We start from the raw sequence: 57,671 nt of genomic DNA, 5'->3' as shown, positions 1-57,671 counted from the left end.
CGGTACCGGCCGGGATCAGCTTACCGATGATCACGTTCTCCTTCAGGCCGATGAGCTTATCGGAGCGCTTGTTGATGGCAGCGTCCGTGAGCACACGGGTGGTCTCCTGGAAGGAGGCGGCGGATAGCCAGGACTCCGTAGCCAGCGAGGCCTTGGTGATACCCATGATCTCGGAGCGCAGCTCGGCGGGCTGGCCGCCAGCCTTGATCGCTTCGGCGTTGGCCATCTTGGCTTCGGAGAGATCCACGAGAGTACCGGGGAGGAACTCGGTGGAGCCAGCTTCGATGACGGTGCCGCGGCGCAGCATCTGACGGATGATGATTTCGATGTGCTTGTCGTGAATAGCCACACCCTGGGCGCGGTACACGGCCTGCACTTCATCAATCAGGTGCTGTTCCACACCACGGCGGCCCAGAACCTCGAGCACATCGTGCGGGTCAGCGGGGCCGCGAAGCAGGCGGTCGCCCACCTCAACGGTGTCGCCTTCACGCAGTGCGCGTTCGATCATGGCCGAGGGGTTGGATTCCATCGGGCGGCGGACCATTGCCAGGCCCTGGCGTTTCGAAAGCTTCTCGTACACCACGTCATCCGAACCATCGTCCGGGGTGATGGTTAGGGTGTAGAAGTTGCCTTCGTCTTCCAGGTGAATCTTGCCGGCAACAGAGGCGATCGGAGCACGGTTCTTCGGAACGCGGGCTTCGAAGAGCTCCTGGACACGCGGCAGACCACCGGTAATGTCGCCACCGACACCACCCTGGTGGAAGGTACGCATGGTCAGCTGGGTACCAGGCTCACCAATGGACTGTGCGGCCACAATACCGACGGCTTCGCCGATATCGACGAGGTGGCCGGAAGCCATGGAGGTGCCGTAGCACTTCGCGCACACACCGGAAGGAGTCTGGCAGGTGAGCACGGAGCGCACCTTGATCTCAGCAACGCCGGCTTGGACGAGCTCGTCGATATTGACTTCGTTGAGGTCAGAACCAACGGGCATGATGACATTGCCATCAGCATCCTTGGCATCAACGGCGAGCACACGACCTGCCACGGAGGTTTCCACCAGACCGTGGCGGGTGTAGCCGGTGACCTTGCCTTCGGCGTCCTTGGTGGGGACAGCAACCGGCACGCGCACACCCTGGCGGGTGCCGCAGTCGTCTTCGCGAACGATGACGTCCTGGGCCACGTCCACCAGTCGACGGGTGAGGTACCCGGAGTCGGCGGTACGAAGCGCGGTATCGGCCAGGCCCTTACGGGAACCGTGGGAGTTGTTGAAGTACTCGAGCACGGAGAGGCCTTCACGGAAGGAGGTCTTGATCGGGCGGGTGATGTAATCACCCTTGGAGTTCACGACCATGCCCTTCATGCCGGCTAGGGTCCAGATCTGGCGCATGTTACCGGCGGCACCGGACTTCACGATCATGGGGATCGGGTTGTCATCCGGGTAGAGCTCTTCCACGGCCTTACCGACAACGTCGGTGGCGTCCTTCCACAGTTCGACCAGGCGGTCATAGCGTTCACGTTCGGTGAGCGCACCCTGCATCCAGAACTTCCGCTCGATCTCGCGAGCTTCAGCTTCGTAGTTGTCGAGGATTTCATCCTTGTTCGGCAACACGATCACGTCAGACATGGAGATGGTCACACCGGAGCGAGTTGCCCAGTAGAAGCCAGCGTCCTTCATCTTGTCCATGGTTTGAGCCACGGTGATCATCGGGTAGGTCGCCGAGAGTTCGGTGATCACGTCACCGAGCAGGATCTTGCCGGAACCGCCACCCTTGCGGACCATAACGCCCTCAAGGTAGGGGTAGTTCCACGGCAGCAGCTCGTTGAACATGATGCGACCCAAGGTGGTGTCAGCAAGCCAGGTTTGGCCTTGCTCCCAACCATCCGGGAACTGCTCAGCTTCAATGTCCAGCGGCGGGCGCAGGTGAGAGATACGCACCTTGATGGGAGCCTGCAGGCCAAGTACGCCACGGTCGCGGGCCATGAGGGCTTCCGCGTAGGAGGAGTACACGCCCTGTGCCGGCTGATCTTCCGATGCCGGGGTGTAGCGGCCCTGGCCACCGACTTCATCCTCGCGCTTATCCATGGTGAGGAAGTACAGACCGGTCACCATGTCCAGACGCGGCATTGCCAGCGGCTTACCGGAGGCCGGGGAGAGGATGTTGTTGGAGGCGAGCATCAGCACGCGGGCTTCAGCTTGTGCTTCTGCCGAAAGCGGCAGGTGCACGGCCATCTGGTCACCGTCGAAGTCAGCGTTGAAGGCTTCGCAGGCCAGCGGGTGCAGCTGAATGGCCTTACCTTCCACCAGCACCGGTTCGAAGGCCTGGATACCCAGGCGGTGCAGGGTAGGTGCACGGTTGAGCATCACGGGGTGCTCGGAAATGGCTTCTTCAAGCACATCCCACACCTCGGGGCGCTGACGTTCCACCATGCGCTTAGCGGACTTAATGTTCTGCGCATAGTCGTGTTCCACCAGGCGCTTCATGACGAAGGGCTTGAAGAGCTCCAAGGCCATGAGCTTCGGCAGACCGCATTCGTGCAGGCGCAGCTGCGGGCCGACAATAATCACGGAACGACCGGAGTAGTCGACACGCTTACCCAGCAGGTTCTGGCGGAAACGACCCTGCTTGCCCTTGAGCAGGTCGCTCAGGGACTTCAGCGGACGGTTGCCAGGACCAGTGACCGGGCGGCCACGACGACCATTGTCGAAGAGAGCATCCACAGATTCCTGCAGCATGCGCTTTTCGTTATTCACGATGATCTCGGGGGCACCGAGTTCGATCATGCGCTTCAAACGGTTGTTGCGGTTGATCACGCGACGGTAGAGGTCATTCAGGTCGGAGGTGGCGAAGCGGCCACCATCGAGCTGCACCATCGGGCGAAGCTCCGGCGGAATAACCGGGATGCAGTCAAGCACCATGCCGGCCGGGTCATTGCCGGAACGCTGGAAGGCAGCAACCACCTTGAGGCGCTTAAGGGCACGCATCTTCTTTTGGCCCTTGCCCTCGTTGATGATGGTGCGCAGTTCTTCGGCCTCAGCGTCGAGGTCGAAGTTGCGGATCAGGGTTTGGATAGCTTCCGCCCCCATGCCGCCATCGAAGTAGTCTTCGTAGCGATCGACGAGTTCCGAGTAGAGGGTGTCGTCGATGATCATCTGCTTCGGCGCAAGCTTGACGAAGGTCTGCCAGATTTCTTCTAGGCGTTCCACTTCGCGCTCAGCGCGTTCACGGATGTGCTGCATTTCCTTGTCGGCAGCGTTTTGCACCTTGCGGCGCGCATCTGCCTTAGCACCGGCGGCTTCCAGCTCAGCGAGGTCTTCCTCAAGCTTGGCAGCGCGGTCGGCGATTTCGGATTCGGCATCAGCTTCCACGTCCTTCTTCTCCAGCAGCATTTCTGCTTCCAGAGTGGTCAGGTCGCTGTGGCGGGCCTCTTCATCAACGGAGGTGATGATATTGGCCGCGAAGTAAATGATGCGTTCCAGATCCTTCGGCGCCAGGTCTAGCAGGTAGCCAAGGCGGGAAGGAACACCCTTGAAGTACCAAATGTGGGTAACCGGGGCGGCGAGTTCAATGTGGCCCATGCGTTCACGACGCACCTTGGACTTGGTGACCTCAACACCGCAGCGTTCACAGATGATGCCCTTATAACGGACGCGCTTGTACTTACCGCAAGCACACTCCCAGTCGCGGGTAGGACCGAAGATCCTCTCGCAGAAGAGGCCGTCCTTCTCGGGCTTTAAGGTTCGGTAGTTAATGGTCTCCGGCTTTTTAACCTCGCCCTTGGACCAGCGGCGAATGTCGTCGGCAGTGGCAAGGCCGATGCGGAGCTCGTCGAAGAAGTTGACGTCGAGCACGTAACTCCCTTTCACCCCCGGCTCATTCCGGGGGATCGTAGCTAGATAAGAAGGTGTGGTCGGGATCTAAGGGTTACTTAGGCGATATCCGCATCGGAGCGTTCATCGCGGGATAGGTTAATCCCCAGTGAAGCACCGGATTCGAGGTCATCCTCGTCCGTGCCAGAAAGCTCCATCGGGGTGCCGTCGGCGGAAAGAACTTCCACGTTCAGGCACAGCGATTGAAGTTCCTTGAGCAGCACCTTGAAGGACTCAGGAATACCCGGATCCGGGATATTGTCGCCCTTCACGATGGCTTCATAAACCTTGACGCGTCCGACCACGTCATCGGACTTGATAGTGAGCAGCTCCTGGAGGGTGTAGGCGGCGCCATAGGCTTGCATGGCCCACACCTCCATTTCACCGAAGCGCTGACCACCGAATTGGGCCTTACCACCCAGCGGCTGCTGGGTAATCATGGAGTAAGGACCGGTGGAACGTGCGTGAATCTTTTCATCAACCAGGTGGTGGAGCTTCAGCATGTACATGTAGCCCACGGACACCGGGAATTGGAAGGGTTCACCGGAGCGGCCATCAAAGAGCTTGGCCTTACCGTTTTCATCAACCAGGACGTCGCCGTCACGGTTGGGGCGGGAGTTCGCCAGCAGGCCAGCGAGTTCCTCATTGGAGGCACCGTCGAACACCGGGGTGGCGGTCAAAGAACCAGCCGGAACATCATAAAGTTCCTCCGGCAGGGTCTTCAGCAGCTCAGCGTTCTTCGGGTCTTCCGGATCAACCTTCCAACCAGCAGCAGCGAGCCAGCCCAGGTGGATTTCCAGGACCTGACCAATGTTCATACGACGCGGCACACCGTGGGTGTTCAAGATGATGTCCACCGGGGTGCCATCAGCCATGAACGGCATGTCTTCAGGCGGCAGGATCTTACCGACAACACCCTTGTTGCCGTGGCGGCCGGCGAGCTTATCACCGTCCTGGATCTTGCGCTTCTGAGCGACGTACACGCGGATCATCTCGTTGACGCCCGGGGCGAGGTCATCGTCATCTTCGCGGGAGAAGCGACGAACACCAATCACCTTGCCGGTTTCACCGTGCGGCACCTTCATGGAGGTGTCGCGCACTTCGCGAGCCTTTTCGCCGAAGATGGCGCGCAGCAGGCGCTCTTCGGGGGTCAGCTCAGTTTCACCCTTCGGGGTGACCTTGCCGACCAGGATGTCGCCGTCACGAACATCCGCACCGATGCGGACAATGCCGCGCTCGTCGAGGTCCTTGAGGACATCTTCGGAGACGTTCGGGATTTCGCGGGTGATCTCCTCGGCACCAAGCTTGGTGTCGCGGGCATCAATTTCGTGCTCTTCGATGTGGATGGAGGTAAGGATGTCTTCCTCGACCACACGCTGGTTGAGGATAATGGCGTCCTCGTAGTTGTGACCTTCCCAGGGCATGAAAGCAACCAGGAGGTTGCGGCCCAGCGACATTTCACCATTGCAGGTACCGGGACCATCGGCGAGGACCTGTCCGGCCTCTACGCGGTCACCGATCTCCACCAAGGGCTTCTGGTTATAGCAGGTGCCCTGGTTGGTGCGCTGGAACTTACGCAGCATGTAGGTTTCGCGGCGGCCTTCATCGTCCATCACGGTGATGAAGTCGGCACACACATTTTCCACCACACCGGCATTGCGGTTAATCAGCAGGTCGCCGGCATCATAGGCGGCGCGCTGTTCCATACCGGTACCCACCAGCGGTGGTTCGGCACGAACGAGCGGCACAGCCTGACGCTGCATATTCGCACCCATGAGGGCACGGTTAGCGTCGTCGTGTTCCAAGAAGGGAATCATGGCGGTAGCCACGGAGACCATCTGGCGCGGGGAGACGTCCATGTAGTCGATCTCATCGCCATTGACGACCTGAATATCACCGTTCTTCACGCGCACAACGACGCGCTCTTCGGCGATATTGCCGTCCTTGTCGATCTCAGTATTAGCCTGAGCAACCGCATAGCGGTCTTCTTCATCCGCGGTCAGATAATCAATCTGATCGGTGAGCTTGCCATTTTCTACCTTGCGGTAAGGGGTCTCGATGAAGCCGAAGGGATTCACGCGAGCATAAGAGGACAGCGAACCGATCAGACCAATGTTCGGGCCTTCCGGGGTCTCAATCGGGCACATACGGCCGTAGTGAGAGGGGTGAACGTCACGGACTTCGATGCCGGCACGCTCACGGGAAAGACCACCGGGGCCAAGGGCCGAGAGACGCCGCTTGTGGGTCAACCCGGAAAGCGAGTTGTTCTGGTCCATAAACTGCGAGAGCTGCGAGGTACCGAAGAACTCGCGGATCGCAGCGGAGACCGGGCGAACGTTAATCAGGGAGGTCGGGGTAATGGATTCCGCATCCTGGGTGGTCATGCGTTCGCGCACAACCCGCTCCATGCGCGAAAGGCCAACCCGGACCTGGTTCTGAATAAGTTCACCAACGGTGCGCAGACGACGATTACCAAAGTGGTCAATATCGTCGGTTTCCACCGGAATAACTTCACCAGTCGGCGAGGTCATGGTGCGTTCACCGGCATGCAGGCGCACGAGGTATTCCAAGGTGGTGGCGATGTCTTCCTCGGTGAGGATCATCAGACCGTCGTGGTCACCGCCCAAGCCCAGCTTGCGGTTGATCTTATAACGGCCGACCTTGGCTAGGTCATAGCGCTTCGGCCGGAAGAAGCTATTGTCCAGCAGGGATTGCGCAAGGTCACGCGTGGGCTGCTCACCCGGGCGTTGCTTGCGATAAATCTCCAGCAAAGCAGCGTCGGTGGATTCCACCCCGTCGCTTTCCAGAGTGGACATCATAAGTTCGGAGAAGCCGAAGCGTTCCTTAATCTGCTCAGCGGTCCAACCAAGGGCCTTGAGCAGCACGGTCACCGGCAGACGACGCTTACGGTCGATGCGCACACCAACGGTGTCGCGCTTATCGACGTCGAATTCCAGCCATGCACCGCGGGAAGGAATAACCTTCACGGAGTGCAGCGGGCGTTCGGTGGACTTATCGATCGTCTGATCAAAGTACACACCGGGGGAACGCACCAGCTGGGATACGACGACACGTTCGGTGCCGTTGACAATAAAGGTGCCCTTTTCGGTCATCATCGGGAAATCGCCGATGAATACGGTTTGGGACTTAATTTCTTGAGTGTCGTTGTTAATGAACTCCGCGGTGACATACAGCGGAGCGGAGTAGTTAATATCTTTGTCTTTGCACTCGTCGATGGTGTTTTTAACATCCTCGAAGCGCGGCTGAGACAAGGACAGGGACATATTGCCCGAATAGTCCTGGATGGGCGAAAGCTCCTCCAGGATGTCCTCTAAACCACTGGTAATACGGGCGTCCTCACCGAGCTCTTCGCGTTGACGTTCGCGCCACTCGGTTGTGCCGACTAACCACGCGAAAGATTCGCGTTGCAAGTCGAGGAGTCCCGGTACTTCAATGGGCTCAGTGATTTTCGCAAAGGAAAATCGCTTCGGAGCCCCGGGGATGTCGGCCACTGACTTGGTCTGGCGGGAGACTGCCAAGATGGGTCCTTCCAGCACCTCACGCGGGCGACGACTCCCTGGGCAGGAATCGCCGAATCCGCTGGTAAACAAGCATTCTGTCTGCTGTGGGATGACCTGCCCCCAGATAGCACAAAGTCACCTTGTCAAATCGATCTTTTCGCAGATCGTTGATCAAGGTTTCCTGCACACCAGAGACGGCTCCCAGCGCAAAGAGACAGCCTATACCACATCTCTCAGGATGTAAAGCATCCCTTGAGGGCAGCTGCCTGGGCGCTCCCCTATCCGCGGGCAACCGCGGCGCGCCATGTTTTCGTATATGTCTTTTTAATTTTCGCGAGCGGGGCCGTCTTCGCTCAATGTAGCTTAAAGCTGCAACTTAGCTGATAATGACACGCAGTGCCCACGCGGATCAAATAGCGAACCCTCAAGCAGAACAACCACCTGTGCAGTGCGCTGCTGAGTGTACACCACTATAGGTTCAGATTTCAGGGTTCCTGCCAGCGCTTAAACGCGGCCTCGGAAGGCCCCTACTAGCGCCAGCAGCGTTAGTACCGCACCTATACCTAGCAGCGCCCAACCCCAGATCTTTACCGTTTCTGCCTTGGGTAACTCTGCTGCATGCGCCAGGCGCTGCGCCACCGCCTCTTCAGTTAATTCACCGCGGAATTTCAGCACATCTTCGCGGGGCTTGGCGTCCTTGGTGCCATAAAAATCGTGGACATCTTCCTCAATATTTATGATGACCCCGGTTGCTGCATCCACATATAAATCTCGCGTTCCGGAGTGGAATAAGAAGAGCTCTTCGCCATCAATCTCGGTGCTGGTGAAGAAATTTTGGTAGTGCTCATGCACATTCTGCGCCTTAATATCTTGGCGGTAGTGCATCACCTGGCGGCCATCATGCTCCTCTTCGCCAATGAACTCGGCTGTCACTGGGGCACGCAGTGTGTCATCAAGTACCGGGTAGGCCCGCTTTTCAGGGTGTAAGGGGAAGTGCATCCACAATGCCCCTAGGGCTTCTGGAGCGGAGGTGGAGGGCCCCACCAGCTGGTCGCGCACGGTCAGTGGTTCTTGAATTTCCGCACTCCCGCGATCCAGGTTCAGGTTCCATACGGTTGCGGAGATCAGCCGGTCACGGTCTTCTTGATAGGAATCCCGCAGCAAAGAAACTCCAACGTTCTCGGTCACATTATCTGCCGAGGCTGGGTCCTGCAGTTGCACATGGATCTGTCGCGTGACGGGGCTAGTTAGTATCCGCCCATCGCTGAGCAAACGGGTCTTTGCCTCGGGGTCGACCAACCTGAGCGTCACATCCGCGGGTTCGAGTGGGATCCGTGGATCAGCGTGGATGAGTTTGGGGGTCAACAGGCCGGCAACCATCAGGGCTACGCCGAGCCCAACGAGCAGCGCGGAGAACACACGCGAGCGAGGCAGCATGGCCGATAGTCTACCTTCCCCCTCTCCTGGCACCCCTCGGTGCTCCCCCTCGCAACCTCTCCCGCACCCCCTGGCCCCACCACATCTCCCCAACCCTAGCCCCGCCCCGCCCCTCGCACTACCCGGAAACGCAAACAAACCCCCAGCCTAAGCTGAGGGTTTGAGAGCTGAAGTAAATGAAATTACTTGAGGGAGACCTTGGCGCCAGCTTCTTCGAGCTTAGCCTTGGCAGCCTCAGCGTCATCCTTGGAGGCAGCTTCGAGGATAGCCTTCGGAGCGGACTCAACCAGTTCCTTGGCTTCCTTCAGGCCCAGGCCGGAAACGATTTCGCGGACAGCCTTGATCACGCCGATCTTCTTGGCGCCGGCATCTTCCAGAACGACGTCGAACTCGTCCTTCTCTTCAGCGGCCGGAGCAGCTTCGCCGCCGGCAGCAGCAGCAACGGCAACCGGAGCAGCAGCGGTAACTTCGAAGACCTCTTCAAATTCCTTCACGAACTCGGAGAGTTCGATGAGGGTCATTTCCTTGAAAGCCTCGATGAGCTCGTCTTTGGTGAGCTTAGCCATGGTGACGTCCTTTCTTTGTTCCTCAAGCCCGCACTCATTGCTTCTGCGCTAGGCACTTTGGCGCTAGGCGCTTCCGCACAAGATAGTTGTCGGGGGCGGTGCTTAAGGATAAATGTGTTGTTGAAACGTGGGTTTTGCTTAAGGCAGGTGCCTTTAGGCTTCCTTCTTCTCCTGCAGCGCAGCACCGAGGCGCGCCACCTGGGAAGCGGGAGCGTTGAACAGGCCAGCAGCCTTGGCCAAGTTGCCCTTCATTGCGCCAGCCAGCTTGGCGAGAGTGGTCTCGCGGTTGTCCAGCTCAGCGATGGCCTTGACCTGGTCGGCGGACAGCGCTTTGCCATCCATGTAGCCGCCCTTAACGATGAACTGCTTATTCGCTTCCGCGAACTTCTTCATCGCCTTGGCAGCGTCAACAGCTTCGCCCTTAATAAAGGCAACAGCGGTCGGGCCGGTCAGCATATCGTCAAGACCCTCGACGCCGGCATCCTGTGCCGCCAGCTTCAGAAGGGTGTTCTTGGCGACGGAGTACTGGACGTCCATGCCGAGTTCTTTACGCAGTTCGGTGGTTTGAGCCACAGACAGGCCGCGGTACTCAGTGAGCACAACGGAGCTTGCCTCTGCGAACTTGGTCTTCAGCTCTGCTAAAGACTTTTCGTTCTTCGGGTTTGCCATTACTTCGCCTCCTTCCAGTCTTCTTCTCATCTGTCCGCCGCGGTGCTTTAATCACGCATGAAAAAAGCCCCGCGTGCAAGAGCACTGGGGCGCTTCAACCTCACACTTTTGCGGTATTCCGCAATAAGTCGAGAAGATGTAGCTTCAAAGTGTCTCCTGCGTGGGCCGCCCTGAGATCAGGGACCTTCGAACCTCATGGAGGTTGACCGACGGTCTTCGGTGAAACTTGAGCTCAGCCGCGCTTTCACGCAGCTGTTCAAACTTCTGTGAGGATATTACACACTCCACCTAAACCCCGCAAGTCCGCGCGGGAAGTGGAGCTTTATTCGAGATCGGGTGGCTAAGCCCCAGCAGTTATTCCTGCACGGTGTGCAGGTGTCTGGGGAGTGCCGCACGTGGATAAGAAAAACTCCTTACCTGCGAATAGGCAAGGAGTTCGTTCTTTGAGGAGGTCTTAGGCCTCTTCGGTGTAGTTCTTCACCACGTGGGTGTCCACCGGGATGCCGGGGCCATTGGTGGAAGAAAGGGTGATCTTCTTCAGGTAGATGCCCTTGGAGGAGCTGGGCTTGATGCGCAGCAGCTCGTCGATCAGTGCACCGTAGTTTTCGGCCAGAGCCTTGGCATCGAAAGAAGCCTTGCCGATAGCGGCGTGCAGGTTGGAGGCCTTGTCAACACGGAAGGAGATCTTGCCGCCCTTGACTTCGGTGATGGCCTTGGTGACATCGGTGGTCACGGTGCCGGTCTTGGGGTTCGGCATCAGGCCACGGGGGCCCAGCACGCGGGCCACGCGACCAACCTTGGCCATCTGGTCCGGGGTGGCGATGGCGACATCGAAGTCGGTCCAGCCGCCCTGGATCTTCTCGATCAGCTCGTCGGTGCCCACCATGTCGGCGCCAGCAGCTTCTGCTTCGGTGGCCTTTTCGCCAGCGGCGAAGACGACGACCGTCACGGTCTTACCGGTGCCATTGGGCAGGGAGACGGTGCCGCGAACCAGCTGGTCGGCCTTACGCGGGTCGACACCCAGGCGAACGGCGACGTCAACGGTGGCGTCGTAGTTCTTGGAGGAGGTGTCCTTGACAAGCTGTGCTGCCTGGATGGGGCTGTAGACGCGGCCCTTATCGATCTTGGCAGCGGCTTCCTTATAAGCCTTGGAGTTCTTGCTCATTGAAGAGATTTCCTTAATCTGTTCGGGAATCTTGTGGTGTTGACGGGCCGAAGCGGGCCCTGCCACGAGAAAAGTTTTTAGCCTTCGACGGTGATGCCCATGGAGCGAGCGGTGCCGGCGATGATCTTCGCGGCGGCATCGATGTCACGAGCATTGAGGTCTTCTTGCTTGGTCTTGGCGATTTCCTTGACCTGTTCCATGGTCACGGAGCCGACCTTGTTGGTGTGCGGAACACCGGAGCCCTTTTGGATACCAGCGGCCTTGAGCAGCAGCTTGGCGGCCGGCGGTGTCTTCAGCTTGAAGGTGAAGGAGCGATCTTCGTAGACGGTGATTTCTACCGGGACCACATTGCCGCGCTGGTTTTCGGTGGCGGCATTGTAGGCCTTGCAGAATTCCATGATGTTGACGCCGTGGGCGCCCAGGGCCGGGCCGACCGGCGGTGCCGGGTTGGCCTGACCAGCCTGGATCTGCAGCTTAATGAGGCCGGAGACCTTCTTCTTCGGGGCCATTATGTATTCCTTCTTCCTGGTTACCGGGGAGCATATTCTCCGCCGTCCGGATGCTGGGTGCCGCTACTGAGTTCATCTCAGATCTTCACGTAACCCGGCCACCGGGGATGAAAAGTATGAGTTGCGCTTTAGGCGCGAGGATCGATCCTACAGCACCAGCCCGCCTTAGGGCTAGTTGATCTTCTCTACCTGATCAGCGGTGAGTTCCACGGGGGTTTCACGGCCGAAGATGGACACCAGCGCCTGAATCTTGCCGGTGTTTTCATCAATATCGGAGATCGTGGCGGATACGGATGCCAGCGCACCGGTGAGGATGGTGACGGCTTCGCCGACCTGGAAGTCGATGTGGACCTTCTTGGGTGCGGCTTCTTCCGGCATGGCCACAACCTTCTCGCCTTCGGCGTTCACGGCGGCCTTCTCGCCTTCCGGATCGCTGACCTGCGGCATGAGGAATTTCGCCACATCGCGGTGCTTCACGGAGGTGGCGTGGCCTTCAGAACCAACGAAGCTGGTCACACCGGGGGTGTCGCGCACCACGGAGGAGGAGCGGTCATTAATATCCATGCGCACCAGCACATAGCCGGGCAGCAGCTTGCGCTTAACGAGCTTGCGCTTGCCATCGCGAATTTCGGTGACCTGCTCGATCGGCACCACGACGTCATAAATGGAGTCTTCGACTTCCAGGGTTTGTGCGCGCATATCAAGGTTGGTCTTCACCTTGTTTTCATAGCCGGAGTAGCACTGGATGATGTACCACTGACCAGGCAGCTTCTTTAGCTCGCGGGTGTATTGGCGCAGGCGTGCGCGGTATTCCGCATCGGAGTCCGCCTTTTCTTCAGTGGCGTCTCCCTCAGCGGCTTCACCGTCAGAGGCAGCGGCTTCGCCTTCTGGAGCGGCTTCGGCGTCAGCGGCTTCGGCGTCAGCGGATTGAGAGCTGGGGGTTTCTTCTTCGCTTTCGGTGGAGCCGGAGAAGGTGGGTTCCTCAGTCTTGGTGCCTTCGCTGATCTCCAGGTCGGCTTCTTGGACCGGTTGTTCCGTGATGGGGGTGTCTTCGCTCATGCTTGCTCCAAAGGTGTGTGTATTCAATAAATGATCCCGCCGTGCCCCTGGTTTTTTAAGGTGGCTTCGGCGGGATAGTAATTCTGTTAAGGGCAGTCTAGCTACTTGGTGAGAACCTTCTCAACTCCCATGCTGGCGAGCAGGTCCACACCCCACACCAAAACAGTGATGGTGATGAGGAAGGCGAAGACCACCAAGGTGTAGGTCACCATCTGCTTACCGGTGGGCCACACCACCTTGCGGATCTCGGAGGCCACTTCCGGCAAGAAGCTGGCAACACCGCCACCGGGCTTTTCATCATCGATACGCACCGGGGTGTTCTTTTTGGTGTAGGTCGCGGTGGAAGTCGTGCTGACTCCGGCAAGCTGGCGCTTACCAGTAGGTCGGGCAGCGGCCGGCTTCGGCTGCTTATTTTCGCTCACGATATCCTCCGTGCAGTTTCAGATGCAGACTAGGCAACTATAACAGAAAGCCTCGCTCCCCCAGGCGTGTGGGGAAGCGAGGCACTGTACTTTGCAGGGGCGACAGGACTTGAACCTGCAACCTGCGGTTTTGGAGACCGCTGCTCTGCCAATTGAGCTACGCCCCTATGTGGTGACACCCTACCAGCAGCAGGGCCCGAGTTGAAGAAAAGCACCATCTTCGGTGAGTGAAAATGGCGCCCATCTTTTACCTCAGTAGCGATGGCGAGAATTGAACTCGCGACACAGCGATTATGAGTCGCTTGCTCTACCACTGAGCTACACCGCCACGTGTTCTATCCGCCCTATAAAGCGAAGAAAACAACAGAGCCCCCTAACAGAATCGAACTGTTGACCTTTTCCTTACCATGGAAACGCTCTACCGACTGAGCTAAGGGGGCTTAGCTTGAACCCCAGGCCCCGGCGTGGGGCGCTGCGTTGAAGCCTCACAAAGATTAACCCACATTCTCCAAACACGCCAAATCGCCAGCGTATCAATGGTTTTTGGGCATAAGTTTCCGAGATCTCGCGCCTGAAACTAAGCGCGCGCGGCATAACGCCCGCACATGGTGAGGGCATGCCTCGCCTGGATAGCCCAGGCACCCGAGCTCGAGAATGCAAAAAGAGCCATTGCTTTCACAATGACTCTTTTGGTGCCAGGTGCTGGATTTGAACCAGCGAAGGCAATGCCGGCGGATTTACAGTCCGCTCCCTTTGGCCGCTCGGGCAACCTGGCGTGCGCCGCTTACTCTACTACGAAACCTAGGGCTCCAAGCAAATCAGTGCGACTAGCTGCGAAAACTATCCGACCCGACTAATCGTGTACTTGGCCAGATGCCGCAGCGCAGCGGTGGTGCTGTTATCCGGCAGCGCCTCGAGCTGCTCCTCGGCGGCGGCGAGATAGCGGTGCACATCGGCCAAAGCACGCTGCCGCCCCTGGGACTGCACCAGCAGCCCCAAAGCGCGCTCCACATCCTCATCCTTTTCCACCGGGCCAGTAAGCAGCCCGCGCAACTCCTCCCCCACCGCGGAATCTTCTGCTAAGGCGTAGAGAACAGGCAGGGTGAATACCCCCTCACGCAGGTCAGTACCTGGGGTTTTACCGGATTCCTTGGGGTCGGAGAAAATGTCGATAATGTCATCGACGATTTGGAAGACCATGCCGATATTCCAGCCGAATTTTTGGAGTGCCTTCACATGCTCCGGCTTGGCCCCGGCGTGCAGCGCGCCCAAATACCCGGCAGAGGCAATGAGCACCCCGGTTTTCTCCGCGATCACCTTCATGTAGTGATCCACTGGATCGCCTTCACCAGCGCCAATGGTTTCGCGCATCTGGCCGGTGACCAGGGTGCCGAAGGTTTCAGAGAAGTGTAGAACCGTGTCCACGCCCAGCTGCGACATGAGGCGGGAGGCGTGGGCGAGGAGAATGTCGCCGGACAAGATGGCTACCGAGTTACCCCACCGCAGGTTCGCGGATTCCACGCCGCGGCGGCGTTCTGCCTCATCCATCACATCATCGTGATACAAGGTGGCTAGGTGGACGACCTCCACCACCACGGCGGCGCGGATGACGGAAATGTCTTTGGGTTTATCCCCGTATTGCGCGGCGAGCAGCGCAAACATGGGGCGGAAGCGTTTGCCACCAGCTTTGGCGAGGTGAAGAACTTTATCGACCAAAAAGTCTTCGGACTGCTTGAGTTCCTCGCGCATCAGGTCCTCGACGCGGGTCATACCCTCGTGGATGTCCTGGGTGAGGGTGTCATCGCCGAGGTCGACGGATCCGCCGGCGATCCCCACAGCGGTGCCGGGACGCCGGCGTGTGGTACGACCGTTGGTCATGTGCGTTTCCCTGTGTCCTTCGCGTTCCGATGAGACGTGGACCCACGCACCACTGATGCTGTCGCGTTGCAGTGAGGTGACCATTCAGTGCGGGGGCCGATGAGCAATATCGTGTTTAACCGTAGTCCACAAACCCCCAAGGCCCCACTTAGGGGGCTAGAGGTGTCACAATGATGGCTGTGACTAAGCCTAGGAATGAATCTCAAGCACCGCAGTTCGCGGGCAACTTCGACGCCGAAGATGGCCACGTGGTGGATGTTGAGGTGTTAATTATTGGGGCTGGCCCAACTGGGGCGGCGGCCGCGATTCATGCTGCACGCAGTGGTTTTGACACCCTCATGGTGGATGCGGCGGAATTCCCGCGCGATAAAACCTGCGGCGATGGGCTCACCCCACGGGCGATTCATGAGTTGGAGTCTTTAGGGCTCGCCGAGGAGATCACCAGCGGCTACCGCAACCGTGGCCTGAAGCTGCATGGCTTTGGGGCTTCGGTGACAGCACCATGGCCAGATAGTGCTTTTGGGGCGGTTGGTTCGGCCATGCCGCGGAAGACATTAGATCAACTGATTGTGGATGCGGCGCTGCGCGCTGGGGCGCGGCTGTGGGATGGTACATATGCGCAGGCAGTGCGTTTGGGGGATCGTGGGATTGAAGAAGTAAGTGTGAAACGCGGTGCCCGACAGGTGTGTGTGCGGCCCAAAGTGGTGTTGGTGGCGGATGGGGTGCGCTCTACTTTTGGGCGGATTTTGGGGCGCACCTGGCACCGCGGGGAGGTGTATGGGATTGCGGCGCGTTCTTATTGCAGCAGCAGTTTCCACGATGAACCGTGGATCCATTCGCACCTGGAGTTAAGGGATGAACTGGGTGTGATTCAGCCTGGTTATGGTTGGATTTTCCCCTTGGGTAATGGGGATGTGAATCTAGGCTGCGGGGCATTATCTACTGACCGTCGCCCAGCGAAGGTGAATACCAAGAAACTTTTGCAGCACTATGCCGCCCACCAACAAACTGAGTGGGAGTTGGGGGAACCACGGCTGGTGACGTCTGCGATGCTGCCGATGGGTGGTGCGGTTTCGCAGGTATCAGGGCCGAATTGGGCGCTCTTAGGTGATGCCGCGGCCTGCGTGAATCCGCTTAATGGCGAAGGCATTGACTATGGCATGGAAACCGCGCGGCTGGCGGTGGAGTTAATTACCGACAACATTGGGGACGCACGCAGCTGGTCGCGCTTGACCTTAAAGGACAGTTGGCCGGCATTATTGCGCGAACGCTATGGCAAAGCCTTCTTATTGGCGCGCACCTTAGCCCGCGCGCTGACGCACCCGAAGTTTTTACCGGCAGCTGGGCCGCTAGCTATGCGCGGGCCCTTAGGCGCAAAACTCATGCCAGCGGCAGCGCGCCTGATGGGCAACCTGGTGACCCCGGAAGATGAGGACCTGGTGGCCCGCACCTGGCGGGCTAGTGGGCTGGCGATGGGCAAACTTCGCCGGCACAGTCCCTTGTGGAGTTAGCTTTGAGGTTTGGTGGCGGAATGCAGCGCCACAATCCCGAAGTTGAGGTTCTGCCAGCCGCAGTTTTCCCAACCGCACTCATTAATGGCACGGGCGAGTTTTTCCTGACCCGGCCATTCGCGAATGGAGTCCGCTAGGTACTCATAGGCATCCGGGTTGCTGGAGACCAGGCGCGCGAGTTTAGGCAGCAAGCGCATTAAATATTCTTTGTAGAGGTGCCCAAAAAGCGGAACCATCGGGGTGGAGAACTCAGCGACAGTGAGCCGCCCGCCGGGTTTGGTGACACGGGCGAGTTCTTTAAGCCCGGCGCGATAGTCGTGAATATTGCGCAACCCATAGGAGATGGTGACGGCATCGAAGCTATTGTCTGCAAAGGGGAGCTTCATGCCATCGCCGACGACTTTGGGGACTTGGCGGTGTTTGCCGGCAGCTAACATGCCGCGGGAGAAATCGCATGCCACGCACCAGGCCCCGGAGCGAGCGAGCTCTTCGGTGGAGACTGCGGTACCGGCCGCAAGATCGAGGACCTTTTCGCCGGGTTTGAGATCCAGCCTTTCGCGGGTACGGCGACGCCAACGCCGGTCCTGTCCGAAGGAGAGGATGGTGTTGGTGATGTCGTATTTTTGCCCCACGCCATCAAACATGGTGGCGACATCGAAGGGTTTTTTGTCCAGGGTTGCCTTTGACACGGCGGCCAGTCTAGTCCGCTGCGGGAATCATCGGGGGATGGCTTCGCCGCTTGTGGTCAGCGAGGACAGCGCGGTAGTGCTCTACTACTTGTTCACCATAGCGCCCCCAGGTTTTATGCGCCACAGCGCGGCGGCACTCTAATTTCATCTCTTCCAGGTCAGGGTCTTTAAGGATGCGGTGTGCGGCGACCTGAAGGTGATCTTCGAAGGTTTCAAGCGGTAAGAGGTCACCGGTGACCCCGGGGTTAATGAGGTCAATGGGCCCACCGGCGTAGGGGGCGATGACGGGAATGCCGCTGGCATGGGCTTCTTGGACGGTTTGGCAGAAGGTTTCATACTCGCCGGGGTGGATGAAGAGATCGAGGCTGGCATAGGCGCGGGCTAATTCTCGGCCTCTTAATTCACCCATGAAGATGGCGTTGGGGAGCTGTTCGGGAAGGACATCTTGAAGTGGGCCGCTACCAATGATGATCACTTGGATGGTGGGGTCATCATCGAGGTGGCGGAGGCGGTGGACTCCTTTTTCAGCGGCTAGCCTTCCGACATAGCCGACTAAAAATTTTTTCTGCTTAGGGTCCCAACTGCGGCGAAGCTGCGGATCGAAGTTACTTGGGTGGAAAAGTGTGGTGTCTACTCCCCTACCCCAGTGGAAAATATTTTCCACGCCGTGCTTATGGAGGGCCTGCATGCTGGCGGTACTGGGGACAAGGGTCCGGGCACAACGATTGTGGATGGCTGCGGTCCACACCCGGCTGGCTTTTTCTAGGGCGCTGAGGTGGTAGCGGTGCGTGTAGCCGGAAATATCGGTTTGGAAGACCGCGACGGCGGGGATCCCCAGGTGAGCGGCGGCGAAAGCGGCGGCACCGCCGAGAACATAGGGGGAGGCGAGGTGCACAATATCGGGCTGAAAATTTTTTAGCGCACGGTAGGCCGCGAAGGTGGGCACGGAGATGGGGAGGGAATCAATCGGTGGCACCATACGCGCCGGGACTTCCACGATGGTGATATCGCGGAGGATGTGGATGGCTTCGGGGCTGAAGCTCAGTGGGGTTGCGCGGCGTGGAGTGATGTCTCTTGGGGAGATTCCTCTCGGGGCAATAACCAAAAGTTCGTGGTCTTTTTTGAGGTGCTCAATGAGCCGGAGTGCGGTATTGGCGACGCCGTTGAGGTAGGGCGGGAAAGACTCAGCGACAATGGCTATTTTCATTCTTGTTTAAGGGTTATGCTCTAGGGCTTCGCGAGGTCGGCGGCGGGCTTCTTTGGCTTCATGGAGGCGGATGAACCTTCGCATCACAACCATGACTAACCACCACAGTGCCGCCGCAATAATAGAGGATGCCCCCATGAGGCTGGCCGCCGGGATGATCGATAGCGTCCACGCGCGGTTTTCCACCTTCACTAAATCCGGGTTTTTGGTGGAGTAGGTCACCCACACGCGTTGGCCTTCCCCCAAGCCAGTGGGGTACAGCAACCCACCGGGTGGGCTGTGATAAATGCCTTCTTCATCCTGGAAGTCCACAGTGGTGCGAGAAGGGGTGACGCTGGTGACCACCGCAAGAGCACGGCCGGGATCGGAGTTGATTTTGTAGTCATTGAAGGCGGCCCCCAAAACGACCGAGCTACTACCCAAAAGGGCACACACCCACAACAGCAAAACCAGCTGGTGGAGGCGGCGTTGTAGGCGTTCTGGGGGTGGCATCATAGCCCGAAGCCTTCCACCAGTTTCTTTGCCTGCGCGGTGCGAGCTTGGCCACGGGCAGTGCGGACTTCAATGACGTGGATCCCGCCCTTTGCGCCTTCTTCAATATCTTCAACCAGGGTGTCGGTGAGCTCAGGGAGGGTATCAACCAAGGTATAGGCCACATCGAGGCCATGGCAGAGGTCTTCCAAATTCTTTCCATGCGGGGTGCCAAAGGCGCGTTCAAAGCGGCCGCGCAGGGCCGGCGCCCCGGTTTCAAGGGTTTCGAAGATGCCGCAGCCATCATCGTTAGCCACAATGATGCTGAGATTTTCCGGGCGTACCTCTAGCTCTGGGATGAGCAACCCGCCAAGGTCATGCAGGAAGCTAATATCCCCCACTAAGGCGAGGGTGCGGGGGGCGCGGGGTTCAGCTGGTTCACGGGATTGTTGGGCTAGGGCCACACCAATGGCTTGGGCGAGGGTGCCATCAATTCCGGCGGTGCCGCGTGGGCTGATGGTGCTAACCCCATCGAAGGGCAAGCCCACCATGGCAGCATCGCGGATGGGGTTAGAGGCACCAATAAAGAAGGTATCCCCCACCCCGAGGGTGTCAGCAACAGCGGCGGCAACATGCAGGCCGGTGATCTCTTCATCATCTTCGAGGACCTCGCGGACCACGGTGGCAGCGAAGTCGCTGGCGGCGGAACAAATTTTTAGCCAATCGCGGGTGGGTTCATTCTTAACCTTCACCGCGGTACCCAGGCGCGCATCCTCGCGGCAGGCGGGGTTAGTAAAGCGGTGGGTGCGAGAAAGCACCACCAATTCCACCTCTGGGTTGGCCATCAGTCCAAGTACCGCGCGGTGCAAAGTGGGGTGTCCCACCACAATGACCTGTTCTAGGGTGACCTGCAGGCTATGGCCTTCGGCATCGCTGAGGGTTTTCCCGAAAAGGCTGGCCGCAAGTGGGTGGATGGGGTTATGCGGCGCTGGTGCGGTGGGTTCAGCCAAGGTGGGGAGATCTTCTAGTCCGGGGACCTCCCATGCTTCATCACCGGCGATGACCACCGTGTTCTTCGAAAGGTCAACGTCGAGGATCTTCGGTTCTGGTTCCGGGTGCACCGGCGGCAGGTAGGGATATTCGCCTACCCGTTGTTCCCCTTCAATGGCAGGTAGCTCGTTGGTATCTAGCAGTGGAAGATCCAGGGCGGCATTGATATGTACTTGGGGTGCGTGGAACCAGGAGGCTGCGTCTTTCAGGTCTGCCACACTGGCGACGTGGTGGGTGCCCTGTGGGGTGGCTTCGCCGAAAATATTATTTTGTTGAATGGTTTGGCTTGCCCCGGTGCCAACAAGATGTGCGGGGCGGTCCGCAGATAAGACCAGCAGCGGGGTGCCGGAGTGGTAGGCCTCCACCATGGCGGGAAGGCAATTGGCTACCGCGGTGCCGCTGGTCATCACCACAGCAACATGGCGTTGTTGCACTCGGGCCATGCCAAGGGCACAAAAGGCGGCGGCGCGTTCATCCAGACGCACATGCACCCGAAGTTCGCGGCGCGCTAAGAGCGCGAGGCTTAGCGGGGAATTACGCGACCCCGGGCAGATCACCACATCGGAAACATGTTGGGCTAGCAGTGCTGCCAGGTGGTGGGCTAGTTCTGGGGAGGGTGAGGTGATCTGCTGGTGGGCCATGAGTCCTTAGTTTAAAGACTGCGTGGGAAGGGGTTGGATTACCCCACTTAGTGGGCAGCTGGTGGCCAGCGGATTTGTTGGAAACGCTAGGTGGTGGCGAAGAATACGGGACATGTTGATCAGCATTTTGGTGTTGGGTTCCGTATTTATTGGCGCCCTTTTACAACGCATCACTGGCCTTGGGGTGGGGTTGGTCAGTGGCCCGGTGCTGTCTTCATTATTGGGGCCCTTGCCTGGTGTGACCATGGTCAATGGGCTTTCGACGATTAATGCGGCGAATAATGCGTGGTCGGTGCGTAAAAATACGCGTTGGCGGGCGTTTAGGTTATTAGCTGGTTCTTTGGTTGCCGGCACCTTGCCGGGGTTATTTGTGGTGCACCTGATTAATGGGCCGTGGTTACTAGTAGCCGTGGGTGGGTTGGTGCTGATGGCTTTGGCGGTGGCGACCTTTAACCCCAAGGGCGCGGTGTTTTCTCAGGATGCTGCCGCACCCATGGTGATTACTGGGTTGGTGGCTGGGTTTATGTCCGTGATTGCGGGTATTGCTGGGCCTTCAATGAATGTGTATTGCCGCTTGGCTGGCTGGGATTATCGCGAGTTCATTGCGACGATGCATCCGGTGATTTTGATTGGGAATTTCACCTCCTTCATGTTGAAGGCGGTGCTTTTAGGGGGCTTTGATATTCATGGGGTGCCCACCTGGATTTGGTTTGGTGCGATCGCCATGATTTTTGTGGGGGCTTGGGTTGGGGATCGCGTGGACCGCCATCTTTCCACCACAATGGCTCGGCGCATGGCCACTATTTTGGCCACCATCGGCGCATCAGCAGTGCTATTTCAAGGCGTGGCGCAGCTGATCTAACACCTCGCCCTGTTTAAAGAGCAGGTTGACCCCGCCGCAGATCCTGCGAGCTGCAAGGTGAAGTCGGCGCTGCCCTGCCGGTTTGGCTTTAAAAAAATTTTTTTTAAAGCAGATTCAGGCAGGCGCGGAGGCGTTCGTGCCAATGGTTGGTGGTGGCAGCATCGGCGGCGAATTCCTCCAGGCGTGCGGGATCTGGGTTAATTGGCGCGGTGGGTAGGAAACCGTCGATGACCGGGCGGGGTTCGGCGATATCTTCTTTAAAAAGCTGGGAAGTGGCGAGGCCTGCGGCGGCGGGGGCGACGTCGATGAGGTCATCATCGTCGATTAAGGGCAGCGCAGCGACGGCAGCTAAACCGGCGTTCAAGCCCACCGCGGTATCCAAAGCGGAGGCGACGGTGATGTCCATGTGGCGGGCGCGCAGGTAGTCGGCAAGCTCTAGGACGCGGCGCACCCCGCCAAGTGGAGCGACCTTGACGATCGCCACATCCGCAGCATGGAGTTCGGCGACGCGGTAGGGGTCATCGCTGCGGCGAATAGATTCATCGGCAGCGACCCGCATGAAAATCCCGGCGCGCATGAGTTGGGTGCGGACCTCGGCAAGTTCCTCCACAGTGGCGCAGGGTTGTTCTAAATAATCCAGCGGCGCTAAGGCGCGGGCGGCTTCGAGTGCCTCCGAGACTGTCCAGCCGCGGTTGGCATCCACCCGAATAATGGCGTTCGGGAGGTTCTCGCGCACCGCATTAACGCGGGCGACATCATCGGCGAGGGTGTGGCCGGGTTCGGCGACTTTCACCTTGATGGTGCGACAACCTGGGAAGCGTTGCAGGACCTCCGGCACCTGGGCGGCAGGTACTGCGGGGATGGTGGCGTTGACCTCGATTTTTTCGCGTAGCGGGGTGGGGAAACCCTGCCAGGCAGCTTCAATACCGGAGCGCAGCCAGGTGGCGGCTTCGGCAGGTTCATATTCCAAAAAGGGGGAGAATTCACCCCAGCCGGCGGGGCCTTCGATGAGAAGCGCTTCGCGGGTGGTGACCCCGCGGAAACGGATCGCCATGGGTAGGGCGACAACATGGGAGCGTTCGATGATCTCATCGAAGGTGGGGATGGGCAGGTGCGTGTGTGCCGAGGTCATAGGGACCACTCTAGGGTTTTAGGTTGCGCGTTAGGGGAACGCCTGCGAGGTTTGTGGCACGCTAAAAGCTATGCAGAATAATTCGAGTTCTTCTTCCTCTACGTCTTGGGAAGCACCGGCGCCAACCACAGCGGTGGATAATCCTTTTGATCCGGATGCGTGGGTGCCGGTAGAGGGTTTTAATTTCAGCGATATTACCTATCACCGACATGCCGGTGAGGGCCGTGAGTATGGAATTGTGCGCATTGCTTTTGATCGCCCTGAGGTGCGCAATGCCTTCCGGCCGCACACCGTTGATGAGCTATATCAAGCCTTGGATCATGCGCGCCGTACCCCGGATGTGGGCACGATTTTATTGACCGGGAATGGGCCGAGCCCCAAAGATGGCGGTTGGGCTTTTTGTTCCGGCGGTGACCAGCGGATTCGGGGGCGTTCAGGCTACCAATATGCGGAGGGGGAAACCGCAGATACGGTGGATACGATGCGCACCAAGGTAGAAGGTGGGCGCCTGCATATCTTGGAGGTACAACGGCTGATCCGCACCATGCCGAAGGTGGTTATTGCGGTGGTTAATGGTTGGGCCGCTGGCGGTGGGCACTCTTTGCATGTGGTGTGTGACTTAACGATTGCATCTAGGCAGTGCGCGCGCTTTAAGCAGACCGATGCTGATGTGGGATCTTTCGATGCTGGTTATGGCTCGGCCTATTTGGCTAAGCAGGTGGGCCAAAAATTTGCTCGCGAGATTTTCTTCCTAGGCCGTAGCTACAATGCCGAGACCATGCAGCGCATGGGGGCTGTCAATGTGGTGGTAGATCATGCCGAGTTAGAGGCTGAGGCAATCCAGATGGCACGGGAGATTAATGGGAAGTCCCCGACCGCACAGCGCATGCTGAAATTTGCTTTTAACCTCACCGATGATGGGCTGATGGGCCAACAAGTGTTTGCTGGAGAGGCCACGCGCTTGGCCTATATGACCGATGAGGCGGTGGAGGGTAAGGAATCTTTCTTAGAAAAGCGTGCCCCGGATTGGTCGAGCTTCCCTTACTACTACTAGGGCATGGCAGCTCTGATTTGGTGCCTGGTGCGAGGCGCGCTGTCAACTAGGCGCGCCGTAACGCGGAAATTTTTCGGATTTTATCGCCGCGGGCATGCCCTGCGGGGTGGGACGAGCATGCCGCTGGCGCGGGTTAATAGGAGGGACATCCCCTGCTTTCAGGGGGTGTGTGCCCCCAGAAGGTGTGCTAAAACCCCTGGATAGAGATACTTTTCCCAAAGTTAACCTAATGTTCTCCTTCGGTCACTGACTGCTTGGGATCGGACACGGAACACTGCTTTCTTGGGCCACCCCCGTTGGTGGGTTAATCAAATGCCGAGGTCAAAACTTGGCCTTCCCCACTATTAAGAGCAGCCCAGTACGCACACTCACCCCACTTATGGGGTATAGAGAGTAAATGCTGTCCGAAAATGTGGGGAAATGGGCGGTCTGCGGGCTTTAGCGGGTGCCCCCCATGGGGCATACTCAGAGTTGTGACCGAACTGATCATCCTCCTGATCGTCATCGCAACCGCGCTAGCCTTCGACTTTACGAACGGCTTCCACGACACCGGTAATGCGATGGCGACGTCCATCGCCACTGGCGCCTTGAAGCCTAAGGTTGCCGTGGCATTGTCCGCCATCTTGAACCTGGTGGGTGCCTTCCTCTCTGTGGAAGTTGCCACCACCGTTGCTAAAGGGGTCGTTGACCTTCAGCAGTTCAACCTCTCCAACCCAGCAGACTCCCACCGCCTCCTTTTAGTGGTGTTCGCCGGCCTCATTGGCGGCATCGTGTGGAACCTCCTGACCTGGCTGCTGGGTCTACCTTCAAGCTCCTCCCACGCACTCTTCGGCGGCCTTATTGGTGCCGCGATTGTGTCGCTAGGAACCGGTGGCGTGGTCTGGTCCGGTGTGATGGCTAAGGTTGTCATCCCCGCACTGGCTGCCCCGCTGGTTGCTGGCCTGGTTGCCGCTCTAGGCACCTGGGTTGTGTACCGAATGACCTTGCGTGTTGCCGATGGCATCAAGAACCGTTATTTCCATTGGGGGCAGATTGGTTCTGCCTCCCTGGTGTCCCTGGCACACGGCACGAATGATGCTCAAAAAACCATGGGTGTTATCTTCCTCGCCCTGGTTGCTACCGGAAACCTCGCACCAGACTCCCACATCCCCTTCTGGGTGAAGGCTGCCTGCGCCATAGCCATTGCGGTGGGTACCTACATGGGTGGCTGGCGCGTTATCCGCACCCTAGGTAAGGGCCTGGTCGAGATCGACTCCCCCCAAGGCATGGCCGCTGAAACTTCTTCTGCCGCCATCATCCTGACCTCCTCGCACTTCGGCATGGCACTGTCCACCACCCACGTGGCCACCGGCTCGATCATGGGTACTGGCGTAGGCCGCCCCGGGGCGAAGGTTCGTTGGGGTGTGGCTGGCCGCATGGTTACGGCCTGGATTATCACCCTGCCGGCAGCTGCCTTTGTTGGTGGCGCCACCTGGATCCTGTCCCACGAGATTGGCCTGGTGTTCTCCGACATGGTCGGCGTGCTGGTTGCCTTCGGTATCTTGTTGACGCTTTCTGGAATCATGTTCTTCCGCGCCAACCGCGCACCGGTTGATTCCAGCAATGTCAACGATGAGTGGGACGACAGCGCTGATCGCACCACCGGTTTGCCGAAGAGCGAGGTCACTGGCGGCGCAAACCCTACCCTGCCGACAGCATGGTCCAGCCCCGAGGCTGATGATGCTGAGGACTATCACCACCATGTGCATAGCGCCGCTGGCGCACCAAGTGGGACCCTGACCCGCCCACGTCCGAAAACGGGTACCCAAATCAGTGCGGAACAATTAGCTGCCCAGCTTGATACAGAGAAGGGGGCTCACTCCTAATGGACTATTCCTTAATGTTCCACAGCCTCTTTAAAGTCATCGTCGCCGGCGTGGTTCTCGGCGCCGGAATCCCAGCGCTGTTCGCCATCGGTGTGCGCGTGGGTTCGGGAACCTCCACGCACCCGGCCGGAGCAGTTGCAAAAACCATTAGTTTCCTGTGCTTCGCGCTGATCGCCGCAGCTGTTCTCATTGGTATCTTGTGGATCACCAAGGCATCGCTTTATCAGTACTTTGCCTGGGATCTCTTCGGTACTGAGGCGGCGGGATGAATCCGGTGAGCTCTCTCGCCAGCCGCATGCTGGAGTGGCTGCGACAGGGCTACCCCCACGGGCTTCGAGCTAAAGACACCTACGCGGTGCTCTATGTCTTAGAACGTGAACTCAATGATGATGACCTGGAGAAGGTCTTCACCGCCATGATTGAGGCCAGCGAGAAGGACCCACAAACCCGCAATATCACCCGCGAGGATATCGCCAAACATATTGAGTTCATCCACCAGCAAGAGCCTTGCCGCGAGGACATTGATCACGTCCGCGCGTTATTAAAGGATGCCGGCTTCAAGGTCACAAATACGGACTAGAATCACGGGACATGTCGGCTATGTCCCCGGAAGATCCGCGAACTCACCAGATCGAGGCGACGCAGACGAAGCGTCGCCTCGATCTTCTTGTTATTGACCCCCATGACCCAGCAGCCTGCTTGGACGATTTAGAAAGAGCGCTGGTGGGGGAATACACGCTGCTACCGGTACCTAAAGAAGATTCAGCACGCCGCCGGATCCTCCAGGATTCTCAAAGAGCCGGGCAGGCAATTAGCCCAGAGATTGCCTTAGTAATGGCAACCTCCGGGTCCACAGGAACTCCCAAGGGGGCGATGCTTAGCCCGGCTAACCTGATTAGTTCTGCTGATGCCACGCACCACGCTTTAGGTGGTCCGGGACAGTGGTTATTAGCCATGCCGGCACACCATATAGCCGGTATGCAGGTGCTCATCCGATCGCTTGTCGCTGGAATAGATCCGCTCTGCTTGGATCTAAGCGATGGTTTTAAGATCCCAGAATTCGCAGCCCAAACTCGGGAGTTATGCAGCACCGGGGATCGCAGCTATACGGCTTTAACGCCCATGCAATTAGCTAAAGCCATGGACACCCTCGAAGGCATTGAGGCGCTGCGCAGCTTCGATGGGATTCTCATTGGTGGTGCGCCGCTGCCAACTGAACTCGCGGAATCTGCGCGAAAGCTCGGCATCGTTTTCCACACCACCTATGGATCCTCGGAAACTGCCGGTGGCTGCGTCTATAACGGGCAACCGCTACGTGGGGTGAGCGTGCGCGTCGATGGTGACTCCCGGGTAATGCTGGGCGGGCCGATGATCGCCCATGGCTACCGTAATGCCCCACACCATGAGGCTTTTAGCGAACCTGGGTGGTTCAAAACAACAGATTCCGGCCGCATCCATGATGGCAAGCTTGAGATCATTGGGCGGATGGATACGATCATTGATTCCGGTGGGCTGAAGTTGCACCCAGAGATCGTCGAAAAAGCGCTCTTAAGCATGCCTGGGGTTGAGGCAGCATGTGCCCTTGGTGTGCCGCACCCACGCCTTGGCCAGGCTGTGGTGGCAGCCTACGTGGGAACCCCCTCCCCTATGGAGTTGATGACCTTCTTACATGACGGCGCCTTGGAGCGTTGGCAGATCCCGAAGGAGCTCAAACAGCTGGGAAGCTTGCCCACTACTTCTTTAGGGAAGGTGGATCGACCCAAGCTCAGCGCATTGTTTTAAGAACCGCCGCGAATTAGAGCACAATGGGCTTCATGCCTGAAACTTCCGATGAAGCTGCTCAATCTGATCCACACACCACGCCCAACGAAGATACCCACGAGAACCCAGACCCCACGGGCACCGAGGACACTCACCGCGGTGCCGGGTTTGCTGAATGGTTAGAAGGTGCGCGCCCACATACCTGGGCTAATGCCTTTGCCCCGGTGGTTGCTGGTAGCGGTGCTGCTGCACTCTATAACGGTGCGCATCTCGGGCGGGCGCTCTTAGCGCTATTAGTGGCATGGTGTCTTATCGTGGGCGTGAACTTCGCCAATGATTATTCCGATGGGATTCGCGGCACCGATGAGGATCGCTCCGGCCCGCTGCGTTTAACCGGTTCCGGGTTGGTGCCGCCCCAGCAGGTGAAGTACGCAGCCTTCGGTGCTTTTGGTTTAGCCGCAGTTTTCGGCATTGCGCTCAGCATCCTGAGCTCCCCGTGGCTCATCCTGGTCGGTGCGCTATGTATCGCGGCCGCATGGTTTTATACCGGTGGTCCGCACCCCTATGGCTACCGGGGTCTCGGTGAGATCAGCGTATTTATTTTCTTCGGGCTTATCGCCGTCTTGGGCACCGAATTCACCCAGCTTGGCCGCGTGACCTGGGTGGGGTTGGCTTGTGCGGTGGGTATTGGTTCGATCTCGGCGGGCGTGAATTTAGCTAATAACCTGCGGGATATCCCCACCGATGCACAAAGCGGAAAAATTACCTTGGCGGTGCGCCTGGGTGATCGCCTAACCCGGGTGGTGCTACCGATACTGGCCTTTATGCCCATCCTGATGAGCGTGCTCATGGGGTTCGCCAGTATCAACGCCTTGTGGGCAGTGTTGGCGCTACCCTTGATTTTCGGGGCTATTTTGCCGGTGATTCGCGGCGCGGAAGGAAAAGCACTCATCCCCGTGCTCGGCGGTTTAGGGCGCGGCATGCTGCTCTGGGCGTTAGTCACCGCCTTCGGGTTAGCGCTCGCCTAAACCTGAGAACTAATCTTTCTAGCGCTTCGCGAGTTCCTCGCGAACCCATTCCTTTTCTTCTTGGCGGCGTTCTTGCCAAGCAGCTACCGAAGCATTGGCGTTTACTCGCAGCCCCGAGAAGAGCAACATGCTCAGCGGGAAAGCCACCAGTAGCGCCAGCAGCGCGGAGATCATCAGCGGCACCGGCGAATCAATCAGATAAGCCGCCGTCTGAATAACCGCAGTGAGCACCACAAACAGCGCCAGCCGGGCCAGCCCATATTTGAGCAAGGCGAGGTTCGCGCGCTTCTTTAAGGCATGGTTTTCCGCCTCGCGGGCTTCCGAGCCAAAGACGGCTTCATGCTCGGCTGCTAGCTCCGCTTGGTGCTCTACTTCGCGGGCTTCTTGGGGTTCGGGGTTGAGGTCATCATTTGGGGTGCTGCTCTGTTCACTGCTCACATTGAGACAGGGTAGCCCACCGCGTACTAGAGTCCGCACTTTTGAGCCACTGATTCCCCAGCAACATTGCCGATGTCATGGTGCTCTTCGTTGCTTTCTTAAGCGCTCGTGCCCTTAGTTGCCCAACCCCGTATCCTGGTATGCACGGACGTGAAGGAGGATGCCTTTTATGGGACGGCTCGTGCTGATCCTTTTATTGGTTGCAGCTGCAGTACTGGTGTGGAAAGCCTTTGGCCCTGCCTATTGGCAATCCCGTGGCCAACAAGGAACGACGCGCGCCATCCCGCCGCTTATGAATCCCGGCAGCACCCCGGGGATGGGCCCGCGACCGCAGAAGGTCATTAAAGGCCCCGATGATGATGAAGAGTTCCTGTGGAATTTAGAAAAGCAACGCTTCAAGGAACGCCGCGCTAAAGAAGAAGCCGTCCGGCGCGCTGAAGAAGAAACCCGGCGCCGCGAACGGCTGGAACAGCTTCGCCGCGAACGCGAAGCACAGGAAAAGAACAAGCAGCAGCCAAAAGAGCGTCTGGAAGAGCCCCAACAGGAGCCCAAGCAAGACCCGCGGCAGGATCCTCGACAGGATCCTCCGGCAGACCCTGGACTCTAACCAACAGCAGAACGCCGCTCTGCCCTACTACCCTCTTTCGCGTTCCAAGATCTCCAGCAAATAATCCCCATACCCGGAGCTTTGTTGGCGCTTCGCAGCGGCAATCAAACCATCATCGTCTAGGTATCCCATCCGCCACGCCACTTCTTCCGGGCACCCAATTTTCAGGCCCTGGCGCTGCTCAATGGTGCGCACAAAATCCCCGGCTGCCATTAATAAATCCACCGTGCCGGTATCCAGCCACGCCGTACCTCGCGGCAGCACTTCCACCGCTAACTTCCCCTGGCGCAAATACGCATTATTAATATCGGTGATCTCTAATTCACCTCGCGCACTGGGTTCCAACCCGCGGGCAATCTCAATCACCGAGTTGTCATAAAAATACAGCCCCGGCACCGCATAATGGCTCGCTGGCTTCTCCGGTTTTTCCGCCAAAGACAGTGCCTTGCCACGCTCATCGAACTCCACCACCCCATAGGCTTCGGGGTGCGCCACCCAATAGGCAAAAATCGCGCCACCATCAACCTCATGGAAGCGCCGCAACTGGGTCCCCAACCCAGCACCATAAAAAATATTGTCCCCTAAAATCAGCGCCACCGAGTCATCACCAATATGCTCAGCACCCAAAATGAAGGCTTCCGCCAACCCATTGGGATGATCCTGCACCACGAAGCTCAAGGAGATCCCAAATTGGCTGCCATCACCTAAAAGCCGCCTAAATTGCTCCACATCATTCTCAGTGGTGATGATCAAAATATCATCGATGCCCGCCAACATCAGGGTAGATAGCGGGTAATAAATCATGGGCTTGTCATATACCGGCACCAATTGCTTACTCACCGCATAGGTGATCGGTCGCAGCCTCGACCCCGTACCACCAGCTAAAATTATGCCCTTCATCCGCTTTTAGGCCTCATCCCAATACTCAGGGTCTTCACTACTGGCCGCATCATTAGCCAGCACCCAACCATCGCGCATGGAGTTATGGAACTCCTCGCATTCGCCATAATCCGGCAACACCGCATCAGGTACCTCCGACAACATGGGAGCCTCACGGTCCTTCACAGACAACACATACTCCAAGCCACCAGGCGTCGAGCCCGCAGCCCCCGAGACACCAGCCCCTGCGCCCACAACCTCCGGCCACTCCACCCCAATCTCCGGATCAAAGGGGTTAATCCCATGCTCGTGTTCCGGCCGGTACGGCTCGTTGGTCAAATAGCACACCGTGGAATCCTCCAGCGCAATAAAACCATGGGCGAAACCAATGGGGATGAACACCCCGGCATGGTTCTCAGCGCTTAATTCCACTGCAATATATTTCCCAAAGGTCTCTGAACCGCGGCGAATATCCACAATGATGTCCAGGATTTTCCCCTGCGGGCAGATAATAAATTTCGCCTGCCCAGGCGGCGCTTCCGCGAAATGCAGGCCCCGAATCACGCCCTGCTTGGAAAAGGACATATTCGCCTGCGCCAGCATAAAGGGGTACCCAATCTGCTCCGCCAACGGCGAGGACTTAAACCACTCATGGAATTCTCCCCGCTCATCAGGGAAAACCTTCGGGGTGTTGAGGTAAACGCCGGGTAGCTCCGCAGATTCAGTCAGCATGCCCCAAAGTCTAATGCTCTTCTGGGGCCAGTGCCCTGCTCGGTCCCACGCGCCTCCCGGGCCAATGCCCTGCCCGGTTAGTGCCCTTCCTGGGGAAGTTCCTCTTCCACTTCGCGATATCGCGCCTCCGCCAACGCCGCCGACTCTCGCCACCAACTGGGATTATCGCGATACCACTGGATAGTTTCCGCCAGCCCCTCCCGAAAATCCTGGTGCTGCGGCCGCCACCCCAACCCCAAAGTCGAACTCGCATCAATGGCATAACGGCGATCATGCCCCGGGCGATCCGTCACCCGCACAAACTCCTCCGGGCCACGCCCAAAAGCCCGCAAAATTTCCCGCACAACCTCCGTATTGGTGCGCTCCCCATCCGCCCCAATCAAATAGGTTTCCCCGATTTCACCACGCTCAATAATGCGCCACACAGCATCATTGTGATCATCCACATGGATCCAATCACGCACATTCTCACTGGTGCCATATACCCGCGGCAATCGCCCCTCAATCAACCCAATAATTTGCCGCGGAATGAACTTCTCCGGGTGCTGCCGTGGTCCATAATTATTCGAGCAATTACTAATGGTGGCGCGCAAACCATGGGAACGCACAAACGCCCGAATAAAGTGATCACTCGCCGCCTTCGACGCCGAATAAGGACTCGAAGGCGCATAATTCGTATCCGGCCGGAATTTCGCCGGATCATCCAACTCCAAATCCCCAAACACCTCATCGGTGGAAATATGGTGCAACCGAATCCCCAGCTCCGCCGCGACCATCGCCAACACCACCGTGCCCTCCACATTGGAACGCACAAAACTCAACGGGTCCCGCAAAGAATTGTCATTGTGCGATTCTGCCGCAAAATGCACCACCACATCCACCGGATCCTCAGCATCGCCCAGCACCCGCCGCACTAACTCCAGGTCCGCCACCGACCCGCGCACCACTCGCACGCGATCCTCCGGCAGCCCCGCTAAACTCGCCGGATTCGCCGCATAACTAAAACTATCCAGCACCGTCACCCTCGCCTGCGGCCGCGTCTCCAACGTACGATGCACAAAATTCGAGCCAATAAAACCGGCGCCACCGGTCACCACAACATGCATGAGGTTTAGGTTGCTTCCATTCTTTTCGCGGGATAAATCGATGCTGCTTGTCGAGATCGTCAAGGCCAAGCCTACGTTAGCTCCCAAGGTCTGCGCGGGCGAAGGCATGCCGCACCAGATAATTCTCTAACGCGAGTAGCCCCCACATATAGACCCCGCATAAACAAAACCCCCACATCCCCAGCATCGCGCTGAGAACTGTGGGGGTGTGGTTTCTTTGCTTAGTTCAGACCCGCATAGGAGTGCAGGCCACTGACCACCATATTGATGAAGAAGAGGTTGAAGATCATCACTGCCAGCGCCAAGACATTGATGCAGGCCGCATGAACACCGCGCCAACTCACCGTGGCACGAGCATGTAGATATGCGGCATAAAGCACCCAGGTAATAAAGGACACCGTTTCCTTCGGGTCCCAACCCCACGGGCGGCCCCACGCGGTATTAGCCCAAATGGCCCCCAGCAAAATACCCAGGCCAAGCACCGGCAGAGTGACTACCGCAGAGCGATAAGCAAGATTATCTAAGGTCTGGGTGCTAGGTAGCGGGCGAACCAAGGCCCCGAAGAAGCCGTCCTTTTCCTGACCTTTGGGTTGCCATTTACGCAATAGGTACAGGATCGAGGCGATTCCAGAGAAAATACCAATCGCAGCGCCCCCCGATACCGTGGTCACGTGCACGGGCAACCAATAGCTGCGTAGTGCAGGCACCACCGGGGCAGTCGCGGCATAGAGTTTGGTGCCGCCGAAGAATAAGAGCCCAATGATCGGGGTCAGCATCCATGGCCACAATACGCGCCATTCTTTACGCTGCACCACCAGCGCCGTCGCAACCATCGCGAATGCTGTAATCACCAGAACATATTCGTAGAGATTGCCCAGCGGTACGCGGTGCGCTGCTAGGCCGCGAAGCACTGCTGCGGTGACATGCACAATGATGCCCAACCAGACCACGGTCTGGGTCATCCCACCAAATTTCGACGCCGAAGCGCGTTTCTGCGCGAGAATTTCCTCCGCATTTTCTGGCAGGGGGTCTTGCTCCGGATCAGCTGGTAATACCGCGGTGGTTCCGGTGCTGCTGTTTTCCGCTCCCACTGCAACCAATTCACGTTGCCGTTGCAAACGCTGATCATAAGACAGTGCGATGTGGCGCTTGACGTAATAGGTGAATGACAGCGCCCACGCGAGGATATAGATCACCAACGCGGTACGAAACGCAATGTCGGACATGTTCGATAGGCCGTGGTCTATCGGCATCAGAGGTTGCATAGCGGTGCAGTCACCTTCACAAATGTGGGGAGGTTCAATAGGAAAAACACCCGGTCAAGGCATATCAGAGTGGCGTCGAACAAAGCGCAACACTGTACGGCTGACCCAGTTTGATTCCTGACACTACCCCGCCCGAGGGTGCTGCTCAAGCTTGCGACCGCCGGCTAAGCTGCACAAATCCTTAAGCCAACCCTATGAGCTGTGCATATCGGACCCACGCATCTTTAGGGCCGCCTCCCTTTAGTGCATCATCTCCGCGAAGATTCTTAGCCTTGAGGCACCAACATGAGGCCTATTGCGGGCTCGCTATAGTGAAAATTTAGTGCCCCATATGCTCAGGCCCGCCGCAGTCACCACGTTTTAGAAGGCATGCTTTCCCGTGAATTGGTTTTCCCTCTTATTGGCTATCGGTCTTTCCCTGTTGATGCTCAGTGCAGCTTTTCAGGCGATCAAGGAGCACCCGAAACACCCATTTGTTGAAGTCCACTCCAGGATTGGTGCCAACTTCTTCTACCTAGCGGCGTTTAGCTACGCCATCATGGCGGGACTGTACTTCCTGGGTATGGGCACACAGGCCTACATTGCTGGGCTTTGTGGATTATTCGCCGCGGGCTTGGGGTGGGTAAAAACGCGGGATCGTTAGAACTCGTGGAATTCTTCCTGCTCGTCATCCGGATCCGGCAAGGCGAATAGGGTCCTATGCATCCGGTCGAACTCACTTCCCCAGCCGGCATGATCGGTTCGAGCCAGCCCAGCCATCTGAACATGGGTAGTACCCGGTGTGCTTCCCTCGCTCAACCGGAACCACACCCGGCGGCGGCGAATCGCAAGGGAGCCCACCAAGGCCGCCAACATGATCACCGTTGAGGCAAGTAAGAACCATTGGGTTGGGTCGTGGCTGATCTGGTAGTTCGCGTATTCGCGGGCACCATCGAAGCGCAGCACGCTGCCATCATCGAGGGTGACTTCCTCACCAACCATGAGGTTGACGCGCTTAATCTTTTCTAGTTGCCCGCTATGCATCAGCGCCGGATCTAGGTTATAGAGATCCTGGCCGGTACCGGTATCGAGGCCATTGTCACCGCGATAAATATCAATGGCGACCGCCGGATCCCGCAAAGCTGGGAAGCCGGAGCTTAATAGTTCACCCTTTTCCCCAGACCAGGCTGCAGTAGGAGCAAAGAGGCCTTGCAGTGCGATCTGGTGTTGGCGGCGCTCGAAAAGATCTGGGTAGAGCCCGGCCGGCGGGTCGAAGCGCACCGCACCAGAAGATAGGAAGAAGGTGGGGTCATCTGGGCGGAATTGCACCGTTTGGGTGCGGCTTTCACCATTGGGCCAGGTTAGCGTGAAGGTCGGGGCAAAGCCGTGGCCTTGGAGGTACACGCGGTCACCGACGATCAGCAGTGGGTGGTTCACCCGCAGCTTGTACTTCTCCCAGCTGCTGGGGTCCTTGAGGATGTCATCGCCTTCGGCGTAGGAGATATTGGAGCTGAACATCGAGGCTTGGCCATTAGGCAAATAATCAGCCGTGAAGTCATGCACCTGGAAACAGAAGGGGTGCAGCCCGGTGCCATCAAAAAGACGCCCCGCACTGAAGGAGTCATAGTTAGCGGGCGCAGTATTACAGAATTCTGTATTTCTCTCTACGGGTTGTTCGCCATAGCCAGTTGGGGTGACAACAATGACGTGGCCTTCATAAAAAAGCAGTTTGCCCACCGCCATGGCGATGAGTATGGCAACTAAGCCGAGGTGAAAGAGCAGGTTAAAGAATTCCCGTAGATAGCCGCGCTCGGCGGCGATGGAACGCTTCCCGGCGCGGTCTTGTTCCGGCGAACATCCGGAGATTCGCCAACCTTTAAGAAGTTCGCGGGCTTGTTGCTCAATTTCTTCTGGGGTTCCGGGTAGTTCCCCGGTTGCGTGCAGCGGCAGCCTTTCGAGGCGTCGTGGGGCGCGCACTGGTGGGGTTTTTAGGGCTTTCCAATGCTCCCAGGAGCGCGGCAGGATGCAGCCGATCAGTGAGATGAAAAGCAGGACGTAAATAGCGGTGAACCAATTCGAGCTAAAAACGTCGAAGAGCTGCAGCTTGTCGTAGATCTCAGCGGTCTTGCCATTGTTATTCATGTACTCAATGACTTTGGATTCATTGAGTTCACGTTGGGGCAGCAATGCTCCGGGGATGGCGGCAGCTGCGAGTAAGAAGAGCAGCACTAGGGCTGTGCGCATGCTGGTGAGCCAATTCCAGGCGCGGCGTAGTGGGCGGGCCCAACGGTAGGCCGCTGAGCGAGCCGGGGGATGAGAATTCTTCCCCGACTGCTCGGGTGCCCGCGCGGATGCGGATTCAGGCACGCTGGTGGCCTGAGTGCTGCTCACTAGGACCTACTTTCCTTCACGACGTTGTACTGCCTGCCCCATGCTCTGGTTCTTAGAGCAGGGTGGTTCCAAAGTTCACGGTGAGTTGTCGGACCCAGTTAATCACTAGATCCCAAGTTCCGGTAACTAGGGCAAGACCCACGGCGATCATGGTGACACCACCGATGATGCGCACCGCGAGTGCATGCTTGCGTAACCATTCCACCGTACGCATTGCCCGGGCTGATCCTAAAGCCACCAGTACGAAAGGCAAACCAAGGCCCAAACAATAGCCAATGATCAATACGGCTCCGCGCAGCGCGGTCATGCCTTGGGTGCCTACCGAGATGGAGATAATCGCCCCCAAGGTGGGGCCTAGGCAGGGGGTCCAACCAAGCGCGAATACTGCTCCTAAAAGCGGTGCCCCGGCTAAGGTGGTCCACCTTCTGGGTGCTGCGCGGGTATCTTTTTGCAGGCCCGGGATCCAGCCGAGGAAGACCACGCCCATGACGATGGTGACGATGCCACCGATTTTTCTGAGGAGATCTTCTTGTACCGCGATAAGCGATACGGCACCGAAGATGGTGACACTGGCAAGCAGGAAGATGATGGTGAAGCCGAGGACGAAAAGCCAGGCTGCACCAACTACTGCCCATTGGCGGCGTTTGCCGACCTCAGGCCCGTAGCGGCCTTCATAGTTCATTTCCCCGCCCACAATTCCGGCGAGATAGGACATGTAGCCGGGTACTAGGGGGACAACGCAGGGGCTGGCGAAGGAGACTAGGCCGGCGAGTGCGGCGGCGACCACCCCGAAGATGATGGGGCCATCGGCTACGACATCTGCAAGTTGTTGACCTATTCCGCTGGCAATAATCATGAAGTCTTCGCTTGGGGTTCCTCGTCAAGAATTTTTTGCACGGTTTCCATCAGCTCATTGGCGGTAATGGCGCGCAAGAATACGGCGGCGGGACGATGTTGGCGATCCAACACAATAGTAGAAGGCACCACGGAGCTGGGCACACCACCTAGGGAAGCGGCGGTGCGGAAAGGCGGATCATAGATGCTGGGGTAGGTCAGGCCATTGTCGTTATGAAAGTCGCGGGAGATTTGGGGGTTGAAGTCACGAACGTTGATACCCAAGACGGTGCCGCCTTGGGGTTGGATTTTTTCGTGAACTTCTTGGAGATCATCAGATTCGGTGCGGCAGGGAGCACACCACTGCCCCCAGGCGTTGAGGACGACGACTTGGTTGTCGAAGTCGCTGAGGTGGATCTCGTGGTTGTCATCCATGAGGTCTGGGCCACTGAAGTCTTTGATGGGTTTGCGTTCTTCAATGGGGTAGGTGATGACCAATTGCCCGCCGGGGGAATAGAACTCGAAGCTTCCACCTTGGGTGTTGACGGCGTCTTGGCCGACGGTTTGATCCTTAGAGCAGGCAGTTAAGGCACTGAGGCTAATAAGTGCTGCGGTGGTGATGGCGAGCAGCTTCGATGAGCGAGTCATGGTGTTAAATCTCCCAGGCGGGTTCGCTGTAGATGAGGTCCACGATGCGGTCTTCGCTAAAGACCACGGAGCTAACGCTGGCGAGATCGCATTCGCGAAGAGCCGGGTTGTGGGCTAAGGATTGGCCACGTACATGGCGTTGCACGCACACAATGGGCAGTTGGTGGCTGACCAGGATGGCTTCATGCCCGCGGGCGGCGTGGTGGGCGCGCTCTAAGGCTTTGAGCATACGTTCTAGGATCTCGCAATAGGGTTCGCCCCAGCTGGGTTGCGCGGGGTTGATCATCCGCGGCCAATATTTGGGGTTCCATAGCTGCGAGTTCCAGCCTTTGGTGCGCAGGCCTTCGAAGGTGTTGCCTGCTTCGATGAGGTCTTCATCGGTATGGACTTCGAGGCCGGTGATCTCTGCGAAAGGTTCGGAGGTTTCTTTAACGCGCAGCATGGGGGAGGCTGCGAGGTAGGTGACATCGTGGTCTTCGAAGCTGCGGGCAGTGCGCGCAGCTTGGCTGCGCCCACGGGCGGAAAGGTGGTAGCCCGGTAGTCGCCCATAAAGGATCTTTTCGGGGTTGTGGACTTCACCGTGGCGAACCAGGTGGACGATAGTGCGGGTCATAGTGATGCGTGGTCCTTCATTGAGAAGTTGCTCGCGAGGAAGCGGGGGTTGGAATCCGCGATCTCGCGCCGAAGGTGAAGAAGGTGTGGCAGGCCGTGGGCCTCAGGTGCCGTGGGGTGAACCTGGAGACCTTGGGCCTTCTGATCTCGAGGAAAGCCCTTAGTTTAGTTTGGCTTCGCGGCAGCTGCGGCCTTAGCGGCTGGGACCAGGGCCTTTTCGATGGTTTCGAAGTCGTCGTCGCTAAGCGCGGTGGAGACGAACCAGGTTTCGAAGACGCTGGGCGGGGCGAAAACGCCGTGATCGAGCAGGGCGTGGAAGAAGGCGGGGAAACGGAAAGTATCGGCGGCCTTCATGTCGGCGAAATTATGACCCTCGCCTTCTGCGAAACGCACCGAGAGCATGGTGGCGGCGCGCTGGATGTGGTGCGGCACGCCTTCGCGCTGGAGTGCCTCGGAGATGAGCTGGCTGAGGCGATCGGCGTTGGCGCGGACCGTGTCATAGACGGACTCATCGGCGGCCTGGAGGGAAGCTAAACCGGCGGCCACGGCGACGGGGTTACCGGACAGCGTGCCGGCTTGGTAGACGGGGCCTGCGGGGGCGAGGTGGTTCATGATCTCTGCGCGGCCACCGAAAGCGGCGGCGGGCAGGCCACCGGAAACAACCTTGCCGAAGGTAGTGAGGTCACCGGCTACCCCATCGACGCCGTACCAACCGGAATAGGAGGTGCGGAAACCGGTCATGACCTCATCAATGATGAGCAGGGCGCCATTATCGTGGGCGATTTCCTTGAGTGCGGCGTTGAAACCTTCTTGGGGGGCGACGGTGCCCATATTGCCGACTGCTGCTTCGGTAATAATGCAGGCAATTTCACCGGGGTGCGCGGCGAAAGCTGCGCGGACCGCATCGAGATCGTTATAAGGCACCACAATGGTGTCGGCGGCCGCAGCGCCGGTAACACCGGGGGTATCAGGAAGAGAGAAGGTGGCGACCCCGGAACCCGCGGAAGCTAAAAGCGCATCCACATGGCCGTGGTAGCAGCCTTCGAACTTAATGATCTTGGGGTGGCCGGTGTAGCCGCGGGCCAAGCGCACCGCGGACATGGTGGCTTCCGTACCGGAGTTGACGAGGCGAACCTCATCCACGCTGGTGCGCTGCACAATATGCTCAGCGAGTTCCACTTCCCCACTGGTGGGGGTGCCAAAGGAAAGACCCTTGGCAGCAGCTTTTTGGACTGCTTCGACTACTGCGGGGTGTGCATGCCCAAGCAGCATGGGACCCCAGGAGCACACCAGGTCTACATAGCGGTTGCCATCGACGTCGATGAGGGTGGAGCCTTGAGCTTCGGCGATGAAGCGGGTTTGGCCGCCGACCGAACCGAAGGCCCGCACCGGGGAGTTGACCCCGCCGGGGGTTACCGCGCAGGCACGTTCGTACCAGGCGTGGGAGGAATCAACATGGGAGGAACTTAAAGCATCTGCGGCAGTCATGGCGACCATTGTAGGGGCCCAGGCGGCCAGATTGCTGGTGAGGTGCCCCAGGGGAGGCCGATAAGGGGTGCTTGATTAGGGCATTGTCCTGCGGTGTTGGATGGTGCTGTGGCACAGTGGGGGCCATGAAGATCGCATTTTTAGGAACCGGACGGATGGGCACTGAGCTTGCCCTGCACCTTGTGGAAAACCATGAACTGTGGGTGTGGAACCGTACTGAGGAGAAAACTAAGGCCCTGGTTAAGGGCGCTGAAGAACGCGGCGCCAGCGTGGAGGTGGTCTCCGATATTGCGGAGGCAATCCAGGGTGCTGATTGTGTGATCAGTAGTTTATTTGGCCCGGATACGGTGCGCGATGTGTTGTTGGAGCCTGGGGTGATTCCAGCGCAGATGACCTGGGTGGATACCACCACGGTCTCCCCTGCTGATGCGGCGGAATTTGCAGAAGCTGCTGAAGGCTATGTGCATGCCCCGGTGGTGGGCACCCTTGGCCCGGCGCGTAATGGCATGTTGGGGGTGTATGTGGGCTGCGGCGATGAGCAGCGCCGCACTGAGGTTTTAGAGCTGGTAAGCCCCTGGGCGGATCCGAAGCGTTTGATTGGGGTGGATTCCGCAGCGAAGGCGGCGACCGCGAAGCTATTAGCGAACCTGGCGTTGGCGGTGAGCGCGGAAGGTTTGCGGGAGGCGTTGTTATTGGCCGAATCCACGGGGATGGATGCGGATGAGGCTTTGGAGTTATTGTCCTTTACTGGCTTGCAGTTCATTCGCGATATGAAGGCGCCTTTTGTGCGTGGGGAGCGCGATACCGTGCCTGGTGATTTCACGGTGGATGCGATTGCTAAGGATGCGCGCTTAATGATTGCCACCAGTGAGAAGGATTTGCCGGCTTTGCGTGCGGCCTTGGGTTCTTTGACTTTGGAGCAAACCCGAGGCCGTGGGGATAGTGATTTCTCCTCGATTTTGGTGCACCGCCACGACCTGTAGGTCCTGAGCTAGGTAAGAGGAAAACCCTGGGAGTGTGCTTACTCCTAGGGTTTTGTGCTTGCTGCTTAAGACACGGTGCTGTGCTTAGTCAGCGTGGGTGATGCGTTGGGCGGCATCGCGGGCATCAGCGATGACATTGGGAACCCCCACACCGGCAGCCCAAGCGCCGGTGACCTCTACCCCATCGAGGGTGCTGAGTTCTTCACGCACTGCGGCGACTACATCGAAGTGGTTCTTATCAAAGCGTGGGATGCCGCCGAACCAGCGTTGTACATAGATTTCTGATAATCCGGCGGCGCGGCCATCGAAGCCGGTGGTTTTTTGGAGATCATCCAACGCCATATCCACCAGTTCATCTTCTTCTGCGCGCACTAATGCTTCATCGCCGAAGCGACCGAAGCTGGCGCGCACTACTGCCCCGCCGCGTTCGGCGAGGTGCGGCCACTTGCGGGAAGACAGGGTGAAGGCCTTGGCGTGCATCTCTGGTTCATCAGCTGCCACCAGCACCCCGGAGTTTTGGGGCAGGCCCTCATCGGAGTCGAATTTCATGCCGACCACAGCGGAGGAGGCTAATTCAATGGCCTGGAGTTTCTGGGCTGCTTCGGGGGCAATATCTTTAAGCAGCACCGCGGTGGTGGGGGCTGGGGTGGCGAGCACGAGGCGATCATAATTGCCCTCGCCAGCGCCCTTGAGGCTGAAGGTGCCATCACTATTGCGGTTTACCCCGGAGATAAAAGCATCCACGAAGATCTGTGCCCCGGAGCTTTCCGCGAGGGTGTCATAAAGTTCGGCGTAGCCGCCGCGGAAGGTAGCGAAGATGGGGCTAGGGGCGGAGGATTTGGTGATGGTGTTGCGCCGCGAGTTCATCTTTTGGATGGCACCGGAAAGCGTGACTTTTTCACCGGCGGCAGCAAGTTCATCTAAAGCTTCCGCTAATTGCGGGATGGTGGCGCGCATGCCGAGATCATCAGCGGTGCAGGAATACACCCCACCTAAAAGCGCGGAAACCACGCGGTCGACTACTTCATTGCCATAGCGTTGGCGGACCAGCTCACCGACGCGGGCATCTTGGCCGACTTCCCAGTCGATGGGTTCGGCTTCGGATTCCGCATCGATGCGTGCGCAGGCCTCATCGCCAAGGAGTTCTTCGAAATCACGGGAATCACCGGGGATGCCCATGGCGCCACCGGCGGGCAGGGTTTGGAGGTGGCCGCCGGAGTACACCAGGGAACGTAAGCCTGAGGGGTACACGAGGTGGTCTGCCAGGCCGAGGGAGTTGAAGAAGTCGATGGCGTCGGTACGGCGGTTGAGGAAGGCTTCGGCGCCGAGGTCGGTGGGCCCGGATTCGAAGGGGACGGTGAAGAGTTTTCCGCCGATGCGTTCTGCGGCTTCGAATACTTCGATGGTGGCATCGCGATCATGCTGACGGATGTCGTGGGCGCAGGTGAGTCCGGCGAGGCCGGCGCCGATAATGGCGTAGCGCACGATAGGTGGGTCCTTCCTTCAAAAAGATTTTTTGTGAAACTAGCTAGGGGTGTTTCGCGGTCAGTGTGTTCTTTTAGGCTTCGCCGTGGATGATGGCGACAGCTTCGGTGATGGCTTCTGCGGGGGTGTCGGGGAGGACACCGTGGCCGAGGTTGAAGATATGGCCGCGGGCGGTGCCAGCTAGTTGGGCGGCGGCGGCTTCATCTTTAATGCGGGTGACTTCCTCGCGCACCACTTGAGGGCCAGCGAAGAGAATGGCGGGATCTAGGTTGCCTTGGAGTACCCGCGGGCCGGCGGCGCGGGTGATGCGCTCGGCGGCGCGATCGAGCGGTACTCGCCAATCCACGCCCATGACTTCGGAGCCGGCTTCGCTCATGGCGCCAAGCAATTCCCCGGTGCCGACGCCGAAGTGGATGCGGGGAATGCCGGCAGCTTCGACTTCTTGGAAGATGTGCTTGGAATGTGGGAGCACATAGTTGCGGTAATCATGTTCGGTGAGGAAACCCGCCCAGGAGTCGAAAAGCTGGAGGGCATCAATACCGGCATTGATTTGGACTTTGAGGAAGCCAACGATGGTGGGGGTGAGCCTTTCCATCAGGGTGTGCCATAGTTCCGGTTCACCGTGCATCATTGCTTTGGTGCGCTGGTGGTTTTTACTGGGCCCACCTTCTACCAGGTAGCTGGCCAGGGTGAAGGGGGCGCCGGCGAAGCCAATGAGCGCGGTGCGGTCATTGAGTTCTTCGAGGATGTGGCTAATGCCTTGGGCAACCTCGGGTACATCATGGTCCAGGATGGGGAGGTTGAGGACATCTTCTTTGGTGCGGATGGCGGCATCCATGACGGGGCCGCGGCCGGGCACGATTTCGACTTTGACGCCGGCGGCTTTAAGCGGCACCACGATATCGGAGAAGAGGATGGCGGCATCTACTTTGTGGCGGCGAACTGGTTGGAGAGTGATCTCGGCAAGCAATTCGGGCATGAAGCAGGAGTCGAGCATGCTGATGCCCTCACGGGCTTTGCGGTACTCCGGAAGGGAGCGACCTGCTTGGCGCATGAACCATACGGGGGTATGCGATGGGGTGCGTCCCATCTGCGGGCAGGCAGCATCCAAAAAGGGGGAATCAACCAAATTACGTCGGGCCATGGGCACCATTGTGGTCCAAAGGTTGGATGTGTGGGTAGTTAGCCCATGGCAAGACGGCCTTCGGCGTGTCATAACACCAGTTCGGTGCGGCATAGCTGAGCCACGCAGCCACCGCCAGGCGGACCTGGGATGGCGTGGGAGGCGGGTCTCGGGGGAAGCTTTCCTAAATATTTTTTAGGACACCGGATGGAGGTCGAACTTGCGGGCTTGGTTGGAGCGCATCTCAATGAAAAGGGAGCTGCCGAGCATGAGCAAGGTGGCGGCCATGGGGTGGAGGACACCGGCGACTGAGGCGGCTACCGCCAAGCCGTTGTAGGCCCAGGAGAACCAAATATTGCGGTCGATGATGCGGCAGACGCGGCGCGCCAGGGTGATAAGGGCGGGGATGCCGGACACATCGGTGCGCAGCACGAGGACATCGACGTTGGGGTCGTGTTGTTCGTGCTGGTTCATGGTGTCGAGCGGCTCGGTGGAGCCCATGAGCACACCCACATCAGCCACGCGGAGGCATTCCATGACGGAGTTATCGCCGATCATGGCCACGCGGGCGCCGCGGGTGTGCACGGCGCGGACCGTGAGGGCTTTACGTCCCGGCGCGATGCCGGCGAGCACGCGGGAGATGCCGATGCGGTCGGCGAAGCGGCGGGCCACGGGGTAGGTATCGCGGGAGAGCATCATGGTGTCGATGCCCATGTCTTCTAAGCGGCTAACGGCATCGATGGCATCATCGCGGACATCATCATGCAAGGTGATGACGCCGCGGTCGCGGCCACCCCAGCTGACCACCAGGGGGCTGCCGCCGGATACCGCGGCAGCAGCAAGGCGGCCGCGAAGACGAGCCATATTGCGGGGGCGCCAGAGGGAGGCTTCGACTTGGCGGGTGTGGATAGTGCCATCGCTATCGGCGAAGGGCAATTCGATCATGCCGGAGAAGGTGCCATCGGTGTGGATGACAGAGTGGCTGACTTCGATCCAATGGGGGATGAGGTCACCGCCGGTGCCGGCGTCGCGGGCTTCGCGGGAGGCGCGAACCAAAGCGCGGGAGACGGGGTGGTCGCTTTCCATGGCGAGGGCACCGGCAACGCGAAGTACTAATTCGGGTTCTTCGCCGCGATCCGCGGTGACGGTTTCGACGGTCATGGCGGGTTCGGCGAGGGTGCCGACGCGGTTGAAGACCACGGTATCGACCATGTCGAGTTGGCGGATGGTGGCGCCATCGCGGATGAGTACGCCTTTTCGGGCGGCAGTTTCAATGCCGTAGCGGATAGCTAGCGCTGGGGAGAGCGCAAGGGCGACGGGGGCGACGCAGGCGAGCACCGCCAGTGCGGTGCAGAAGGCGGTGTTGAGGTTTTTACCGAAGAGTGCCCAGATGATGAAGTCGATGAGGGCGACTGCCAAGGCCGCGGGGATGAGCATGGCCGCGGATTTGGTGGAGAGCATTTCGGAGCGGTTTTGTTGGCGGGTGGCGTCTTTAACCCAGCGGTGGACTGCTGCCATGCGGGTGCGGTGTCCGGTGCGTAGGACACGGATTTTGAGGCGTTGGTGGGTGTTCATGCCACCGGCCCACACATGGGAGTTCACTTTCACATCGAAGGGGCCATCATGGCGGCCGACGCGGCCGGGCACGATGGTGGAGGCACCACCGATGACTTGGCCATCGACGGGCACCATTTCGCCGGGTTCGACGAAGAGATCATCACCAACATTGACTTCTTGGAGGGGGATGCGCACATTTTCGGGGCGGCCGGTGGAGCGGTTGCGTTGCACCACGGTGACCTCTGATTGGGGGTCGGGTTTCCACTCATCGAGTTCGCTAATGAGGCTCACCCGGCTGCGCATGGTGATGAGGCGACCGGCCAGGAGGAGCACCGTCATGCCGCAGGCCACGTCGAAGAAGATTTCACCATCGGCGATGCGGTTGCGGTCAATGGCGAACCAATGCGGCACATAGGTCCAGCCGATTTCCCCGGAGGAGGTGAACATCATCAGCGAGGCGGACCATAACCAGGCGGCGATGACTGCGACGGAGCTAGCGGCATCCAGGGCGGTAAGCCCACGGCGCATACCACCGGCCATGGCGCGGTGGAAGGGCCACGCACCCCAGATCACCACAGGGGTGGTGAGGGCGAGGCAGAGCCATTGCCAGCCGGGGAATTGCCAGGCGGAAATATAGGAAAGTAGCAGCACCGGGATGCTTAATACGGTGCACCAGATGAGCCGCGTCGGGGTTAATAATGCGCGGGCGGTGAAGAGCACGTCGCCATCATCGGCTTGGGTGCTGGGGTCATCTTGGTCTGCGTCTTCGGGTTGGCGAAGCCAGCCGGCATCGCGGGCGCGTTCGAGGTTTTTTCTTTCTTCTTGGAGGTGGCGCCGGAATTTCCAGGACAGTCCGCGGTAGTTGAGGGTGCGGCGGCGGGCGGCACGGCGGGTGCTGCGATCATCGCGGCCGGCAAGCATGGCGCGGCGGCGTAGCGAGGAATCAGTAAGCAGCGCATCAATGCCGAAGGTGGTGATGATATCGACAATGTCTTGGGGTGCGGTGCCTTCCGGGGCGGTAACCCAGGCGGTGGCGGTGGGATATACGATGCGGGCGCGTACCCCGGGGAGTTCTTCTAAGGCTTCTTCAATTTCGCTGATTTGGGGTGCGTTTTCTAGGCCCACCAGGTCGAAGGCGTAGGAGACGCGTGGGCGGTCATCCATGTCGATCAGCGCGTGATCGGAGTTGGCTACCTCGGGGCTAAAACCAGCTTCGCGGGCCGCGATTTTGGCGGTATTAATAGCGCTGGCGACTTGTTTTTGGGTTTCAGTTTGAGGCACCGGCGGTAGCACGACGGGGGCATGAAGATGCCCGGCACCAAGTTCCCCGGAGAGCCCGCGGGGACGGGAAACTGAAGGGTCCGCAAGAGACGCTTCCACCGCCATGTGGATGGGAGTGGGGTGATCTTCTGGCAGCGGGGGCGGCGTTAAAGTTTGGGAGGCGGTGCTAGCAGCAGTACCGGGTGCGGTACTAGAACCACCGGCGCTGCCCTTAGCGGAGGCACCTTTACCAGTGGGTTTGGCGTTGGCTTTGCCACTGGCAGCCATACCGGACTTGGCGATCTTGGCGGCGCGCTCGGAGTTACGCTTGGAGGCTTTTTCGCTGGGGCGTAGTAGCTTTTCGGTGCTGCGGGCAGGTTTTTCACTGCCCCGTTGGGGCTTGTCACTACCACGGGTGGCTTTGGCGCTACCTGGTGCGGGACGGTCCATAGTTAGTGCACGGTCCTCAATGAAGTCGGCGATGAGTGCTAGTGGCCTGGTGCTGAAAATGCTTGGCTCAGGCTGGAGCTATTGTGTGCATCTTATGCTATCGCGAGGGATATGAATACGTAGCTGCCTGGGGATGCTTAGCCATGTCGAACGCCGCTGGCCTATCTCTGGACCTTAGGTTGTCTCCTTAGACCTCGGTCCGTTTTTCGGTGCGCAGCCCGTGAAAAAACCAATGCCCCATCCCCCAAAACCTTAACCTCGACAGACTAAGGCTTGCCTGGTATTGAGGTAGCAAGCCTGATGGAAGGTCGGAAGGGGCCAGAAAATGTCACTATGGATACCGGTTGTCACCGGAGTTCTCGCCTGGTTATGCGCAATCATTTTTGGCGTCATTGCAGACAAAAGCAGGCGCGGCACTCTGCCGCGGAATTCTGCGGTAGGAATCCGATTGCCAAGCACCATGCAGTCCGATGAGGCGTGGACGACGGCCCACCGTAAGACCTGGACGGCGAATGCTTTGATTGCCGTTATTTTCTTCCTCGGCGGCGGCTTCATGCTTCTTCAATCGGGGGAAATGTCAAAAACTCCCTATCTGGTGGCCGCTGCGATCACCTTCGGTTCCCTGGTCCCCATTTTGATAATCCAGGTACGTCTTGCTCAAAAAGCGGTGCACTGAGCATTCTCGCTGTAGCACCCCGGGAAGCCGAGGGGCATTCCAGGGGAACATCTCGGAGGCATGGAGAGACCGGCGTGATGAGGTGGCTGCCTTACCCCAGACCAGGCACGGTTGTTGGTGTTATCCCCGGAAGCTTCAAGAAAGGTTTCCGGCATGGCTATGGCCCATCTGCTTTAGGCAGATGGGCCATGCGGTTTGGATTAAAAAAGAATGGTGACAGCGAGGGCGGCCGCTACACCGAATCCAACAAGCACACCGATTCGTAGTGCGGTGGAGGATTCCTTCATCCGTGCGCCAAGAAATGCGCCGAGGGTCAATCCCAGAAACACCGCAGCTAATAGGGCCGTGGAGTAGGACACACCCTGTCCACGGAACACGGAATACCCAATGAAAAGCAGCTCCAGAGCGGCCACTGCCCCCAGGACACCCATAACTGCTCGCAGCCGCTCCTCAAGACTAAAACGAGGTACCGGGGTGGTCATCTCATCACCGCTTTCCATATGCTCGCCGGGGTTCTTTACTGCCCGGTCTGTTTAAGTGATTTAGGTTGATTTCAGGTTAACGAAACAACCGGCAGCGGAAAAGACTAAGTAAGCAAGCATTAATGTGATACGAGACACACATACTGCACCGCCGCTTAGCGGCTTCCTCAAGCAGAACGGCCCTCGCCGCTGGAGGCTTGGGGCGTTAAGGAGTGAAAAATTTTTGAGGTGCTTTTAGGCCTTGGGTTTTGGTCCGAAGCTTCCGAAACCGCCGGGGCCTTTGCCGAGTTCACCGGTGAATTTCAGGGTGTCTTCTTTCAGGGAGAACACCACTCCGGTGACCGCTGCTACCCCAACTAAAATTTGGAGGCTGCCGTCTAAGGCATAGAGCCACACCGGTAGCGTGCTGCCTTGGGGGTGCGCCCCGAAGATCATCATGGCCCGCAAACCGAAGTACACGCCGAAGACGAAGAGGATGCGCCGGGCGATATCGGCTCGTTTATGTTTTTTGCGCACCATCTGGATCATGACCAGCAGCAGCACTAGAAAGGCGATGCCGACCAGGCCGGCCATGACGATGGCGGTGGTAACCGAAGCGTTGAGCATTCCTTCGCTTGGCACTGCATCCCCACCACCAAAGGGGCCACCGTTTTTCAGGGATTCCCGGGCCTGGGCTTTGAGCGGCGCGGGATCCATAATGCCCATCACCACGGAAAGAATGTGGTGGCAGAGCTCGAAGAACACTGCGGCGCTAAAAAGCCCGAGCATAAGGGCAACAGATTCCGGCAGCTTGGTGGGCTTTAAGCCTGGCTTGTTTCCCTGCTGACGCTGATCCTGCTGAGGGTTAAGTGGGGCTGGTGGTTGGGGTTGCTGGCGAAGATCGTTCATGAACTAGAGCTTCCGGGCTGCTTCCGTTGCGAAGTAGGTGAGGATTTGGTCGGCACCGGCACGCTTAATACCGATGAGGGATTCCATCATGACAGCATCAAGGTCCACCCAGCCATTCCGGCCAGCGGCTTGGAGCATGGCGTACTCACCGGATACCTGATAGGCAGCCACCGGCACCGGGGAGCTTTCGGCTACCAGGTTGAGCACATCCAGGTAAGGCATGGCGGGTTTGACCATCACAAAGTCAGCGCCTTCAGCAATATCCAAATCCACTTCGAGGAGGGATTCACGCTGATTGGCGGGGTCTTGTTGATAGGTGCGGCGATCCCCTTCCAAGGAGGACGCAACGGCTTCCCGGAAGGGACCAAAGAAGGCGGAAGCGTACTTGGCGGAATAGGCCATAATGGCGACATCTTGGTGCCCGGCGGCATCCAGGGCATCGCGGATGGCACGGATTTGGCCGTCCATCATCCCGGAGGGGGAAACAATGTGGGCGCCGGCATCAGCTTGGGCGACCGCCATTTTTTGGTAGAGCTCTAAGGTGGCGTCATTATCGACCTGGGTGCGACCCCAACGATCCACACTTAGAACACCGCAGTGACCGTGGTCGGTGAATTCATCGAGGCAGGTATCGGCCATGACCAAAAGATCATCGCCGAATTCAGTGCGCAGCGCATCGAGCCCGCGGTTGAGGATGCCTTCTGGGTCCCAGGCGATGGAGCCTTCGGCGTCTTTGGCTTCTTCTAGGGGCACGCCGAAAAGATCCACGCAGCGCACCCCAGCATCGAGGGCTTCATGCGCGGTGGCTAAAAGCGAATCCGTGGTGTGCTGGTACACGCCCGGCATGGAGCTAATTTCCTTAGGTTCGGAAAGACCATCGGCGATGAACATCGGCAAGATGAGGTCAGCTGGGCGCAGGGTGGTTTCTGCTACGAATTCGCGCATCGCCGGGGTTTGGCGTAGCCGGCGGGGGCGGCGGAAGGGACGTACTACCTGGTTTTCTTCAGTCATGAGGGTTGCTTTCTTTCCTTCTGCGCTGGTGGTGAGCGCTTCGGTTCAGGCTTCTATCTTCTATTTATAGCCTGCGCCAGGAATTGCTGTGGATGCAACAAAGGGGCACTTATGAAGCCACGTGTGGCATAGCCGCACCCACCAAAAAACGGGGGTGCGATCTATGCCCTACCTTCGGGAACACTGTTCTCGGATATGCAGCTTTGCCTTAAAAAGAAGCGGGGTTTAGGTAGTTTTGCGGCGGGCGCGGCGCTTCTTCCGCGGCGGCGGCAGCTGGCCTGCGGCGCGCAGCGAAGCCACATGCGCAGCCAAGGCATCCACCAGGTTGGGGATATCGGCGACCTCTGGGACGACATCCACCCGCAAGCCCATTTCCACCGCGGTTTCGGCGGTTTGGGGGCCGATGCAGGCGATGATGGTGCGCTGATGTGGTTTACCGGCGATACCCACCAGGTTGCGCACGGTGGAAGAGGAGGTGAAGCACACCGCATCGAAACCACCGGATTTGATCATGTCGCGCACTTCCGGGCTGGGCGGGGCGGCGCGCACGGTGCGATAAGCAACCACATCATCAACCGCCCAACCTAGTTCCATGAGGCCATCGACGAGCACATCAGTGGCAATATCGGCACGCGGCAAGAGCACGCGGCCAACCACATCAATATCTTCGAAGAACTCGGGGAAAACATCCACTAAACCAGCGGCGTTCTGGCGATTGCGCGGGGGCAGGAGTTCAGGTTTAATACCCAACTCCTTCACCGCGGCAGCAGTTTTTTCACCCACCGCAGCCAGGTGCACGCCGGCAAAGGCGCGGGCATCCAGCCCGAACTCGCTGAGCTTATCTTTCACCGCAGCCACCGCATTGGTAGAGGTAAACACCACCCAGCGGTAGCGGCCTTCGACAATGCCTTTAATGGCGCGTTCCATTTGGGCGGGGTTGCGCGGCGGCTCCACCGAAATGGTGGGGACTTCCTGCGGGATGGCGCCGTGGCTAGCTAAAAGCGTAGACATTTGGGCGGCCTGCGGGCGGGCACGCGGCACCAGGACGCGCCATCCATATAGCGGGCGGTTTTCCCACCAGGAGTACTTGGAGCGATTATCCACTCCCTTGCCTAAGGTGATGACCAAGGTGCCGGGAAGCTCCGCATCAAGCTTGCCGAGGGTGGCCAAGGTGGTGTCATAGGTGCGCTGCAGGCGGGTGGTGCCATGCACGGTCACAGTAGCCGGGGTGCTGGCAGCTAGGCCGCGGGAGAGCAGCTCATCAGCTACCCGACCAAGATCCTTATGCCGGGCTTGGAGAACCAAAGGTTGCGGGGCGGTAGCTAATTGATCCCAATCGACGTTGGTGTCATTGACATCAGTTTCGGTGTAGGTAGAGCCCAAGGCGATGCCGGCAAAAGCCGGGACCGTAGAAGGCAGGCTCATACCTGGAACCACCTGGAATTCCGCACCAAGAGCAGCCACGGCACTAATTTCACTCACCGCGGTTTCCTTGCTTAAGGGGTTGCCGGCAACCAAGCGGATCACATCAGCACCCTGGTTAGCGGTATCAGCTAATTTCTTAGCAACCTCATCGAGGCTGTCTTTTTCCGACACCTCAAAAATAGTGGCGGCGGTAGGTGCCGGTGGGCGCGGCGGGCGGCGGCGAGCACCCTGGGCTTTAGCTTCCGCGCAGATGCGTTCATATTCGGCTTCCGCGGCAGCTAATTTTTCCTCCGGGACCTGCAGTCCGGCGGCAACAATGGAGCGCACCCCGGGCAGTACTTCAGCATCGACATAGGCGATGGCGGTTCGCGAGAGCACCTCGCGGGCGCGAACGGTTAATAAATCCGGGTTGCCGGGGCCAGCGCCAACGAAGATCACCTTTCCGGGTAGGTTGTTCTCCGCTACGTCGGCGGGTTCCCCTGCTGGGCGGCTAGCCTGGCCGGACACCGAGCCGGGCATCGAGCTAGACGCCGAAGCGGTGGGGTTAATCGCACCCTGTTGCTTGGGGTGCTGATCGCCGTCGTTATTCTGGTTATTGTTTGCGCGGGGCTTCCGTGCATCACCGGGCGTGTTCACGTTTGCTCGCCTTTTCTATTCTCAATGCTGTTATTGGTAATTTCCCTTCGCGGGCTAACACCACCGCCTAGCTGCATGCGGGGGTTGTGGTACACCTTGCGCGAGGCGCAGAGCATGCCACGAAGATCTTTGGTGAAGATCTTCCCTAGGTCAGCGTGATCCTGCTGTGGTGGAAACTGCCGGCAGGTTCTCAGCCTGTGGCTGGCTATAGTGTTCCCGGCGCGCACGATATGCGGGCTAAAAGCGGGCGCGCGTTGGGGGAGACTGCGTAAAACGCAGGCAACCCCAGGGGTCAGGGCACTAAGGACAGCACGACACGCCCGCTGAAAAAGATCGTGCACCAGGTGTGGTGGGGTAGCTGCTTGGTGAAGGGCGCGGCGCGCACCTGGAAGTGGTGCGAACCTCTGCGAACCTCGGGGGGCAGCGATCACCACGGGGGTTTTCTTCGCGCGTTGAGCGGGAGGGCTCTTTCACGCAGAGAAAGGGGGTTACATGCGGACCATATGATTCGGCGGGCGCAGGGGGTGTGGTATCAACACGATAAAGCACCAACCCCCTCATGGGGAAATGACATGCCCCCATTCTGATGAGAGCACCCGAGGATTGGGGCTGCTTTAGCGTGCCTTTTATGAAGCTGCGAGGATACGGCCAGCGCCTTGGGCGCGCAGCATCTCAGCCACCTTGAGCCCTAGTTCCGCGGCTTCCGCCACTGCAGCACTTTCGGTGACTACCACGTTGGATTTGCCGTCGAGGGCGAAAACTCCGGCGGTGAGGGTGATGGTGTCATCCTCGTTGTAGACCGAGTGCGCGGCCACGGGGGCGGTGCAGCCAGCCTGCAACCCAATGAGCACCCCGCGTTCGGCAGCGGAGCAGGCGGTGGCCTGTGGGTCCGCAATCGCGCGGATGGCGGCTACCACCTCGGGGTTATCGGCGCGGCATTCCACCGCCAGCGCACCCTGTGCGGGCGCTGGGATGAATTCTTGGGTGTCTAGCACCTGGGTGGCTTTAGCGCCGAGATCAACGCGGCTTAGGCCCGCATAGGCCAAGACCACGGCATCTAGTTCACCTTCGGTGACCTTAGACATGCGGGTGGTGATATTGCCGCGCAGCGGGCGGATATCCAGGTCTGGGCGGATGGCTTTAAGTTGGCTGATCCTACGCGGCGCGCCGGTACCTACCTTCGCCCCTTCCGGAAGGTCCTTAAGCGTCATGCCATCGCGGGCGATGAGGCAATCGCGGGGGTCTTCGCGTTGGGGGACGATTAATTCGAAGCGTTCATCTTTGGCGCTGGGGAGATCTTTGAAGGAGTGCACCGCAATATCGCAGTGGCCCGCATAGAGGTGCTCGCGCAGGGCTTGGGTGAATACCCCAACGCCGATGCGTTCCACCGGGGCCATATTCACATCCCCGGCGGTGGTGACGATGGTTAATTCCGCCTCATAGCCGTGTTCGGCGAGCCAGTCTTGGACATGACCGGATTGGGTGGTGGCGAGTTGGGATCCGCGGGTGCCAATCTTAAAGGTCATCAAATCTCCTAATTCTCAGTTGCGCTTCGACGAATTTGCTCAGCGTCGGGCAGCTCTGCCACATCAACGGAAATATGTCTTCGGCACTCACCTTTGAGACCAAAGAGCTCCTGTAACGCGGATTCGTAAGATACGACTCCTGATTCGGCTGCTAATTCCTTCACCTTGACGGTGGGTTGGTGCAAGAGCTTGTCCACCACTCGGCGAACCGTGCGGGTCACTTCCTCAAAATCCCCATCATCCATGGCCGGGGTGCGGCCGCGAAGGCGGGTCAGCTCATCTTCAATGAGGGTGGCGGCGTGGCGGCGAAGCGCTGATACTGCTGGCACCACGTCGCGGACTCGTTGGGCGGAGGAGAACTCATCGAGTTCTTCGCGCACAATGCGCATGGCATCGCGTTGGCCGCGATCATCAACATCATCGGCCCCCAGTTCGTGGGCGCGGTGCAGGCGCTCAATATTGACCAGGTACACCCCCGGAATGCCGGCGGTGTCATCATCAATATCGCGGGGCATGGATAAGTCAATCAGGGTAAGCGGCAGGTCACTGCTGCGCCCGGCAAGCCCATCAAGGTCCTGCGGTGTGATCGTGAAATTATCCGCCCCGGTGGCTGATACGGCGATATCCACAATTTTTAGGGCTTCGGCACGGTCATCGAAATCAAAGACCTGTGCTGGCACCCCAGCTTCGCGAGAATGCTCCGCGAGGCGTTCTGCGCGACTGCGGGTGCGATTGGAGATCACCAGTTCTTCGACCCCCAGGCGACCTAAATGGGTAGCCGCAAGGGAGGCCATGGCACCGGCACCCAAAATCAGGGCGCGCCGCCCAGCAAGCGGGGTGACCTCATGGGAGAGCCCCAAATGGTGGAGGGCTTCATCAACTGCGAAGGACACCATAGAGGCGCCGGCATCATCAATATCGGTTTCCGAGTGCACGCGTTTACCGGTGTGCAATGCAGATTGCGCTAAAGCATGCAGTGCTGGGCCAACGGATTTACATTCCACTGCCCGCTGGTAGGCGGTGCGCACCTGGCCGATGATTTGTTGTTCGCCTACCACCATGGAGTCCAGGCCACTGGCTACCACCATCATGTGTTCGGCGGCGGCATCGGCGTAGCGCACATAAAGGTATCCGCGCAGGGTATCAATATCGACGCCGGATACCTTGTGTAAAACTTCGACTACTTCTTGGACCCCGGTGTGGAAGCTATTGGTAACCGTATAAACCTCAAGGCGGTTACAGGTGGAAATGATCATGGCTTCGCTTAGGGAGGGCCTCTCTAGGAGAGCCAAAGCGGTGCTATCGCGGACATCATCATCCATGCTCAGTCGTTCTAGGAGCGCGACCGGGGCTGAACGGTGGGACATCCCTACTACCAGGACACTCACGCTAACAGTTCACCACTTTCTAGCCACCTTCCCTTAAGCCCCCAGGGTGGGGGCATAAGGTGATGTACCACGATCATCCGAAAGAATACCCCCTACCCAGGGGGCGGGGGCCTTAATTGCCCAACGCTATCCCCCGGGGGCACTTGATTACAACAAAGCATGGGCTAACTCTTTGTCATCTACTTCCCAGCAGGCGAACTCTTCACCATCAATCACCACCACCGGCACGCGATCCCCAAACTCCATGGCCAGAGCAGGATCTTCGTCCACATCCACCACTTTTAGATGCGCCCCAGCGGCAGCAATAATGGGCCGAATTTGGGCTTCCACACGATGACAAGACCCACAGGTTTCTCGAACCATGAGTTCTACCTCATGCGGGGTAGCCGGAGCCGCCATGTGCCCTCCACCTTTCGTTTCAACAACACTCCTCAAGCGCCACTGCGCGCAAGCACCACAGCGCCAGAGCACCGCAGCGCCACAGCGCACAAACACCGCAGCGCCACCCACCACCCCACACAGGCTGAAAAATATTTCTCCTCATACCTTAGGTGGAGATCAGGCAGGTCTCTGCGCATTGTAGGCCTAGCATGAGATAGGGTAGCCCTCTTAAGACCCACTGTTGAGGAGCCACACGTCATCGTGAGTTCAACCCCTGCCAACGCGCCCACCCCGCGTGAGCCTGAGGGTACCGATCCCAAGGGCCCCCGGCCCACGAAGAGCCCGAGGCCCACGGAGGGCCCCAGGCCCCAGAAGGGCCACAGGCCCCAGGACAACCGACCCACGGCGGATATCCCCTTCCGCCCACAGCACACCCAGATGCCCAGCCCAGAAGATTTCCTGGCTAGCTGGTCGGTCACCCGCGGTAACCTCCGCCGCTTCCTCGAAGACCTCGCGATCCCCCCGATCGATGAGAGCACCCAGCGCGCCGCCGGCGAAGCAGCCGCAGCAGCGGCGGTCAAAGAAACCTTCGGGCTAAACCTGGATGACTTTTCCTCCGGGGTGGCCTCCGTCTCCGGTTCCATCGAGGCTGCCGGCGGGCTGCGCGTAAGCACCCCGGATCCACAGATCCAACAAGATACCGCGGCAGCAGCCTTCTTCGATGTCGATAACACCTTGATCCAAGGTTCCTCCCTCATCGTTTTCGCCCTCGGGCTGGCCCGCCATAACTACTTCAAGGCCACCGAGGTGCTGCCGATCATGTGGAAGCAACTGAAGTTCCGCGTCACCGGCTCCGAGAACATTGAGGACGTCGCAGAAGGCCGCCAGCAGGCCTTGGAGTTCATCAAAGGCCGCTCGGTGGAGGAATTAGTCACCCTCTGCGAAGAGATCGTGGATTCGCACATGCTCGACCGCGCCTGGCCCGGTACCCGCGAGCTCGCCGAAGCGCACCTTCAAGCCGGCCACCAAGTGTGGTTGGTTTCTGCCACCCCGGTGCAACTCGCCCAGATTCTGGCGCGGCGCTTCGGTTTCACAGGTGCCCTGGGCACGGTCGCGGAGGTTGATGAACACGGTTGCTTCACCGGCCGTCTGGTGGGCGATATTTTGCATGGCCCGGGTAAAAAACATGCGGTGGCGGCACTTTCTGCCATTGAGAAGCTGGATCTATCCCGCTGCACGGCCTACTCGGATTCCATTAATGATGTGCCGATGCTATCCATGGTGGGCACTGCGGTGGCGGTGAATCCGGATCGTCGCCTGCTCAAGGAGGCGAAGCGCCGCGGCTGGGCGGTGCGGGATTATCGCAGCATGCGCAGCGCCTTGCGTTCCTATGGCCTGCCCACATTGGCTACCGCGGCGTTTAGCTTCGGCAGCTGGCGGCTTTTCCGCCGCCGCTAATCTCCCCAGGATTGCTTTCCCCGAGACCCTGCTCTTAGGCACACTCCCCTGCTTTCGGTTCTCAAGAGGCTGGGGTGTGCCGCGCCGGCTAAGTTTTTTAACGCGAGTAGCCCAAAGCGCACGCGCACCCAGCGGACACGCGCACCCAGAGCGCACGCGCACCCAGCGGACACGCGCCTCTAGAAACAACGACAGCGCCGCGCTCTTCCTGCTACGTACTCAGGAAGGCGACGACGCTGTTGCAGTGCGTGAGAAACGCGCCAAGCTTTACTTGCCGAGCTTACGACGCTGAACGCGGGTGCGGCGCAGCATCTTGCGGTGCTTCTTCTTGGACATGCGCTTGCGGCGCTTCTTAATCACAGAACCCATGGGGTTTCCTCGTTTCGTTATCGCGAGTACGTACTTAACCTGCCAGTTGCTTGCCCTGCGGCGTGTTATTAACCCAAAAACTATCGTGGCGTTCCCGCTCCCGCGGTGTGAGCCAATTAGGTTAACTGCGCCGACGTGCACTATCGGCGGACACTACGCCCAAGACCGCATACTGACACGAACGGCAACCATCTTAGCGCCCGCCGAGCAACCCAGTAAAACTAGCCCGCCCAAGCAAGCACCTCAGCACCTACCCGCAGCAAAGGGTGAGCGAGGCAGTTCTTAGCATGCAGTTGTCCGGCATGCTCAAAGAAATGCGGCCGGCCACGCATGACCCTATGAGCGTCTCATGGCAGATGGTTTAACCCTGGTTTTTATATTTCATTTCCATTAGTGTCAGCGCGTTTATCGTCCACAGGGCGAGACGCTGAACGGTCAGGGACTCACCTAGGTCCATAAAGGCGCGTGTTTCGACTAGGAGACAATCCACCCAATCGCGAGTCACCGGGGCCTGACCCGTGGCGGAGAGCGCGTCACTTTTCATTTGCAGTATTGCAAGAAATTCTTCATCGGAGAAAATCGGTCGGAATCCACAGGACACACCTTTCACATCATGGTGATACTTCCGGCATGTGTAAAAAGATACTCGCTGCTGCGCTCGCCTTCTCAGTCTCAGGCGTGTTAGCTCCGGTGGCCCAAGCTACACCCGTTCTGGAACAACCGACGTTCGCACCCGAAAGGTTCCAACCTCCCACAGTTATTCCTTAGAACGAGGGCCCGGGCTTCTGGGACCGTGTTGTAGGAGTAACACTTTCGAGTATGGAATGCAAGGCTGTTCTCTACTGGAGACTTCTTCGATACGGACGACCCGGGATGTGCATCTCCGATCCGCGAAACAATGGTACCTGGCTGGTAATGCTCAGATGGTAGGCCTTGAGGGTTCCGTTTCCGCTGAGATGCTTTGGGAAAATGCTGCAGGTAGAGCGAGGCACCGTGCGCGGAAATTTTCCGCCTTTTAAAACGCGCGGCGAGGGGCAGGAAGTCGACGATGCTACACCGGCCGGCCTCTAGTTACTCAGACGAACTTTTTGCCCTCGCCGCCACGCTAACGCCTCCTAGCAGAAGCATGATCGGGTTAAGTAGCAAAAAGTGTGTCTGGTTTTCGGCGTTACAGCTGGTCAGGGCATGTAAATCCGGGTTTTATTAGGTTCCGGGGCTTATATCCG

The 57,671-nt window shown here is 58.7% G+C and carries 49 protein-coding genes and 4 tRNA genes (1 of these 53 running past the window's edge); 13 read left to right on the top strand and 40 right to left on the bottom strand.

Annotated elements, in window-relative coordinates:
* The 14 genes from BMZ01_RS00275 to BMZ01_RS00210 all read right to left on the bottom strand — a co-directional run.
* On the bottom strand, positions 1 to 3,853 hold the 5' portion of the coding sequence (locus tag BMZ01_RS00275; protein ID WP_092283251.1) for a DNA-directed RNA polymerase subunit beta'. Its footprint begins 155 nt before the window's first position; the window shows 3,853 of its 4,008 coding nt (coding positions 1–3,853); the start codon lies at positions 3,851 to 3,853; the stop codon falls past the left edge of the window.
* Between the two features lie 77 nt (positions 3,854 to 3,930).
* Positions 3,931 to 7,428 carry a DNA-directed RNA polymerase subunit beta gene (gene rpoB, locus BMZ01_RS00270; protein ID WP_177180010.1) on the bottom strand — a complete coding sequence of 1,166 codons (3,498 nt, stop codon included), beginning with the start codon at positions 7,426 to 7,428 and terminating at the stop codon, positions 3,931 to 3,933.
* A 468-nt stretch (positions 7,429 to 7,896) separates the two neighbouring features.
* Positions 7,897 to 8,829 carry a cell envelope lipid trafficking protein PgfA gene (pgfA, locus tag BMZ01_RS00265; RefSeq protein WP_092283247.1) on the bottom strand — a complete coding sequence of 311 codons (933 nt, stop codon included), beginning with the start codon at positions 8,827 to 8,829 and terminating at the stop codon, positions 7,897 to 7,899.
* Between the two features lie 182 nt (positions 8,830 to 9,011).
* The gene (rplL, locus tag BMZ01_RS00260; RefSeq protein ID WP_092283245.1) at positions 9,012 to 9,395 is read right to left on the bottom strand and encodes a 50S ribosomal protein L7/L12; all 384 of its coding nucleotides are present in this window, start codon (positions 9,393 to 9,395) and stop codon (positions 9,012 to 9,014) included.
* A gap of 153 nt (positions 9,396 to 9,548) precedes the next feature.
* Positions 9,549 to 10,064, bottom strand: a complete 516-nt coding sequence (rplJ, locus tag BMZ01_RS00255) for a 50S ribosomal protein L10 (RefSeq protein WP_092283243.1) — start codon at positions 10,062 to 10,064, stop codon at positions 9,549 to 9,551.
* Positions 10,065 to 10,518: 454 nt separating this feature from the next.
* Positions 10,519 to 11,229, bottom strand: a complete 711-nt coding sequence (gene rplA / locus BMZ01_RS00250; protein ID WP_092283241.1) for a 50S ribosomal protein L1 — start codon at positions 11,227 to 11,229, stop codon at positions 10,519 to 10,521.
* A 77-nt stretch (positions 11,230 to 11,306) separates the two neighbouring features.
* Positions 11,307 to 11,738 (bottom strand): 50S ribosomal protein L11, encoded by a 432-nt coding sequence (gene rplK / locus BMZ01_RS00245; RefSeq protein WP_092283239.1) that lies wholly within the window; start codon positions 11,736 to 11,738, stop codon positions 11,307 to 11,309.
* A 171-nt stretch (positions 11,739 to 11,909) separates the two neighbouring features.
* Positions 11,910 to 12,797 (bottom strand): transcription termination/antitermination protein NusG, encoded by an 888-nt coding sequence (gene nusG / locus BMZ01_RS00240; RefSeq protein WP_092283237.1) that lies wholly within the window; start codon positions 12,795 to 12,797, stop codon positions 11,910 to 11,912.
* A 101-nt stretch (positions 12,798 to 12,898) separates the two neighbouring features.
* Positions 12,899 to 13,219, bottom strand: coding sequence for a preprotein translocase subunit SecE (secE, locus tag BMZ01_RS00235; protein WP_092283235.1), 321 nt, complete (start codon positions 13,217 to 13,219; stop codon positions 12,899 to 12,901).
* Between the two features lie 94 nt (positions 13,220 to 13,313).
* A tRNA-Trp gene (locus BMZ01_RS00230) sits at positions 13,314 to 13,386 on the bottom strand.
* A gap of 89 nt (positions 13,387 to 13,475) precedes the next feature.
* Positions 13,476 to 13,547, bottom strand: a tRNA-Met gene (locus BMZ01_RS00225).
* A gap of 39 nt (positions 13,548 to 13,586) precedes the next feature.
* Positions 13,587 to 13,659: transfer RNA gene (locus tag BMZ01_RS00220), tRNA-Thr, on the bottom strand.
* 250 nt (positions 13,660 to 13,909) lie between these two features.
* Positions 13,910 to 13,994, bottom strand: a tRNA-Tyr gene (locus BMZ01_RS00215).
* Positions 13,995 to 14,059: 65 nt separating this feature from the next.
* On the bottom strand, positions 14,060 to 15,097 hold the full coding sequence (locus BMZ01_RS00210) for a polyprenyl synthetase family protein (RefSeq protein ID WP_092283233.1): 1,038 nt from the start codon (positions 15,095 to 15,097) through the stop codon (positions 14,060 to 14,062).
* Between the two features lie 179 nt (positions 15,098 to 15,276).
* On the opposite strand from BMZ01_RS00210, the gene BMZ01_RS00205 reads away from it, so the two are divergent.
* Entirely contained in the window at positions 15,277 to 16,608 is a 1,332-nt protein-coding gene (locus BMZ01_RS00205; protein WP_395890569.1) for a geranylgeranyl reductase family protein, read from the top strand.
* Here the strand turns inward: BMZ01_RS00205 and BMZ01_RS00200 are convergent.
* The 4 genes from BMZ01_RS00200 to menD are packed head-to-tail and all read right to left on the bottom strand — an operon-like array spanning position 16,605 to position 20,666.
* Positions 16,605 to 17,297 (bottom strand): demethylmenaquinone methyltransferase, encoded by a 693-nt coding sequence (locus BMZ01_RS00200; protein WP_092283231.1) that lies wholly within the window; start codon positions 17,295 to 17,297, stop codon positions 16,605 to 16,607. The genes BMZ01_RS00205 and BMZ01_RS00200 overlap by 4 nt on opposite strands.
* 10 nt (positions 17,298 to 17,307) lie before the next feature.
* The gene (locus BMZ01_RS00195) at positions 17,308 to 18,504 is read right to left on the bottom strand and encodes a glycosyltransferase family 4 protein (RefSeq protein WP_092283229.1); all 1,197 of its coding nucleotides are present in this window, start codon (positions 18,502 to 18,504) and stop codon (positions 17,308 to 17,310) included.
* A 6-nt stretch (positions 18,505 to 18,510) separates the two neighbouring features.
* Positions 18,511 to 18,996 carry a DUF3592 domain-containing protein gene (locus BMZ01_RS00190; RefSeq protein WP_317845898.1) on the bottom strand — a complete coding sequence of 162 codons (486 nt, stop codon included), beginning with the start codon at positions 18,994 to 18,996 and terminating at the stop codon, positions 18,511 to 18,513.
* A complete protein-coding gene (gene menD / locus BMZ01_RS00185) occupies positions 18,996 to 20,666 on the bottom strand; it encodes a 2-succinyl-5-enolpyruvyl-6-hydroxy-3-cyclohexene-1-carboxylic-acid synthase (protein ID WP_092283227.1) in 1,671 nt (556 codons plus the stop codon). Before menD ends, BMZ01_RS00190 begins: the two co-directional genes overlap by 1 nt.
* Positions 20,667 to 20,778: 112 nt before the next feature.
* Between menD and BMZ01_RS00180 the strand changes: the two genes are divergently transcribed.
* Complete coding sequence (locus BMZ01_RS00180; protein ID WP_395890566.1) at positions 20,779 to 21,528, top strand: sulfite exporter TauE/SafE family protein; 750 nt, start codon at positions 20,779 to 20,781, stop codon at positions 21,526 to 21,528.
* Between the two features lie 103 nt (positions 21,529 to 21,631).
* Here BMZ01_RS00180 and BMZ01_RS00175 read toward each other — a convergent pair whose 3' ends face one another.
* Positions 21,632 to 22,639 carry an o-succinylbenzoate synthase gene (locus BMZ01_RS00175; RefSeq protein WP_092283716.1) on the bottom strand — a complete coding sequence of 336 codons (1,008 nt, stop codon included), beginning with the start codon at positions 22,637 to 22,639 and terminating at the stop codon, positions 21,632 to 21,634.
* Positions 22,640 to 22,730: 91 nt separating this feature from the next.
* On the opposite strand from BMZ01_RS00175, the gene BMZ01_RS00170 reads away from it, so the two are divergent.
* The 6 genes from BMZ01_RS00170 (at position 22,731) to BMZ01_RS00145 (ending at position 28,368) form a co-directional block, all read left to right on the top strand.
* Entirely contained in the window at positions 22,731 to 23,714 is a 984-nt protein-coding gene (locus tag BMZ01_RS00170) for a 1,4-dihydroxy-2-naphthoyl-CoA synthase (protein WP_092283225.1), read from the top strand.
* A 473-nt stretch (positions 23,715 to 24,187) separates the two neighbouring features.
* Complete coding sequence (locus BMZ01_RS00165) at positions 24,188 to 25,579, top strand: inorganic phosphate transporter (RefSeq protein WP_223845829.1); 1,392 nt, start codon at positions 24,188 to 24,190, stop codon at positions 25,577 to 25,579.
* Positions 25,579 to 25,848, top strand: a complete 270-nt coding sequence (locus BMZ01_RS00160; RefSeq protein ID WP_092283221.1) for a hypothetical protein — start codon at positions 25,579 to 25,581, stop codon at positions 25,846 to 25,848. Before BMZ01_RS00165 ends, BMZ01_RS00160 begins: the two co-directional genes overlap by 1 nt.
* A 5-nt stretch (positions 25,849 to 25,853) precedes the next feature.
* Positions 25,854 to 26,159, top strand: a complete 306-nt coding sequence (locus BMZ01_RS00155) for a DUF3349 domain-containing protein (protein WP_177180000.1) — start codon at positions 25,854 to 25,856, stop codon at positions 26,157 to 26,159.
* 20 nt (positions 26,160 to 26,179) lie between these two features.
* Entirely contained in the window at positions 26,180 to 27,361 is a 1,182-nt protein-coding gene (gene menE / locus BMZ01_RS00150; protein WP_092283217.1) for an o-succinylbenzoate--CoA ligase, read from the top strand.
* A 32-nt stretch (positions 27,362 to 27,393) separates the two neighbouring features.
* Entirely contained in the window at positions 27,394 to 28,368 is a 975-nt protein-coding gene (locus BMZ01_RS00145) for a 1,4-dihydroxy-2-naphthoate polyprenyltransferase (RefSeq protein WP_092283714.1), read from the top strand.
* 18 nt (positions 28,369 to 28,386) lie between these two features.
* Here the strand turns inward: BMZ01_RS00145 and BMZ01_RS11490 are convergent, their stop codons facing one another.
* Positions 28,387 to 28,806 carry a DUF4229 domain-containing protein gene (locus BMZ01_RS11490; protein WP_092283215.1) on the bottom strand — a complete coding sequence of 140 codons (420 nt, stop codon included), beginning with the start codon at positions 28,804 to 28,806 and terminating at the stop codon, positions 28,387 to 28,389.
* Positions 28,807 to 28,975: 169 nt separating this feature from the next.
* Here BMZ01_RS11490 and BMZ01_RS00135 point away from each other — a divergent pair, with 169 nt between their 5' ends.
* Positions 28,976 to 29,413 carry a hypothetical protein gene (locus BMZ01_RS00135; RefSeq protein WP_223845828.1) on the top strand — a complete coding sequence of 146 codons (438 nt, stop codon included), beginning with the start codon at positions 28,976 to 28,978 and terminating at the stop codon, positions 29,411 to 29,413.
* Between the two features lie 27 nt (positions 29,414 to 29,440).
* Here the strand turns inward: BMZ01_RS00135 and rfbA are convergent, their stop codons facing one another.
* The 4 genes from rfbA to ccsB form a co-directional block, all read right to left on the bottom strand.
* Positions 29,441 to 30,313, bottom strand: coding sequence for a glucose-1-phosphate thymidylyltransferase RfbA (gene rfbA, locus BMZ01_RS00130; protein WP_092283213.1), 873 nt, complete (start codon positions 30,311 to 30,313; stop codon positions 29,441 to 29,443).
* 6 nt (positions 30,314 to 30,319) lie between these two features.
* Complete coding sequence (gene rfbC / locus BMZ01_RS00125; protein ID WP_092283211.1) at positions 30,320 to 31,024, bottom strand: dTDP-4-dehydrorhamnose 3,5-epimerase; 705 nt, start codon at positions 31,022 to 31,024, stop codon at positions 30,320 to 30,322.
* Positions 31,025 to 31,101: 77 nt separating this feature from the next.
* Positions 31,102 to 32,130: a dTDP-glucose 4,6-dehydratase gene (gene rfbB, locus BMZ01_RS00120; protein ID WP_092283712.1), complete on the bottom strand. Its 1,029-nt coding sequence runs from the start codon at positions 32,128 to 32,130 to the stop codon at positions 31,102 to 31,104.
* Between the two features lie 221 nt (positions 32,131 to 32,351).
* Positions 32,352 to 33,383 carry a c-type cytochrome biogenesis protein CcsB gene (ccsB, locus tag BMZ01_RS00115; protein ID WP_092283710.1) on the bottom strand — a complete coding sequence of 344 codons (1,032 nt, stop codon included), beginning with the start codon at positions 33,381 to 33,383 and terminating at the stop codon, positions 32,352 to 32,354.
* A gap of 391 nt (positions 33,384 to 33,774) precedes the next feature.
* Between ccsB and BMZ01_RS00110 the strand changes: the two genes are divergently transcribed.
* Positions 33,775 to 34,038: a hypothetical protein gene (locus BMZ01_RS00110; protein WP_092283209.1), complete on the top strand. Its 264-nt coding sequence runs from the start codon at positions 33,775 to 33,777 to the stop codon at positions 34,036 to 34,038.
* Here the strand turns inward: BMZ01_RS00110 and BMZ01_RS00105 are convergent.
* From BMZ01_RS00105 to hemL, 5 genes are all read right to left on the bottom strand, one after another.
* The gene (locus tag BMZ01_RS00105; protein WP_092283708.1) at positions 34,035 to 35,618 is read right to left on the bottom strand and encodes a cytochrome c biogenesis protein ResB; all 1,584 of its coding nucleotides are present in this window, start codon (positions 35,616 to 35,618) and stop codon (positions 34,035 to 34,037) included. The genes BMZ01_RS00110 and BMZ01_RS00105 overlap by 4 nt on opposite strands.
* Before the next feature lie 199 nt (positions 35,619 to 35,817).
* On the bottom strand, positions 35,818 to 36,621 hold the full coding sequence (locus BMZ01_RS00100) for a cytochrome c biogenesis CcdA family protein (RefSeq protein WP_092283207.1): 804 nt from the start codon (positions 36,619 to 36,621) through the stop codon (positions 35,818 to 35,820).
* A complete protein-coding gene (locus BMZ01_RS00095; RefSeq protein ID WP_092283206.1) occupies positions 36,618 to 37,247 on the bottom strand; it encodes a TlpA disulfide reductase family protein in 630 nt (209 codons plus the stop codon). The genes BMZ01_RS00100 and BMZ01_RS00095 overlap by 4 nt, the downstream gene beginning before the upstream one ends.
* Before the next feature lie 4 nt (positions 37,248 to 37,251).
* Positions 37,252 to 37,860, bottom strand: a complete 609-nt coding sequence (locus tag BMZ01_RS00090) for a histidine phosphatase family protein (RefSeq protein ID WP_092283204.1) — start codon at positions 37,858 to 37,860, stop codon at positions 37,252 to 37,254.
* A 164-nt stretch (positions 37,861 to 38,024) separates the two neighbouring features.
* On the bottom strand, positions 38,025 to 39,356 hold the full coding sequence (gene hemL, locus BMZ01_RS00085; RefSeq protein ID WP_092283202.1) for a glutamate-1-semialdehyde 2,1-aminomutase: 1,332 nt from the start codon (positions 39,354 to 39,356) through the stop codon (positions 38,025 to 38,027).
* Positions 39,357 to 39,472: 116 nt separating this feature from the next.
* Here hemL and BMZ01_RS00080 point away from each other — a divergent pair, with 116 nt between their 5' ends.
* Positions 39,473 to 40,330 carry an NAD(P)-dependent oxidoreductase gene (locus BMZ01_RS00080; RefSeq protein ID WP_092283706.1) on the top strand — a complete coding sequence of 286 codons (858 nt, stop codon included), beginning with the start codon at positions 39,473 to 39,475 and terminating at the stop codon, positions 40,328 to 40,330.
* A gap of 84 nt (positions 40,331 to 40,414) precedes the next feature.
* On the opposite strand, the gene BMZ01_RS00075 is transcribed toward BMZ01_RS00080, so the two are convergent.
* The 3 genes from BMZ01_RS00075 to BMZ01_RS00065 form a co-directional block, all read right to left on the bottom strand.
* On the bottom strand, positions 40,415 to 41,815 hold the full coding sequence (locus BMZ01_RS00075; protein ID WP_092283200.1) for a protoporphyrinogen oxidase: 1,401 nt from the start codon (positions 41,813 to 41,815) through the stop codon (positions 40,415 to 40,417).
* A 73-nt stretch (positions 41,816 to 41,888) separates the two neighbouring features.
* Positions 41,889 to 42,959, bottom strand: a complete 1,071-nt coding sequence (gene hemE, locus BMZ01_RS00070; protein WP_177179999.1) for a uroporphyrinogen decarboxylase — start codon at positions 42,957 to 42,959, stop codon at positions 41,889 to 41,891.
* A 174-nt stretch (positions 42,960 to 43,133) separates the two neighbouring features.
* Complete coding sequence (locus BMZ01_RS00065) at positions 43,134 to 46,205, bottom strand: HAD family hydrolase (RefSeq protein WP_244887543.1); 3,072 nt, start codon at positions 46,203 to 46,205, stop codon at positions 43,134 to 43,136.
* A 325-nt stretch (positions 46,206 to 46,530) separates the two neighbouring features.
* Between BMZ01_RS00065 and BMZ01_RS00060 the strand changes: the two genes are divergently transcribed.
* Entirely contained in the window at positions 46,531 to 46,881 is a 351-nt protein-coding gene (locus BMZ01_RS00060) for an SdpI family protein (protein WP_092283196.1), read from the top strand.
* A 200-nt stretch (positions 46,882 to 47,081) separates the two neighbouring features.
* Here BMZ01_RS00060 and BMZ01_RS00055 read toward each other — a convergent pair whose 3' ends face one another.
* The 7 genes from BMZ01_RS00055 to BMZ01_RS00020 form a co-directional block, all read right to left on the bottom strand.
* The gene (locus tag BMZ01_RS00055; protein WP_092283194.1) at positions 47,082 to 47,381 is read right to left on the bottom strand and encodes a hypothetical protein; all 300 of its coding nucleotides are present in this window, start codon (positions 47,379 to 47,381) and stop codon (positions 47,082 to 47,084) included.
* A 216-nt stretch (positions 47,382 to 47,597) separates the two neighbouring features.
* Positions 47,598 to 48,251: a hypothetical protein gene (locus tag BMZ01_RS00050; RefSeq protein WP_092283192.1), complete on the bottom strand. Its 654-nt coding sequence runs from the start codon at positions 48,249 to 48,251 to the stop codon at positions 47,598 to 47,600.
* Between the two features lie 3 nt (positions 48,252 to 48,254).
* On the bottom strand, positions 48,255 to 49,262 hold the full coding sequence (gene hemB, locus BMZ01_RS00045) for a porphobilinogen synthase (protein ID WP_092283190.1): 1,008 nt from the start codon (positions 49,260 to 49,262) through the stop codon (positions 48,255 to 48,257).
* 225 nt (positions 49,263 to 49,487) lie between these two features.
* Entirely contained in the window at positions 49,488 to 51,206 is a 1,719-nt protein-coding gene (locus BMZ01_RS00040) for a bifunctional uroporphyrinogen-III C-methyltransferase/uroporphyrinogen-III synthase (protein ID WP_092283702.1), read from the bottom strand.
* 743 nt (positions 51,207 to 51,949) lie between these two features.
* Positions 51,950 to 52,849, bottom strand: a complete 900-nt coding sequence (gene hemC / locus BMZ01_RS00030; protein WP_092283186.1) for a hydroxymethylbilane synthase — start codon at positions 52,847 to 52,849, stop codon at positions 51,950 to 51,952.
* A gap of 8 nt (positions 52,850 to 52,857) precedes the next feature.
* The gene (locus tag BMZ01_RS00025; protein WP_092283184.1) at positions 52,858 to 54,237 is read right to left on the bottom strand and encodes a glutamyl-tRNA reductase; all 1,380 of its coding nucleotides are present in this window, start codon (positions 54,235 to 54,237) and stop codon (positions 52,858 to 52,860) included.
* 147 nt (positions 54,238 to 54,384) lie between these two features.
* The gene (locus BMZ01_RS00020) at positions 54,385 to 54,636 is read right to left on the bottom strand and encodes a glutaredoxin family protein (RefSeq protein ID WP_092283700.1); all 252 of its coding nucleotides are present in this window, start codon (positions 54,634 to 54,636) and stop codon (positions 54,385 to 54,387) included.
* Positions 54,637 to 55,056: 420 nt separating this feature from the next.
* On the opposite strand from BMZ01_RS00020, the gene BMZ01_RS00015 reads away from it, so the two are divergent.
* Positions 55,057 to 56,076, top strand: coding sequence for an HAD-IB family hydrolase (locus BMZ01_RS00015; protein ID WP_092283182.1), 1,020 nt, complete (start codon positions 55,057 to 55,059; stop codon positions 56,074 to 56,076).
* Between the two features lie 267 nt (positions 56,077 to 56,343).
* Here BMZ01_RS00015 and BMZ01_RS00010 read toward each other — a convergent pair whose 3' ends face one another.
* On the bottom strand, positions 56,344 to 56,445 hold the full coding sequence (locus BMZ01_RS00010; RefSeq protein WP_003855542.1) for a 30S ribosomal protein bS22: 102 nt from the start codon (positions 56,443 to 56,445) through the stop codon (positions 56,344 to 56,346).
* Positions 56,446 to 57,671 lie beyond the last annotated feature (1,226 nt).

This window comes from Corynebacterium spheniscorum (assembly GCF_900113445.1).
In the GTDB taxonomy this organism is placed as follows: domain Bacteria; phylum Actinomycetota; class Actinomycetes; order Mycobacteriales; family Mycobacteriaceae; genus Corynebacterium; species Corynebacterium spheniscorum.
The sequence above is the reverse complement of the archived record's forward strand: the minus strand, read 5'-3'. Positions and strand labels throughout refer to the sequence as shown.

Coding starts and splice junctions, on each gene's coding strand:
- hemB (WP_092283190.1), bottom strand. CDS start 49,262: ATGACTGAAGAAAACCAGGTAGTACGTCCCTTCCGCCGCCCCCGCCGG.
- BMZ01_RS00210 (WP_092283233.1), bottom strand. CDS start 15,097: ATGACCAACGGTCGTACCACACGCCGGCGTCCCGGCACCGCTGTGGGG.
- rfbB (WP_092283712.1), bottom strand. CDS start 32,130: ATGCATGTTGTGGTGACCGGTGGCGCCGGTTTTATTGGCTCGAATTTT.
- BMZ01_RS00080 (WP_092283706.1), top strand. CDS start 39,473: ATGAAGATCGCATTTTTAGGAACCGGACGGATGGGCACTGAGCTTGCC.
- rfbA (WP_092283213.1), bottom strand. CDS start 30,313: ATGAAGGGCATAATTTTAGCTGGTGGTACGGGGTCGAGGCTGCGACCG.
- BMZ01_RS00105 (WP_092283708.1), bottom strand. CDS start 35,618: ATGCGCACAGCCCTAGTGCTGCTCTTCTTACTCGCAGCTGCCGCCATC.
- BMZ01_RS00135 (WP_223845828.1), top strand. CDS start 28,976: ATGGGACGGCTCGTGCTGATCCTTTTATTGGTTGCAGCTGCAGTACTG.
- ccsB (WP_092283710.1), bottom strand. CDS start 33,383: ATGCCGATAGACCACGGCCTATCGAACATGTCCGACATTGCGTTTCGT.
- BMZ01_RS00015 (WP_092283182.1), top strand. CDS start 55,057: ATGCCCAGCCCAGAAGATTTCCTGGCTAGCTGGTCGGTCACCCGCGGT.
- BMZ01_RS00195 (WP_092283229.1), bottom strand. CDS start 18,504: ATGAAAATAGCCATTGTCGCTGAGTCTTTCCCGCCCTACCTCAACGGC.
- nusG (WP_092283237.1), bottom strand. CDS start 12,797: ATGAGCGAAGACACCCCCATCACGGAACAACCGGTCCAAGAAGCCGAC.
- hemL (WP_092283202.1), bottom strand. CDS start 39,356: ATGGTCGCCATGACTGCCGCAGATGCTTTAAGTTCCTCCCATGTTGAT.
- BMZ01_RS00145 (WP_092283714.1), top strand. CDS start 27,394: ATGCCTGAAACTTCCGATGAAGCTGCTCAATCTGATCCACACACCACG.
- menD (WP_092283227.1), bottom strand. CDS start 20,666: ATGGCCCACCAGCAGATCACCTCACCCTCCCCAGAACTAGCCCACCAC.
- BMZ01_RS00060 (WP_092283196.1), top strand. CDS start 46,531: ATGTCACTATGGATACCGGTTGTCACCGGAGTTCTCGCCTGGTTATGC.
- BMZ01_RS00055 (WP_092283194.1), bottom strand. CDS start 47,381: ATGGAAAGCGGTGATGAGATGACCACCCCGGTACCTCGTTTTAGTCTT.
- rfbC (WP_092283211.1), bottom strand. CDS start 31,024: ATGCTGACTGAATCTGCGGAGCTACCCGGCGTTTACCTCAACACCCCG.
- BMZ01_RS00090 (WP_092283204.1), bottom strand. CDS start 37,860: ATGACCCGCACTATCGTCCACCTGGTTCGCCACGGTGAAGTCCACAAC.
- hemE (WP_177179999.1), bottom strand. CDS start 42,959: ATGGCCCGACGTAATTTGGTTGATTCCCCCTTTTTGGATGCTGCCTGC.
- hemC (WP_092283186.1), bottom strand. CDS start 52,849: ATGACCTTTAAGATTGGCACCCGCGGATCCCAACTCGCCACCACCCAA.
- BMZ01_RS00010 (WP_003855542.1), bottom strand. CDS start 56,445: ATGGGTTCTGTGATTAAGAAGCGCCGCAAGCGCATGTCCAAGAAGAAG.
- BMZ01_RS00065 (WP_244887543.1), bottom strand. CDS start 46,205: ATGGACCGTCCCGCACCAGGTAGCGCCAAAGCCACCCGTGGTAGTGAC.
- BMZ01_RS00040 (WP_092283702.1), bottom strand. CDS start 51,206: ATGCCCGGCTCGGTGTCCGGCCAGGCTAGCCGCCCAGCAGGGGAACCC.
- BMZ01_RS00160 (WP_092283221.1), top strand. CDS start 25,579: ATGGACTATTCCTTAATGTTCCACAGCCTCTTTAAAGTCATCGTCGCC.
- BMZ01_RS00180 (WP_395890566.1), top strand. CDS start 20,779: ATGTTGATCAGCATTTTGGTGTTGGGTTCCGTATTTATTGGCGCCCTT.
- BMZ01_RS00050 (WP_092283192.1), bottom strand. CDS start 48,251: ATGAACGATCTTCGCCAGCAACCCCAACCACCAGCCCCACTTAACCCT.
- rplJ (WP_092283243.1), bottom strand. CDS start 10,064: ATGGCAAACCCGAAGAACGAAAAGTCTTTAGCAGAGCTGAAGACCAAG.
- BMZ01_RS00020 (WP_092283700.1), bottom strand. CDS start 54,636: ATGGCGGCTCCGGCTACCCCGCATGAGGTAGAACTCATGGTTCGAGAA.
- rplL (WP_092283245.1), bottom strand. CDS start 9,395: ATGGCTAAGCTCACCAAAGACGAGCTCATCGAGGCTTTCAAGGAAATG.
- pgfA (WP_092283247.1), bottom strand. CDS start 8,829: ATGCTGCCTCGCTCGCGTGTGTTCTCCGCGCTGCTCGTTGGGCTCGGC.
- BMZ01_RS00095 (WP_092283206.1), bottom strand. CDS start 37,247: ATGACTCGCTCATCGAAGCTGCTCGCCATCACCACCGCAGCACTTATT.
- menE (WP_092283217.1), top strand. CDS start 26,180: ATGTCCCCGGAAGATCCGCGAACTCACCAGATCGAGGCGACGCAGACG.
- BMZ01_RS00170 (WP_092283225.1), top strand. CDS start 22,731: ATGCAGAATAATTCGAGTTCTTCTTCCTCTACGTCTTGGGAAGCACCG.
- BMZ01_RS00190 (WP_317845898.1), bottom strand. CDS start 18,996: ATGCCACCCCCAGAACGCCTACAACGCCGCCTCCACCAGCTGGTTTTG.
- rplK (WP_092283239.1), bottom strand. CDS start 11,738: ATGGCCCCGAAGAAGAAGGTCTCCGGCCTCATTAAGCTGCAGATCCAG.
- rplA (WP_092283241.1), bottom strand. CDS start 11,229: ATGAGCAAGAACTCCAAGGCTTATAAGGAAGCCGCTGCCAAGATCGAT.
- BMZ01_RS00100 (WP_092283207.1), bottom strand. CDS start 36,621: ATGATTATTGCCAGCGGAATAGGTCAACAACTTGCAGATGTCGTAGCC.